This window comes from Massilia rubra (assembly GCF_011682065.1).
Lineage (GTDB): Bacteria > Pseudomonadota > Gammaproteobacteria > Burkholderiales > Burkholderiaceae_D > Telluria_A > Telluria_A rubra.
Map to the genome: position 1 here is coordinate 1 of NZ_VUYU01000008.1, position 55,421 is coordinate 55,421.

Annotated in this window: 58 protein-coding genes and 1 tRNA gene (1 of these 59 running past the window's edge); 31 read left to right on the top strand and 28 right to left on the bottom strand. The window is 62.9% G+C overall.

Annotated features, from left to right (window positions below; all coding sequences use genetic code 11):
• Both F0185_RS13790 and F0185_RS13795 read left to right on the top strand, forming a co-directional pair.
• A partial coding sequence (locus tag F0185_RS13790; protein ID WP_167225320.1) for a transposase domain-containing protein occupies positions 1-177 on the top strand: 177 nt, incomplete at its 5' end.
• Positions 178-203: 26 nt separating this feature from the next.
• Positions 204-422 (top strand): hypothetical protein, encoded by a 219-nt coding sequence (locus tag F0185_RS13795; RefSeq protein ID WP_167225322.1) that lies wholly within the window; start codon positions 204-206, stop codon positions 420-422.
• 133 nt (positions 423-555) lie between these two features.
• Here the strand turns inward: F0185_RS13795 and F0185_RS13800 are convergent, their stop codons facing one another.
• From F0185_RS13800 to F0185_RS13810, 3 genes are all read right to left on the bottom strand, one after another.
• Complete coding sequence (locus tag F0185_RS13800) at positions 556-1,002, bottom strand: Tgi2PP family T6SS immunity protein (RefSeq protein WP_223164511.1); 447 nt, start codon at positions 1,000-1,002, stop codon at positions 556-558.
• Positions 1,003-1,498: 496 nt separating this feature from the next.
• Positions 1,499-3,742 (bottom strand): M9 family metallopeptidase, encoded by a 2,244-nt coding sequence (locus F0185_RS13805; protein WP_167225324.1) that lies wholly within the window; start codon positions 3,740-3,742, stop codon positions 1,499-1,501.
• 315 nt (positions 3,743-4,057) lie between these two features.
• Positions 4,058-5,965: a M6 family metalloprotease domain-containing protein gene (locus F0185_RS13810; protein ID WP_223164512.1), complete on the bottom strand. Its 1,908-nt coding sequence runs from the start codon at positions 5,963-5,965 to the stop codon at positions 4,058-4,060.
• 409 nt (positions 5,966-6,374) lie between these two features.
• Between F0185_RS13810 and F0185_RS13815 the strand changes: the two genes are divergently transcribed.
• From F0185_RS13815 to F0185_RS13830, 4 genes are all read left to right on the top strand, one after another.
• Positions 6,375-7,043, top strand: a complete 669-nt coding sequence (locus tag F0185_RS13815) for a hypothetical protein (RefSeq protein ID WP_223164513.1) — start codon at positions 6,375-6,377, stop codon at positions 7,041-7,043.
• A gap of 166 nt (positions 7,044-7,209) precedes the next feature.
• Positions 7,210-8,631 (top strand): serine hydrolase, encoded by a 1,422-nt coding sequence (locus F0185_RS13820; RefSeq protein WP_167225328.1) that lies wholly within the window; start codon positions 7,210-7,212, stop codon positions 8,629-8,631.
• A gap of 61 nt (positions 8,632-8,692) precedes the next feature.
• Positions 8,693-9,118: a CoA-binding protein gene (locus F0185_RS13825; protein WP_167225330.1), complete on the top strand. Its 426-nt coding sequence runs from the start codon at positions 8,693-8,695 to the stop codon at positions 9,116-9,118.
• Complete coding sequence (locus tag F0185_RS13830) at positions 9,115-9,951, top strand: PPK2 family polyphosphate kinase (RefSeq protein WP_167225332.1); 837 nt, start codon at positions 9,115-9,117, stop codon at positions 9,949-9,951. The genes F0185_RS13825 and F0185_RS13830 overlap by 4 nt, the downstream gene beginning before the upstream one ends.
• Before the next feature lie 4 nt (positions 9,952-9,955).
• Here F0185_RS13830 and F0185_RS13835 read toward each other — a convergent pair whose 3' ends face one another.
• Positions 9,956-11,314, bottom strand: coding sequence for an HD-GYP domain-containing protein (locus tag F0185_RS13835; protein WP_167225334.1), 1,359 nt, complete (start codon positions 11,312-11,314; stop codon positions 9,956-9,958).
• A gap of 176 nt (positions 11,315-11,490) precedes the next feature.
• Here F0185_RS13835 and F0185_RS13840 point away from each other — a divergent pair, with 176 nt between their 5' ends.
• The 12 genes from F0185_RS13840 to F0185_RS13895 all read left to right on the top strand — a co-directional run bounded on the left by F0185_RS13840 (position 11,491) and on the right by F0185_RS13895 (position 22,280).
• Entirely contained in the window at positions 11,491-12,087 is a 597-nt protein-coding gene (locus F0185_RS13840; protein ID WP_167225336.1) for a glutathione peroxidase, read from the top strand.
• Positions 12,088-12,354: 267 nt separating this feature from the next.
• Entirely contained in the window at positions 12,355-12,864 is a 510-nt protein-coding gene (locus F0185_RS13845; RefSeq protein WP_229477023.1) for a GNAT family N-acetyltransferase, read from the top strand.
• A gap of 49 nt (positions 12,865-12,913) precedes the next feature.
• Positions 12,914-13,840 carry a LysR family transcriptional regulator gene (locus F0185_RS13850; RefSeq protein ID WP_167225341.1) on the top strand — a complete coding sequence of 309 codons (927 nt, stop codon included), beginning with the start codon at positions 12,914-12,916 and terminating at the stop codon, positions 13,838-13,840.
• A 111-nt stretch (positions 13,841-13,951) separates the two neighbouring features.
• Entirely contained in the window at positions 13,952-15,532 is a 1,581-nt protein-coding gene (locus F0185_RS13855) for a GMC family oxidoreductase (RefSeq protein WP_167225344.1), read from the top strand.
• Between the two features lie 27 nt (positions 15,533-15,559).
• Positions 15,560-17,011 carry an aldehyde dehydrogenase family protein gene (locus F0185_RS13860; protein WP_167225346.1) on the top strand — a complete coding sequence of 484 codons (1,452 nt, stop codon included), beginning with the start codon at positions 15,560-15,562 and terminating at the stop codon, positions 17,009-17,011.
• Complete coding sequence (locus F0185_RS13865; RefSeq protein ID WP_167225349.1) at positions 17,008-17,952, top strand: catalase; 945 nt, start codon at positions 17,008-17,010, stop codon at positions 17,950-17,952. Before F0185_RS13860 ends, F0185_RS13865 begins: the two co-directional genes overlap by 4 nt.
• Positions 17,949-18,506, top strand: a complete 558-nt coding sequence (locus F0185_RS13870; RefSeq protein WP_167225351.1) for a putative antibiotic biosynthesis monooxygenase — start codon at positions 17,949-17,951, stop codon at positions 18,504-18,506. The genes F0185_RS13865 and F0185_RS13870 overlap by 4 nt, the downstream gene beginning before the upstream one ends.
• A gap of 47 nt (positions 18,507-18,553) precedes the next feature.
• Positions 18,554-19,042 carry a nuclear transport factor 2 family protein gene (locus tag F0185_RS13875; RefSeq protein ID WP_167225353.1) on the top strand — a complete coding sequence of 163 codons (489 nt, stop codon included), beginning with the start codon at positions 18,554-18,556 and terminating at the stop codon, positions 19,040-19,042.
• Positions 19,042-19,806: an alpha/beta fold hydrolase gene (locus tag F0185_RS13880; RefSeq protein WP_167225355.1), complete on the top strand. Its 765-nt coding sequence runs from the start codon at positions 19,042-19,044 to the stop codon at positions 19,804-19,806. The genes F0185_RS13875 and F0185_RS13880 overlap by 1 nt, the downstream gene beginning before the upstream one ends.
• Positions 19,807-19,878: 72 nt before the next feature.
• Positions 19,879-20,304, top strand: coding sequence for an organic hydroperoxide resistance protein (locus F0185_RS13885; RefSeq protein ID WP_167225357.1), 426 nt, complete (start codon positions 19,879-19,881; stop codon positions 20,302-20,304).
• 12 nt (positions 20,305-20,316) lie between these two features.
• Complete coding sequence (locus F0185_RS13890) at positions 20,317-21,864, top strand: GMC family oxidoreductase (protein ID WP_167225359.1); 1,548 nt, start codon at positions 20,317-20,319, stop codon at positions 21,862-21,864.
• A 128-nt stretch (positions 21,865-21,992) separates the two neighbouring features.
• Entirely contained in the window at positions 21,993-22,280 is a 288-nt protein-coding gene (locus F0185_RS13895; RefSeq protein ID WP_167225361.1) for a hypothetical protein, read from the top strand.
• A gap of 86 nt (positions 22,281-22,366) precedes the next feature.
• Here F0185_RS13895 and F0185_RS13900 read toward each other — a convergent pair whose 3' ends face one another.
• Positions 22,367-23,005: a DUF6058 family natural product biosynthesis protein gene (locus F0185_RS13900; RefSeq protein WP_167225363.1), complete on the bottom strand. Its 639-nt coding sequence runs from the start codon at positions 23,003-23,005 to the stop codon at positions 22,367-22,369.
• A 75-nt stretch (positions 23,006-23,080) separates the two neighbouring features.
• On the opposite strand from F0185_RS13900, the gene F0185_RS13905 reads away from it, so the two are divergent.
• Positions 23,081-23,755, top strand: coding sequence for an ArsR/SmtB family transcription factor (locus F0185_RS13905; RefSeq protein ID WP_167225365.1), 675 nt, complete (start codon positions 23,081-23,083; stop codon positions 23,753-23,755).
• Positions 23,756-23,766: 11 nt separating this feature from the next.
• Here F0185_RS13905 and pabB read toward each other — a convergent pair whose 3' ends face one another.
• Genes pabB through F0185_RS13920 form a run of 3 tightly spaced genes read right to left on the bottom strand, consistent with a single transcriptional unit; the run spans position 23,767 to position 26,940 of the window.
• A complete protein-coding gene (pabB, locus tag F0185_RS13910; RefSeq protein ID WP_167225367.1) occupies positions 23,767-25,590 on the bottom strand; it encodes an aminodeoxychorismate synthase component I in 1,824 nt (607 codons plus the stop codon).
• Positions 25,591-25,604: 14 nt separating this feature from the next.
• Positions 25,605-26,183, bottom strand: a complete 579-nt coding sequence (gene slmA / locus F0185_RS13915; RefSeq protein WP_166888998.1) for a nucleoid occlusion factor SlmA — start codon at positions 26,181-26,183, stop codon at positions 25,605-25,607.
• Positions 26,184-26,211: 28 nt separating this feature from the next.
• Entirely contained in the window at positions 26,212-26,940 is a 729-nt protein-coding gene (locus F0185_RS13920; protein WP_370664014.1) for an HAD-IA family hydrolase, read from the bottom strand.
• Positions 26,941-26,982: 42 nt separating this feature from the next.
• Between F0185_RS13920 and F0185_RS13925 the strand changes: the two genes are divergently transcribed.
• Positions 26,983-27,873, top strand: coding sequence for a TraB/GumN family protein (locus tag F0185_RS13925; protein WP_167225369.1), 891 nt, complete (start codon positions 26,983-26,985; stop codon positions 27,871-27,873).
• Between the two features lie 24 nt (positions 27,874-27,897).
• Here F0185_RS13925 and F0185_RS13930 read toward each other — a convergent pair.
• Together F0185_RS13930 and argB are read right to left on the bottom strand one after the other, a co-directional pair.
• Positions 27,898-27,972, bottom strand: a tRNA-Thr gene (locus tag F0185_RS13930).
• 76 nt (positions 27,973-28,048) lie between these two features.
• Positions 28,049-28,975 carry an acetylglutamate kinase gene (gene argB / locus F0185_RS13935; RefSeq protein WP_166875818.1) on the bottom strand — a complete coding sequence of 309 codons (927 nt, stop codon included), beginning with the start codon at positions 28,973-28,975 and terminating at the stop codon, positions 28,049-28,051.
• Positions 28,976-29,212: 237 nt separating this feature from the next.
• On the opposite strand from argB, the gene F0185_RS13940 reads away from it, so the two are divergent.
• Positions 29,213-29,413, top strand: coding sequence for a cysteine-rich CWC family protein (locus F0185_RS13940; RefSeq protein ID WP_167225371.1), 201 nt, complete (start codon positions 29,213-29,215; stop codon positions 29,411-29,413).
• A gap of 65 nt (positions 29,414-29,478) precedes the next feature.
• Positions 29,479-29,967, top strand: a complete 489-nt coding sequence (locus F0185_RS13945; protein WP_167225373.1) for a hypothetical protein — start codon at positions 29,479-29,481, stop codon at positions 29,965-29,967.
• 13 nt (positions 29,968-29,980) lie between these two features.
• On the opposite strand, the gene F0185_RS13950 is transcribed toward F0185_RS13945, so the two are convergent.
• The gene (locus tag F0185_RS13950; RefSeq protein ID WP_167225375.1) at positions 29,981-30,547 is read right to left on the bottom strand and encodes a hypothetical protein; all 567 of its coding nucleotides are present in this window, start codon (positions 30,545-30,547) and stop codon (positions 29,981-29,983) included.
• Complete coding sequence (locus F0185_RS13955; RefSeq protein ID WP_167225377.1) at positions 30,544-30,738, bottom strand: hypothetical protein; 195 nt, start codon at positions 30,736-30,738, stop codon at positions 30,544-30,546. Before F0185_RS13955 ends, F0185_RS13950 begins: the two co-directional genes overlap by 4 nt.
• Before the next feature lie 153 nt (positions 30,739-30,891).
• Here F0185_RS13955 and F0185_RS13960 point away from each other — a divergent pair, with 153 nt between their 5' ends.
• Positions 30,892-31,323: a DUF29 domain-containing protein gene (locus F0185_RS13960; protein WP_167225379.1), complete on the top strand. Its 432-nt coding sequence runs from the start codon at positions 30,892-30,894 to the stop codon at positions 31,321-31,323.
• 55 nt (positions 31,324-31,378) lie between these two features.
• Here the strand turns inward: F0185_RS13960 and F0185_RS13965 are convergent, their stop codons facing one another.
• Positions 31,379-31,999: a putative DNA-mimic protein gene (locus F0185_RS13965; protein WP_167225381.1), complete on the bottom strand. Its 621-nt coding sequence runs from the start codon at positions 31,997-31,999 to the stop codon at positions 31,379-31,381.
• A gap of 201 nt (positions 32,000-32,200) precedes the next feature.
• Here F0185_RS13965 and F0185_RS13970 point away from each other — a divergent pair, with 201 nt between their 5' ends.
• Positions 32,201-32,632, top strand: coding sequence for a DUF29 domain-containing protein (locus F0185_RS13970; protein ID WP_167225383.1), 432 nt, complete (start codon positions 32,201-32,203; stop codon positions 32,630-32,632).
• 102 nt (positions 32,633-32,734) lie between these two features.
• On the opposite strand, the gene F0185_RS13975 is transcribed toward F0185_RS13970, so the two are convergent.
• Both F0185_RS13975 and F0185_RS13980 read right to left on the bottom strand, forming a co-directional pair.
• On the bottom strand, positions 32,735-34,072 hold the full coding sequence (locus F0185_RS13975) for an extracellular catalytic domain type 1 short-chain-length polyhydroxyalkanoate depolymerase (RefSeq protein ID WP_229477008.1): 1,338 nt from the start codon (positions 34,070-34,072) through the stop codon (positions 32,735-32,737).
• 24 nt (positions 34,073-34,096) lie between these two features.
• Positions 34,097-34,510, bottom strand: a complete 414-nt coding sequence (locus F0185_RS13980; protein WP_166875850.1) for a ribbon-helix-helix domain-containing protein — start codon at positions 34,508-34,510, stop codon at positions 34,097-34,099.
• Positions 34,511-34,653: 143 nt separating this feature from the next.
• On the opposite strand from F0185_RS13980, the gene F0185_RS13985 reads away from it, so the two are divergent.
• The 6 genes from F0185_RS13985 to F0185_RS14010 all read left to right on the top strand — a co-directional run bounded on the left by F0185_RS13985 (position 34,654) and on the right by F0185_RS14010 (position 38,133).
• Complete coding sequence (locus tag F0185_RS13985; RefSeq protein WP_166888971.1) at positions 34,654-35,019, top strand: VOC family protein; 366 nt, start codon at positions 34,654-34,656, stop codon at positions 35,017-35,019.
• A gap of 19 nt (positions 35,020-35,038) precedes the next feature.
• On the top strand, positions 35,039-35,482 hold the full coding sequence (locus F0185_RS13990; RefSeq protein ID WP_167225385.1) for a thioesterase family protein: 444 nt from the start codon (positions 35,039-35,041) through the stop codon (positions 35,480-35,482).
• Positions 35,479-35,685 (top strand): DUF1289 domain-containing protein, encoded by a 207-nt coding sequence (locus tag F0185_RS13995; RefSeq protein WP_166888966.1) that lies wholly within the window; start codon positions 35,479-35,481, stop codon positions 35,683-35,685. Before F0185_RS13990 ends, F0185_RS13995 begins: the two co-directional genes overlap by 4 nt.
• The gene (locus tag F0185_RS14000) at positions 35,686-36,129 is read left to right on the top strand and encodes a hypothetical protein (protein ID WP_167225387.1); all 444 of its coding nucleotides are present in this window, start codon (positions 35,686-35,688) and stop codon (positions 36,127-36,129) included.
• A gap of 7 nt (positions 36,130-36,136) precedes the next feature.
• Positions 36,137-37,081, top strand: coding sequence for an MBL fold metallo-hydrolase (locus F0185_RS14005; RefSeq protein WP_229477009.1), 945 nt, complete (start codon positions 36,137-36,139; stop codon positions 37,079-37,081).
• Positions 37,082-37,179: 98 nt separating this feature from the next.
• Positions 37,180-38,133 (top strand): NAD(P)H-dependent flavin oxidoreductase, encoded by a 954-nt coding sequence (locus tag F0185_RS14010; RefSeq protein WP_167225389.1) that lies wholly within the window; start codon positions 37,180-37,182, stop codon positions 38,131-38,133.
• 157 nt (positions 38,134-38,290) lie between these two features.
• Here the strand turns inward: F0185_RS14010 and F0185_RS14015 are convergent, their stop codons facing one another.
• The 13 genes from F0185_RS14015 to F0185_RS14080 form a co-directional block, all read right to left on the bottom strand.
• Positions 38,291-39,814 (bottom strand): glycoside hydrolase family 19 protein, encoded by a 1,524-nt coding sequence (locus F0185_RS14015; RefSeq protein WP_187362527.1) that lies wholly within the window; start codon positions 39,812-39,814, stop codon positions 38,291-38,293.
• A gap of 92 nt (positions 39,815-39,906) precedes the next feature.
• Positions 39,907-42,300: a chitinase C-terminal domain-containing protein gene (locus F0185_RS14025; RefSeq protein WP_187362528.1), complete on the bottom strand. Its 2,394-nt coding sequence runs from the start codon at positions 42,298-42,300 to the stop codon at positions 39,907-39,909.
• A 34-nt stretch (positions 42,301-42,334) separates the two neighbouring features.
• Positions 42,335-43,330, bottom strand: coding sequence for a cupin-like domain-containing protein (locus F0185_RS14030; protein ID WP_187362538.1), 996 nt, complete (start codon positions 43,328-43,330; stop codon positions 42,335-42,337).
• A gap of 119 nt (positions 43,331-43,449) precedes the next feature.
• On the bottom strand, positions 43,450-45,120 hold the full coding sequence (locus F0185_RS14035) for a glycosyl hydrolase family 18 protein (protein ID WP_167225395.1): 1,671 nt from the start codon (positions 45,118-45,120) through the stop codon (positions 43,450-43,452).
• Between the two features lie 374 nt (positions 45,121-45,494).
• A complete protein-coding gene (locus F0185_RS14040) occupies positions 45,495-46,076 on the bottom strand; it encodes a hypoxanthine-guanine phosphoribosyltransferase (protein WP_167225396.1) in 582 nt (193 codons plus the stop codon).
• Positions 46,077-46,337: 261 nt separating this feature from the next.
• The gene (locus F0185_RS14045; protein ID WP_167225398.1) at positions 46,338-47,618 is read right to left on the bottom strand and encodes a phenylacetate--CoA ligase family protein; all 1,281 of its coding nucleotides are present in this window, start codon (positions 47,616-47,618) and stop codon (positions 46,338-46,340) included.
• Positions 47,615-47,968: an MmcQ/YjbR family DNA-binding protein gene (locus tag F0185_RS14050; RefSeq protein WP_167225400.1), complete on the bottom strand. Its 354-nt coding sequence runs from the start codon at positions 47,966-47,968 to the stop codon at positions 47,615-47,617. The genes F0185_RS14045 and F0185_RS14050 overlap by 4 nt, the downstream gene beginning before the upstream one ends.
• A 10-nt stretch (positions 47,969-47,978) precedes the next feature.
• The gene (locus F0185_RS14055; RefSeq protein WP_167225402.1) at positions 47,979-48,800 is read right to left on the bottom strand and encodes an ABC transporter ATP-binding protein; all 822 of its coding nucleotides are present in this window, start codon (positions 48,798-48,800) and stop codon (positions 47,979-47,981) included.
• A 62-nt stretch (positions 48,801-48,862) separates the two neighbouring features.
• Entirely contained in the window at positions 48,863-50,155 is a 1,293-nt protein-coding gene (locus tag F0185_RS14060) for an ABC transporter substrate-binding protein (RefSeq protein WP_167225828.1), read from the bottom strand.
• A gap of 42 nt (positions 50,156-50,197) precedes the next feature.
• Complete coding sequence (locus tag F0185_RS14065; protein WP_166891254.1) at positions 50,198-51,256, bottom strand: branched-chain amino acid ABC transporter permease; 1,059 nt, start codon at positions 51,254-51,256, stop codon at positions 50,198-50,200.
• A 1-nt stretch (position 51,257) separates the two neighbouring features.
• Positions 51,258-52,154 (bottom strand): branched-chain amino acid ABC transporter permease, encoded by an 897-nt coding sequence (locus tag F0185_RS14070; protein ID WP_166891256.1) that lies wholly within the window; start codon positions 52,152-52,154, stop codon positions 51,258-51,260.
• The gene (locus F0185_RS14075) at positions 52,151-52,957 is read right to left on the bottom strand and encodes an ABC transporter ATP-binding protein (RefSeq protein ID WP_167225404.1); all 807 of its coding nucleotides are present in this window, start codon (positions 52,955-52,957) and stop codon (positions 52,151-52,153) included. The genes F0185_RS14070 and F0185_RS14075 overlap by 4 nt, the downstream gene beginning before the upstream one ends.
• 58 nt (positions 52,958-53,015) lie before the next feature.
• Positions 53,016-54,974 (bottom strand): AMP-dependent synthetase/ligase, encoded by a 1,959-nt coding sequence (locus F0185_RS14080; RefSeq protein ID WP_167225830.1) that lies wholly within the window; start codon positions 54,972-54,974, stop codon positions 53,016-53,018.
• A 154-nt stretch (positions 54,975-55,128) separates the two neighbouring features.
• On the opposite strand from F0185_RS14080, the gene F0185_RS14085 reads away from it, so the two are divergent.
• Positions 55,129-55,421, top strand: the start of a protein-coding gene (locus F0185_RS14085) for a Crp/Fnr family transcriptional regulator (protein WP_167225406.1). Its footprint extends 394 nt past the window's final position; the window shows 293 of its 687 coding nt (coding positions 1-293); it begins with the start codon at positions 55,129-55,131; the stop codon falls past the right edge of the window.

Genomic DNA, 55,421 nt, shown 5'->3' on the forward strand with positions numbered 1-55,421 from the left:
ACCGGCTCGGAGCGCGCTGGTCGGCGCGCCGCTGCCATTCAAAGCCTGGTGGCCACCGCCAAACTCAACGGTATCGACCCCATGCGCTGGCTGACCGAGACGCTGGAAAAACTACCCACCTGTCCCAGCAGTCAGATCGATTCGCTTCTGCCATTTGCTCAGATTACGGGGAAATAGATTCCGCTGGAAGGTGGGACGGTCGGATGCTTACCCTGTTTCTGGCCCAAGCACTGAGCAACAGCAAGACGGCGGTGCTGACCAGCAGCGAGACGGTGAGCAAGCCTTTCGACGCCGGGTTGAGCGTCGCCAACTGCTGTAAAAAGTTCGCGGATGCGAAACCCGATAAAAACATCGTCGCCAGCGCAAGCGCCGCAGCAACGAACAGCAAGATCATCAAACGCATTGCTTCTCCGATAAGATAATCGACTCCCTTGTCCGAGGTATCAGTCGCGCCCCGGGTGTTCAATACGCATGTGAATTGAAATTTTCCAGGGCCGCCAGGCAATCTCAAGGGTGATGGTACCAACTTCGACCTTGCAGCGGCATGGTAAAGCGTTAGTCTGTACAACCCAATCCCCGGCGCAGAACACTTTCGTCGGCAGCGCTTATTTTCGTTTTGGCGCGGATTTGATGTTGAATACGGCGCAAGTCTGGGAAAGAAAACATTTCACAAGTGTTGGTTTCCCAAATCTCTCCGCTTGAAACACTGACAGAGAATAATCCAATGAACTCAAGGGCACCTGCCTTGGGATTAGCATAAGTTAAGCCGAAATCGAGGTATCCCGGATGTGGGATATTTCCATGCCTGTTAGTTAATGGGCCCTCAAAATAGAGGCCTTTTTTAGTTGTGTTATAGCCCTCGCGACTCAAAGTAAAAACGAGTAGTTTTTTGGCTTGCGTCGAATCAGTCCTTGAGATTGTATCTGGCCAAGATTTACGGGCGGCACGCGTGCTGCCGATACGTTTGATATCGCCAAGAAAAACGTTATCAACAGTGCCCAAGCAGGTTTCCCTAACACGCCAAGCGCCCCTTAACTGCAATAATGATGCCGACGAGATAGTTTGCAAAACCTGCACGCCCTCCATCTTCATTTTTGCCGGTATTGAATCCCGCTCTGACTAAGGCGTTAGCGAAGTCGACAGGATCCCGTTTACCCTGCACAAAAGGCCACCATTTCGTTTTAAATGATTCTACGCTGTCAATAGGCCACAAAACCAACAGAATCTAGGTCGTTACATGAATTTTTTACCATAGGAAACTTTGCATTTATAGTGTAAATAACAATATATATTATATGTCAAAACGATGTCAATTTAGTCGACTACAGCGAAGCAATGAGTTGAAACTTGGTGGGGCGTTACTTCTAATCTCTGTGAGACCCGGAAAAGTTCTTCATGCTCACGTTTAGTGATCTCAGGCGGGGAAGATTAGCATGAGGTAAACAAGAAAAAACGCCGTCACGAGGACGGCGTTTGTCTCACTGCACCTGCTTACTGTTTAGTCGTACGTCGCGCTGATGGTCACGCCGTTAAAACTCGGCTTAGCCTTGAGCATGATGTAATACCACTGGCCGCTGACCGGCGCGGCGATGTTGACGCTCTCGCTGTTGCCGCTGGTGACCGATGCGGAATCGTACCAGGTGGTCGACGGATAGCGTCCGCGTGACACGTACATATCCGCATTGCCGCTGCCGCCGCTGGTAAACAAGCGCAGGTTCTTGGCGCCGGCAGGCAACAGGATGTGCGCATAGCTTTCGCTCGACGAGGTAAAGCCGGTAATCGAGCAGTTCTTGCCCAGGTAGCTACCCTGGTTGCACGCCGGCAGGTTCACCTGCGGCAGCGGTGGTTCGCCGGCGGTGGTGGCGGTCTTCACCCACGAGGCAAACTCGGCGTCGTAACGGGTGCCGATATAGCCCATGTAGTTCTGGTAGCCATCGTAATCGCCCACCCGGAACTTGCCCAGCACCGCATCCACATCGCTGCGGTGCTTTTCCACCATGAAACGGGTCGCCATATAGCCCCAGCGATAAGCGCGGTCGGTATAGTCGCCCATCGAATAGGTATTGCCGAAGATCTCGCTCAGCTTGTAGGTGCCGGTGCGCGCCTTGTCGATCGATGGCTGGTTATTGTTGCGCAGCGACAGATACTCGCCGATACCTTCGATCCACCACACGCTCGGCTTCGACACAGCCGCGCCAAAGTCGCCGAACATATTGAAGCGCCCGTCCAGGTAGTGCACGTATTCATGCTCCAGGTTCCAGACCGAAAACGCCGGACGCAGCCACGATGCTTCATGCGCGATAAAACGCGCCTGGTTGGTAGCCGACTCGGGATTGCCTTCCAGGTACATGCCGCCGTTATTGGTATCGATATCGTAGATAACCGAGGCGTACTTGCCGTAATTGGCGTAATCGTCGAACACCACCAGTTCCAGCGTGGCGTTCTTGTCGTTAGCGACCGGCACGCGCTTGGTCAGCAGCATGTCGTGGAAGTAGCCTTCCTCTTTTTGCAGGATGGCGCAGGATGACTGCAGTTGGGCCAAGGTCATTTCCTGCGCGCGGATGCGCAGGGTCGGGCTGCAAGTGTGGCTGACCTTGAGCACGGTATCGGCCAGCTTTTGCTCGTAGCCGCAGGTGCCATACACCGCGCAATTGGCATTGTCATAATATTTGACGGCCGAGGCTGCCGCCAGCCAGAGGGCGCTGTCGGCGCCGGTCATGCTGCTGCTGGCCAGGGTGGCTTGCACCATCGGCTTGACCGTGGCTTTTTGCGCCGCGTACTGCATGAAGCGGAACGCTTCATTGGCAGCGTCGTTGAGCATGTAGGCGGTCGACGTGCCCAGCAGCGCGGACTTGTTTTGCACCACGAAGTTGTTCAATGCCACCGGATAGCTGGTGTCGCTTTGCAGCAGCGGCAACGCCTCAGGCCGCGAATGGGCGTAGAACAGCACCGTCAGCGCCGAGGTCAGGCCGTTGGCGGCGTCGCTTTGCTTGATCGCATCGACCGCGTTCGGCGTGCTTGCCGAGTTGGTGAAGCGCACTACCAGCTTTTTCATCGATGGCAGGAAATATGCCTCGTCATGCGTATTGGTGATCAGTTTGATGACCTCGGCCGCCGTGCTGCCGGCCAGCGGATTGGTCTTGTACAGCACGCTGCCCTCGACCAGGTTCTTGATCGGCGCGCGCAGCGATGCCGTATACGCGGCCGATGGCGTGGCAATCGTGCCGCTGCCGCTCAGGTAGTAACCGGCGCGCAAATACAGCGCCAGGTTGACCAGCGCGCGGTTGCTGGCGTTGTAAGCGCTCGCTTCTTGTGCGAAACGGGCCGCGACCGCATTCATGTTGGCGCTCGAGTAGGCCTTGACGGCCTGCGCGGGGGTCAGCGAAAACAGCGGATAGGTGCACTCGAAATCGGGCATGGCCACCAGGTAATCGGCCAGCGCGGCGCCGTTGTAGCTGGTCAGCGTATCCATGTTCTTGCACTCGGGCGTGGCTGCCATCATGCTCATGCGGCCGGTCTCGGGCTGTTTCGGCATCAGGTCCACGCGCGGCTTGGTGGTGGGCGCCACATTGAAGCGCTGTTGTTCGACCGTCGGCGGCAGGCTCTGGCGCGCGTGCGGCATCGGCGCTTGTTTCAGGCGTTCGTGCGTGTGACCCGCATCGCCTTGCTTTGCATAGCTGACGCTGCTGAAACAGGCGCTGACCAGCCCGGCTAAAAGAATAATTTTGTGTTCTGTAAACATTGTCTCGCTCCTTTTAATTGTCATGATCGATCTGGTGCGCGCCGGTCAGGATGTGGTCCGGCGCTTTGCTCATGGGACGGAAAAGGGTCAATTCCGCCCTGCAGCAAGCCATCAGGCGTGCCGATACTATCCCTAATGCATACGGGGAAATACCTGATCGGGCGCGCAAAGATGCAATTTGTTCAATTTCTCCGGCGCGCCTGATAAATACGGCACAGTATGGTGGAAAGCAATGACGAAAAAGCCACACATCCGCGCAGCGGAGGTGTGGCTTGAGCAAGGGCCTGACTTGCCGAGGTGTTACTTGCTGAGGTGTTACTTGGTGACGGTCAGCTTGTACTTGCCGGCGCCGCTATAGGACGAGACGATGATGCGGTAGTAGCCGGCCGCGGCCGCGTAGCTGATCTTTTCCTGCGAGGCGTCGCCGGTCGACTCGGCCGCCATGGACCACACATTGTTTTCCCACTTCTCGATGCGCAGGTCGAAGTCGGTGCCGGCCGGGCCGCTCAGGATGGCGGCCAGGGTGCCGCCCTTGTACTCGAACCATGGCGATGGATGGATCGCCTCGCCCTTTTCGGCCAAGGTGCCGTTGTAGGCGTTCCCGGTCGAGGTCGGCGTGGTCGCGCCCACGTCGAAGGTCACCGTCTTGCCCGGCGCGCTGATATTGGCGATCGCCAGGCCCGATGCATAGCCGTTCCACCACAGCGAATTGGTGCCCTTGGCGCTCAGCGCGTTCGGCACGCCGGCGTTGAAGGTGCGCGTGGCCACGCCGTCGTACAGGTCGCCGCCGTCACCCTGGTTCAGATTGTTTTCCGGATCGCGCTTGCCGTCCGCGTGTTCCATCTGGATGTACGGATGCCACTCGTCGTCGTTGGTGCCGGCCGGGTCGATGTGAAACACCGCCAGGCCCTGGTCGGGCTGGTACAGGTTCTGCTCGCTCTTGTGGATCGCTTCCACGTAAAACGCTTCGGCCGCGTTGGCCGGATTGCTCCAGCGGTACAGCGAGTGGCCGGCGGCCGCCATCGACAGGCGCCCGGTCGGCGCGCTGCGGTTGATCGCCGGATTGAGTTCGATGGCCGTGTCCCATCCCGCCAGGTAGCGCAGGAAACCGACCGGCCGGGTCGGCCGGAACTGGCTTTCGTAGCCCACGCCGCCAAAACCCATCACGCAGAAATTGGCCACCGAGCCTTGCGAGCTGCCGTCGTAGTCGTACAGGTCGGGCCAGCCCATGATCAGGTGGCCCGATTCATGCACGAAGGTGCCGATCGCCAGTTGCTTGCCCATGTCGCTGATCTGGTAACTGCCGGTGCAGGCGCCGTTGCTGCAGAACTGCTCGCCCAGCCAGCCCATGTGCGGCCACAGGCCTTTCGCCCATGGGCTGTCCGCTTCGCCCGCGTAGAAGAAATTCAGGCCCAGGATATGGCCGCTGCTGTCGCGGCTGAGCGTGGAAAAATCGAAGCCTTCGCTGCTCTTGACCCAGTTCAGCGCTTCCATGATCAGTTCTTGCGAGCGCGTGCCGCTGTCCAGGCTGGCGTCAGCGTAGTAGCTCTTGGGGCGCTTGGCGCGGTAGTAGCGGGTCACGCTGTTGCTGTAGTCGAGCTTGTTGCCGGAGACGGCCAGGAAGTAGCCGCGCACCGATTGCGCGTTGCCGAAGCCGGTGTAGTTGGCGTCGTTCAGGAACGATTCGACCTGCGGCTTGGTGATCGTGCCCGGTGCGTCGGAAAAATCGATGATCACGGTCAGGCCGCGCATCTGGCCGCTGACGGCGGCGGTGGCGACCGCGCTCGGGACCATCATCGCGGCGCTGGCTTTCTGCGCCAGTTCCAGGGTCCGTCCGTGCATTTTCTGATAGCGCTGCCTGGCCAGGCGCGCCTTGGCGGCCGTGGAGAGGCCCGGCTCGCGCTTGTCCTGGGCGGTGCTGAAGGTGCGCAGTTTGGCATTCGTGGCCAGTACGCCGCTCGAGACCAGCTGGTCGCCCGTGGCGTTCACGTGCGCATAGCAAAAACCGCGTTTGGCATGATCATAAATGATCAGCGAACCGTCTTCGGTACGCTGTTCGGCGTAGTAATCGTTGCCGTCGAGGCGAATTTTCAATACCTCGCCGCCCGGCTGGCGGAATTCGTAGCCATGACCCTTGTACGGAATGGCCGCATGGGATGTTAACGCCGCCAGCGACAGCACCATGCCGGCAGCCGCCGTGAGACTTGCACGCATCAAACTCATTACTTCTCCAAAGTTATAAAAAATGCAAGTATGCATGGGCAAAAAGTGCTAGTCTTGGCACATTTCGGCGCATCTTCGTCGAAATCAGCATAAAAATCGTCTATACAAGTCCTGCGAACCATTTCCGGAATCAATGATATTTCCGTCCGGACAGCATATATTTTTACTTTGACCGGCTTTCTTCTTGTGCATTAGGATTATTAAATACACACTATCGACTTGAACCACGACCAGGGCCGTTGTCGCCATGTTGAACCGCCTGCTAAAGAAAGCACCACCACCGCCTGCCGTTGTCCCTTCGTTTACGAAGCGGCGCTTTTTCGGCACTGAGCAAAAAGCGTTTTACGGCCGCCTGCGCCGCGCACTGCCCAGGTGCTATATTTTTCCCGACGTCGCGTTGAGCAAACTGATGATCCCGAGTAATCCGGATCCGAAGATCAAACGCAGTCACCAGGACCACTTGTCCGGGCGAAAAGTCGATTACGCTGTCTTCGATGCCCGTTTGCACCTGCTGTTCGTGATCGAGCTGACCGTGCCGCCGGCGCCGGGCGCCAATCCCGACACCATTCCTATGGCGGCCCTGATGGCCAGCGCCGGCATTCGCCGCTTCAGCTGGCCCAAGGACAACCTGCCGTCGACCGAACAGACCCTGCGCGCGCTGGCCGATTATTCGGCCGAGAACATGGCCAAGGAAGACGGTGGCGGTGCGCTCGGGCCCTCTTCGCAACTGGGCGAGCCCGAGCACACCGATGCGATGCCCGTGGTCGACAGCATCATCCAGCCGCGCGGGGCCAGCACGCTGACGCTCGAAGCGCTGGCCGGCATGGCGCCGCAGGGCGCCTTGAAAACCTCCTATCCGCACGTGTGGGAACGCATCTGCCTGTTCTGCACCGAACCGCGCCACCTGCACCAGTACCTGCATTCGCTGTCGATGCAGGACCGTGGCGTCAAGCGCGCCGGTTTTTCGGAAGAAGCGCTCAACGAAATCGCCCGCATCCAGGTCGCCAACGTCGGTTACCTGCAAACCCAGACGGCGCCGGAACGGGCCAGCTGGAACGACGTCTTCACCGACCGCTGAGGCCTGCGCCGTAGTCCGCCGCACACCCGCTGCGGCGCGGCTTGTCGTGCGTATTGACCGCTTGATATCATCAATCCGCCGTTCGTCGCAGCGGCGGCCACGGCCATGCGCGCCGCACCTATAGTCTGGTCTGCAGTCGCCCATCAACCACACTTCAGGAACCAGCATGTTCAAATTGTCCGCCCTCTGCGTCGCCACCCTGGTTGCGCTGCACGCACCGGTCGCTTTTGCCCAGGATGCCGCCCGGCCCGCCGCCGAGCAAGCCCTGGCCGAGCGCATCGACGCCGCCATCGCCCCCTACTACAAAGCTGATGCGCCGGGCGCGACCGTGATCGTCACGCAAGACGGCAAGACCGTGCTGCGCAAGGCCTACGGCATGGCCGACGTGTCCAAGGGCACGCCCATGACCCCCGACATGGCCATGCGGCTCGGCTCCATTACCAAGCAGTTCACCGCCGTTGGCATCCTGATGCTGGTCGATGAAGGCAAATTGGCGCTGGACGATGACATTACCAAATTCTTGCCGGAGTACCCCACGCGCGGCAAGCGCATCACCATCGAGCATTTGCTGACCCACACTTCGGGCATTGTCAGCTTTACCAGCAAGCCGGCTTTTTCCGCGACCGACGGGCGCGACAGAACGGTGGCCGAGATGATCGACACCTTCAAGAACGACGCGCTCGAGTTCGAGCCGGGCACGCGCTGGGCCTACAACAATTCCGGCTACTTCCTGCTCGGCGCGGTGATCGAAAAACTGTCCGGCCAGACTTATGCCAGGTTCATGGAAGAGCGCATCTTCACGCCGCTCGAGATGCGCCACACCGCCTACGAAGGCCACGAACGCAGCAGCGGCCCGCGCGCGGCAGGCCACAGCAAGGGCTGGTTCGGGCGCGTCACCACGGCCAAGCCGATCAGCATGACGCAGCCGTACGCGGCCGGCGCGCTGGTCTCGACCGTGGACGACCTGGCGCGCTGGGATGCGGCCATTAGCGCCGGCAAGCTGCTCAAGCCGGCCACCTGGCAAAAGGCCCACACCAGCGCCGTGCTGGCCGACGGCAAGCCGACCAACTATGGCTACGGCTGGCAGGTCGGCAAGCTGCGCGGCGAGCCGCTGGTGGCGCATGACGGCGGCATCGACGGCTATTCCACCTCGGCCTTGCGGCTGCCGCGGCAAAAAGTGTATGTCGCGGTGTTGAGCAACACCGACGCACCCAAGATCCAGCCCGACATGGTGGCCAGCAAGGCGGCGGCGATTGCCATCGGCAATCCCTTCCCCGACTTCAAGGCCGTGAAAGTCGACAACGCGCTGCTCGACGCCTACGCCGGCACCTACCGCATCGACGCTACCGCCACCCGCAGCTTCAAGCGTGACGACGGCAAGCTGATCATGCAGCGCACCAACCGCGATCCGGTCACCCTGACGCCGTACGCGAACGACAGCTTTTTCATGCCCGCTTCGCTGACCACCTTCGTGTTCGCGCGCAACGCCAAGGGCGAGGTCAGCCAAGTGATTGTCCACAGCCAGGGTTCGGACATGATCAACCAGCGGGTCGACGCGCCCTCCGGGACGCCCTACGGGACGCCCTAACGTACGCGGCGGGAGTTGGTAAACCTGCTACGCTCGCCAGACACACAACCTGGCGAGCCCCATGAGATCCATTCCCACTATCCTGAAAGACAGCAAGACGATCGCCGTGGTCGGCCTGTCGAACCGGCCCGAGCGCGCCAGCCACGCCGTGGCCGCTTACCTGCAACAACACGGCTACCGCATTCTCGGCGTTAATCCGGCGTATGCCGGCCAGGAGATCTTGGGCGTGCCGGTCTACGCCAGCCTGGCGCAGGCCGCCGCCGCCTTGGAAGACGGTGCGCGCATCGACGTCGTCGACTGCTTCCGCACGCCGGACGCCATGCTCGCGCTGGCGCGCGAAGCGATCGATATCGGCGCGCGCTGCCTGTGGATGCAACTCGGCGTGGTCAACCAGGAAGCGGCCGACCTGGCCGTCGCCGCCGGCCTCGACGTGGTGATGGATCGCTGCATGAAAATCGAGCACGCGCACCGCGGCGGCGCAGCGTGAAGGCGCGCACGCGCTTCCGGGCCGGGCCCGGCCTCAAGCTGCGCGAGGAAGACGCCGGCGCCACCCCGCTGCGCGACGATGGCGGCAAGCATCCCAAGTCGAAAGAGCGGATCAAGGCGCATGAGCGCGGGCTGACCGATGAGCTGACCGCGAAGATTGCGTTGCATCAGCAGATGCTGTTCTCGCAACGCAAGCAAAAAGTGCTGCTGGTGCTGCAAGGCATGGATACGTCGGGCAAGGATGGCACGGTGCGCGCGCTGTTCAGCCGCATCAACCCGATGGGCCTGCGCGCCGCCCAGTTCAAGGCGCCCAGCCTGGACGAAGCGGCGCACGACTTTTTGTGGCGCATCCACCCGCACGTGCCGGGCGCGGGCGAGATCGCCATTTTCAATCGCAGCCATTATGAAGACGTGCTCGTCCCGCGCGTGCGGAAGCTGATCGACGCAAAGGAATGCAAGCGCCGCTACGCGCATATCGCCGACTTCGAACGCATGCTGGCCGAGACCGGCACGGTGATCGTCAAGGTGTTCCTGCATATCTCGAAGGATGAGCAGCGCGCGCGCCTGCAGGCGCGCCTGGATGACCCCGAAAAGCAATGGAAGTTCGACGAAAACGACCTGCTCCAGCGCAAACGCTGGGATGACTATCAGGATGCCTACGAACGGGCCATCGCCGCCACCGACGCCGACCACGCGCCGTGGTACGTGATTCCCGCCGATTCCAAGACGCACCGCAACCTGCTCATCGCCAGCCTGCTGCTGGAAGTCATGCAAGACCTGGAACTGCGCTTCCCCGAGACCGACCCGCGCCTGTCGAAGCTGAAGGTCGAGTAAGCCTTCAGGCCGCCCGCGCTTGCACCTGGGGCAGGCCCGGCGGCTGCGCCCGCACCTGCAGCGCGGCCGCCTCGGACGCGCCGCCGTCGAGCAAGCCGATCAACTCGGCGAGCATCGCGCGGTCGGTCGGCACGTCGGCCGTGTTCAGCGCCAGGTCGCGCGCGATGTCGCGCAGGCGCCAGGTGATTTCGCGCGTGGCCACCGCCTTTTCGAACTGCAGGGTGCCGTCGTCGAGCTCGTGCAAGCCATGATTGTTTTTCAGATATGCATCAAGCCCGGTGCTGATGAAGGCGCGCTCGATGTTCCTGATGCGTGCCAGCGTCCGCTGGATCAGGGCCCACACGCGCGGCGAGCGGTCGATATCGTCGCGCAGCATCTGCTGGCCGCTCTCCAGCGAATCGGCAATGCGCCACCACAGCCGCGTAATGGCGACGTCATCGCTCTCGTCGGGCCGGGACAGGGCGATCGGGGTGTTGGCCGGCTGGGTGCGCAAGGCGCCCGAAATGGCCGACAAAAAATGGTGCGGATGCTCGCCCGGGATGATCTTCAGCGCCAGTTCGGCGCGCTCGAGCGGATAATCCTTGTGCAGCACGCCGGCCAGCATTTCCGCCACCGACACCGCCAGCCCCGGCCCGCTGATCATGCCCCCGGCCGACTGGCGCGGATAGCCGGTCCCATCGAGCCGTTCATGGTGTTCCGACACCGCCCGCGCCACCGATGCCGGATACGTTTCGAGTTCCGAGATCAGCATCTGGCCGATGCGCGGATGCACCACCATATGCGCCCACTCGTGCGGCAACAGGCGCTTGCCCGGCTTCAGGTAGGCCGGGTCGATGTATAGCTCGCCGATATCGTGCAGCATGCCGGCCAGGCCCGCCGCCATCTGGTCGTCGTTCGACAGTTGCAATTTTTTGGCCATGCCGATCGCCAGCAGGCTGACCGTGACACTGTGTTCGAGCGCCTGGGGACCGTCGCGGTCGGTGAGGGTGAGCATCATGCGCATGGCGTGGCCGAAATGCATGTTTGCCAGCAGCGTCTGCGGCGAAATACCCCGCCCGGCGTTGCGCCCCAAGATACGATTGATCGGCACGCTGGTGTCGAGAATGCGCCTGGCGGTAGCGAGGATCAGGCCGTTGTCGGCGCCCCCCACCGCGCTCAGCGACGATTCCAGCGTCTTCTTGAGCTTGTGCCCGCCCAGGGTATCTTGCTGGGCGCGCGTCAGCCTGGCGCCCTTGGCCACCAGCTTCATGCCGCGCACGTCGACAATGTCTTCGCTGGCGGCGACATCCATCACCTCGCTCAGGTTCATCAATTTGTTCAGGTAGTGCTGGTTGACGCTGGTGCTCAGGCTGGGACGCTGCATGGGTGGCTCCGTAAAGATGCACACATGATACCGACTATTTCCCAAAAGAATCAATCAAGGTATCAAATATATGCTGCTTTTTTTAGCAAGGTAGCCGTTCCGGCCACCGCCGCGCCGCCGTCAACGGCGAATTGACATAGAATGAAGTCCCCATTCCCCACCGCATGGAAACGACAATGTTCAAGATTTCGGCACTTCTCCTGGCGGGCCTGTCCGCTGTTGTATTGACCGGCGCCCCGGCGCGCGCCCAAGCCCCGGCCGCCGCGCCGGCAGCGGCCCCGGCCCCGGCAAGCTGCCCCGCCTTGCTCAAGCACAGCTTCAAGCGCCTGCAGGATGAAGCGCCGCAGGACCTGTGCCAGTACGCCGGCAAAGTTGTGCTGGTGGTCAACACGGCCAGTTACTGCGGCTACACCACCCAGTACGAAGGGCTGGAAAAGCTGTACGCCAAATACGGCGGCAAGGGCTTGGTCGTGCTGGGCTTTCCGTCGAACGACTTCGGCAAGCAGGAACCGGGCAGCGCCAAGGAAATTGCCGACCTCTGCTACAACACCTACGGCGTCAAGTTCCCCATGTTCGCCAAGTCGGTCGTCAGCGGCGCCAATCCGAATCCCTTGCACGCGAGCCTGATCAAGGCCACCGGCAAGGAGCCGAAATGGAACTTCACCAAATACCTGATCGACCGCAACGGCAAGGTTATCGAACACTATCCGAGCAAGGTCACGCCGGAAGACAAGCAACTTGTCAGCAAGATCGAACAAGCCCTCGGCAGCTGAGTACCAGTGCTGCGCACCAGGGCGAACCCGCGCCGGGCGCGTCCTGGAGTAGTGTGACTTGGCACAACGCGTTCCCGGCAATCAGTTTCTCAAAAGAAACTAAAAATGCTAAAATAGAACTCTCGTTCTATTCCCGGTATGTCTGATGCTCCCCACTCCCGACTACGCGTTCTTCGCGGAACGCCTGCGCGGTTTTTTTGCCGTCGCCGGCCACGACGGCGTCACGCTCACCCCGACCGAGGTCGGCCAGGGCGCGCGCCCGTGACGATGAGACCGACATTGCGCCCGATCCGGGCCGCCGACCACGCGTTCCTGCGTAGCGTGTACGCCGCCGCGCGCGCCCAGCAAATCGCCCTGTCCGGGTGGGATGTGGCCACCGCCGACGCGTACGTGCGCATGCAGTTCGACGCCCAGAACGGTTTTTACCGCAAGCGTTATCCGGCCGGCCATTTCGACCTTGTGCTCGACGGCGACATCGCGGTCGGACGCCTGTACGTGGCGCGCGAAGCGCAGCGCATCCACGTGATCGACCTCGCCATGCTGCCGGCATACCGCAACCGCGGCGCCGGCAGCGCGCTGCTCGACGCGCTGCAGCGCGAAGCGGGCGCGCGTGGCGCCGCTGTCACCACCCACGTCGAATTGAACAACCGTTCCATGTCGCTGTACCAGCGCTTCGGTTTTCGCGACATCAGCGGCGCGGGCTTTCACCGCCTCATGGAATGGCGCACCGACGCGCCGCCCGGGAGTATTCACGGCCAGTCGGTTTGCAAGGCATGATAGGTTTTACAATCCACGCCCGCAGTGCGCACCTCTACCGGCTTACTTCATGAATAAATTTGTTGAAATGCAGTTGTTTGTCACCGTCGTCGACGCCGGCAGCATGACCGAAGCGGCGCGCCGCCTGGGCACCCCCAAGTCCGTGGTGAGCGAACGCTTGCAGCAGCTGGAGCGGCGCCTCGGCATCGCCTTGCTGGTACGCGGCCGCAAAATGGGGATCACCGATCCCGGCCAGATTTTCTATACCCATTGCGTACGCATCCTGGCGCAGGTGTGCGAAGCGGAAGACGCGGTCCTCGACGCCCAGGCCAGCATGCGTGGCCAGTTGCGCGTGGCGGCGCCGATGGCGGCCAGCGTGCGCTATCTGGGACCCATGCTGGCCGCGTTCGCCGCCAGGTATCCGGACTTGCGCATGGAGATCGACCTGAACGACCGCTACGTCAACATGCACGACGAGAACTACGACGTGGCCATCCGCATGGGTAATCTGCAAGACTCGACGCTGGTCGCCCGGCCAATCACCATCAACCGCCACCTGGTCTGCGCCAGCCCGGCCTATCTGGCCGCGCGCGGGATGCCGCTCCATCCGGACCAGCTGGGCGAGCATGATGGGCTGTTGTACGGAAATCGCGAACCCCAGGGCACGTGGCAACTGCAGGTCAATGGGAAGGTTGAATCCTTTCGCATCCGCAACCGCCTTTGCACCGATAGCGGACACCAGTTGCTGGAAGCGGCCAAGGCCGGGCTCGGCCTGGCCATCCTGCCGACCTTTCTGGCGGCCGACGCCATTGCCGCCAAGGAGCTGCGCATCGTCATGCCGGCATTTTCGCCGTCGGGCGGGGTGGTCTCGGCCATCTACCGGCAATCGCACCGGGCCTCGCCCAAGATCCGCACGCTGGTCAACTTCCTGGCCGAGCAGATCGGCGACCCGCCCGTGTGGGAACAGCAGATCCGGGCCGAACTCGACGCCACCTGAACAGAACGTTCGGAAAACCCGAACCAGTGATTCGCTTTTAGTTGCCTTATGCTAATTCGGCAAACGCTCTAATCTTCGCCCCCGGTGGACCTGCCACCGATCGGAGAGAAGATGAACAAGCAATCGCACAGTATCCAAGACGGCCGCCAGCAGTACAGCGCGGCCACCCCGGGCAGCGCCACCGGCGGCGCGGCCAAGGCGGCCGACGTGATCGTCGTCGGCGGCGGTTCGGCCGGCGCCGTGCTGGCACGGCGCCTGAGCGAGAACCGCCAGCGCGCGGTGCTGCTGCTCGAAGCGGGGCACAGCTACGATGCGGCCGGCTATCCCGCCGCCATCGCCTCGAGCGACATCCTCGGCGCCAACGGCGACCCCGCGTTCGAGTGGGGTTATCGCAGCGAACCGGGCTATATCGGGCACGCCGTCGGCGCCATTCGCGGCAAGGTACTTGGCGGTAGCTCGGGGGTGAACGGCGCCGTGGCGATCCGCGCGCGTCCCTCCGACTTTGCCCGCTGGAACCTGCCAGGCTGGGGCTATGCGGACATGCTGCCTTTCTTCAAGCGCTTAGAGACCCGCAGCGGCGGCAGCGATGACCTGCACGGGCGCAGCGGACCCTTGCCGGTGCGCCAGCTGACGCGGGCCGACATCACGCCCATGCAGCGCGCCTTCATGGACGCCACCCTGGCATGCGGCTTCCAGGCCGTCGCCGACTTCGACGGCGCCGACGCCAACGGGGTCGGACCGTACCCCATGAATATCGTCGATGGCGTGCGGGTCAACACCGGCATGGCCTTCCTGCCGGACGCCGTGCGCGCCGCCGCCAACTTGCGGATTCGTCCCGACTGCCTGGTCGACAAGATCCTGTTCGACGGCCGGCGCGCCATCGGCGTGCAACTGGCGGACGGTGAACAACTGTTCGGCGGCGAAGTGATCCTCTCGGCCGGCAGCTATGGCAGCGCCGCCATCCTGCTGCGTTCGGGCATTGGCCCGGCGGCCGACCTGCATGCCCTGGGCATCGCGCTGGTGGCCGACCTGGCGGTCGGGCAAAACCTGGTCGACCACCCCTTCTATTACAACGCGTATGCGGCCAGGCCGGACGCGCTTGGCGCGCAGAGCCCGGTGATCGGCGCCAAGCTGTGGACCGCCAGCAGCGGCGCCCGGCCCGGCGAGCTCGATCTCCACATCACGGCGACCCATTTGTTCCCGCACGAACAAAGCCCGACCGGGGTGGGTTTTGTGCTGGCGGTGGCGCTGACCCGCCCGCTCTCGCGCGGACGGCTGACCCTGGCCAGCCGCGATCCGCTGGCCGCGCCGCGCATCGACCTCGGTTTCCTGTCGGCGCCCGAAGACCGGGCGCGCATGCTGGAAGGCGTCAAGCTGGCGCGCAAGATCGGCGCCGGCGCGCCGCTGGCCGCCATGGTGCATGCCGAACTGAGCCCGGGGCCGCAGGCGCAGTCGGACGACGCCATCCTGGCCTCGATCATGGCCACCCTGGATACCTATCACCACCCGACCTCGACCGCCCCGATGGGCCCGCGCAGCGATCCCTCGACCGTGGTCGACACCGACGCACGTGTCCATGGCCTGCAAGGGCTGCGCGTGGTGGACGCCTCGATCTTCCCGGACGTGCCCTCGGTGGCCACGAATGTCACCGTCATCGCCACGGCAGAGCGCATTGCCAGCCTGTACGCCTGAACACCGCTTTATCTGAAAGAAACAATCATGAAAAACAGCACCGCACTGCACTGGATCGATGGCCAATGGCACGATTCCGACCAACACCGCGACTCGATCGATCCGGCCACCTACGAGGTGATCGGGCGCTACGCCGACGGCGGCGCGCGCGAAGCGGCGCACGCCACCGCGGCCGCCAGGCGCGCCTTTGCCGACTCCCCGTGGAAGGAAGACCGCGCCCTGCGCGCCCGGGTCTTGCACGCGCTGGCAGACGCCTTCGAGCGCCACGCCGGCGCGCTGGTCGAGCTGCTGTCGGCCGAAAACGGCAAGATCAAGGCGGAAGCGGCCTTCGAAGTGGGGATGGTCCCGTCCAAGCTGCGCTACTACGCCTCGCTCGTGCGCACCGAATACGGACGCGCCCTCGAACCGAAGGCGGGCAGCATCTCGCTGGTGCTGCGCGAAGCGATCGGGGTGGCGGGCATCATCGCTCCCTGGAATTCGCCGGTGGTGCTGATGATCCGCTCGCTGGCGCCGGCCTTGGCGGCTGGCTGCACCGCGGTCATCAAGATGCCGGGCCAGACCGCTCAGACCAATGCGCTGGTGTCGGCCATCATGGCCGGGGTGGCCGACCTGCCGTCCGGCGTCGTCAATCTGTTCTCGGAGTCGGGCGCGGAAGGCGCCAAGTGGATGATCGAATCGCCCGACATTCCGGTCATCAGTTTCACCGGCAGCACCGGCACCGGCCGCGCGATTGCCGAAGTCGGTGCGCGACACTTGAAGCGCTTCGGCCTGGAGTTGGGCGGCAAGACGCCGATGATCGTCTTCGACGACGCCGACCTCGGCGCCGCCCTGCCCAAGCTCGAAAAAGCCCTGACCGTCTTTTCCGGCCAGTTCTGCATGACCGGCTCGCGCCTGCTGGTGCAGCGCGGCGTTGCCGATGCGGTGCGCACGCGGCTGTCGGCGCGCCTGGGGGCCGTGCGGGTGGGACCGGCCAGCGACCCGGCCAGCGACATGGGGCCGCTGATCGACAAGCCGAACGTGGCGCGCGTCGAGGGCCTGGTCGAGGCCGCGATTGCGGCCGGCGCCAACGTCCTGGTGCGCGGCGGCGCCGTGACCGATGGCGTGCTGGCCCGGGGCGCCTTCTATCGCCCCACGCTGCTGGAAGTGAGCGACCCGGAACTCGACATCGTGCAGAAGGAAACCTTCGGCCCGGTCCTGACCTTGCAGGTGTTCGATACCGAAGCCGAGGCCATCGCCCTGGCCAACAACAGCGAGTTCGGCCTGGCCGCCAGCATCTGGTCGCGCGATGTCGACCGTCCGTTGCGGGTGGCGCGCCGGCTGGAGGCGGGCACGGTCTGGATCAACGACTGGGCCGTGGTGTACGACGAATGCGAGGAGGGCGGCTACAAGCAGTCCGGCCTGGGGCGCCTGAACGGCATGGCGGCCATGGACGATTTTCTCCAGTACAAGCACATCACCATGAGCCCGGGCGCGGCGTGAAGCAGCCGGACCTGTACGAGGGATTGCTGGACGCCCTGTATGCCATCTTCGGCAGGCATGCGGGCTTCCGCGTGACGCATGCCAAAGGCATCGTGGCGCACGGCAGCTTTACTGCGTCGCCGGCGGCGGCGCGCCTGAGCCGCGCGGCCCACCTGCAGGGCGCGCGCGTGCCGCTCACCTTGCGCTTTTCGAACTTCAGCGGCGTGCCGTCCACCGCCGATGGCGACCCCGACGCCGGCCCGCAGGGACTGGCGCTGCGTTTCCTGCTGGACGATGGCCGCCACACCGACATCGTCGCGCATTCCTACGACGGTTTTCCGGTGGCCACGCCGGAGCAGTTCCTCGGTTTTTTGCAGGGGCTGGCCGGCGCGGGCGGCGAGCGGCCCGACCCGCTGCCGCTGGACGCCTTTTTGGCGCGCCATCCGCGCGCGAAACGTTATCTGGAAGCGCCCAAGCCGGCGCCCGCCAGTTATCTGGCCCAGGAATATTTTGGCGTGAACACCGTGCGCTTGCTCGACGCCGCCGGCGCCGCCGTGCACGGGCGCTACCGGATCGAGCCGCTGGAGGCGCCGACTGCGCCGCCGCCAGCTGCGCTGCCGGGGACCGATTTCCTCGGCGCCGAGCTGGGCGAACGCCTGCGCCGCGCGCCGGCCAGGCTGCGGCTGGTGCTGCAATGCGCCGCGCCGGGCGACGAGCTCGACGACGGTTCGCTGGCCTGGCCGCGCAGCGGTCCGGATGCGCGCCCGGAAATCGAACTGGGCATCCTCAGCGTCGAAACGGTCGAGGCGGACGGGCAAGTACAGGCGGCGCGGCAGCAAGCGCTCGCCTTCAATCCCGGGCAGTTGATCGACGGTATCGAAGCCTCTGGCGACCCGATGCTTGCCGCGCGCGCCGAACTGTACCGGCGCGCAGCGTTGCGGCGGCGCCCGGTGCAGGCATGAGCCTGGCGGCGGCCGGCGAGCAAGGCATGAGCGCCATCGTGCACGAGGTCGATCCGCGCCACCGCGCCGACTACGAGCGCTGGATGGTGGCGGCCACGCAAGCGCACCGCCAGTGCCGCGGCTACCTGGCGATGGATCTGATCAAGCCGGTCGGCGCCGGCGCCTGCTATGTGGTGCTGCTGCGCTTTGCCAGCGTGGGCGACGCCAGCGCATGGCTGGTCTCGCCGCAGCGTCGCCAGTTGCTCGAGCAAGCCCGCCCCTGGCTGCTGCGCGAAGAACGCTACCAGGTGCACGCCGGGTCCGCGTTCTGGTTCACCCCGGCGGGTACCGGCGCGCTGCCCAGGCGCTGGAAGCAATGGCTGCTCTCGACCCTGGCGGTGTTTCCGCTGACCACGCTCATTCCCGCCGTGGTGCGCGCGGCGGCGGAGCGGCTGGCCCCGGCCGTGCCCGCGCTGGCGCTTGGTGCGCTCAGCGCCACGCTGGTGTCGGGCGTGATGGTGTACTGGCTGATGCCCCTGTTCTCACGCGTGGCGGCCGGCTGGCTGTCGCGCTGAATGTGCCAATTTTTTTGTTAGTTGATTTTCTAAAGGAAGACATTGCAATGACGTATCAAACCCCCCTGAGCACCAGCGACCGTTTCGAGATCTTCGAACAACTCAATCTGCACCAGCGCTACATCGACAACGATGCGAGCCTGGCATCGGCCCAGACGTACATCGGCCTGTACTGGCCCGAAGCCGAATTTTCGGTGAAGGACATCCGCGAAAATATGTTTCGCGGCGTGGAAGGACTCAAGCAGCTGTACGACTACGCGCACAGCGTGTTTCCGCTGCACCTGATGCGCCATGCCGTGGGCACCTTCGTCATCGAAGGCGGCGATCACGTCGCCGAGGTGGAATGGAACTGGATCGTCACCTGGAAGGCGGAACAGCAAGGCGTGGTCTCGACCGGCACCTACACCGACCGCTTCGAAAAGCGCGACGGCGTCTGGAAGTGCCTCTCGCGCGCCTCGAATGTCGACCCGAACTGGCCGGCCGACCTGTTCCAACCCTGGGTCGACCAGCAGGAAACCACTTTCAAGGCCTCATGATGAAAAACGTACTCGAACATACCTTGCTGGCGTGCGCCGCCGTGACGGCCACCTTGTCCGCCACCATCGTGCCGGCCCAGGCGGCCGACGATACCACGGTGGTGCTGGTGCATGGCGCCTTTGCCGATGGTTCCAGCTGGGGCAAGGTAATCCCGCTGTTGCAAGCGAAGGGCGTAAAAGTGGTGGCCGTGCAAAACCCCTTGTCCTCGCTGGCCGACGATGTCAGCGCCGCCAAAAAGGTGATCGACGAGCAGCCGGGCAAGGTGGTGCTGGTCGGCCATTCCTGGGGCGGGGCCGTGATCACCCAGGCCGGCGACAGCGACAAGATCAAGGCGCTGGTGTACGTGGCTGCGTTCGCCCCGTCCGAAGGCGAGACCCTCGGCACGGTGGGCAAGGATTATCCGGTGCCGCCGGGCGTGCCCTCGCTTAAGCCCGACGCCGCCGGCTACCTGACCCTGTCCGATGCCTCGTACGTCGCCAATTTCGCCCAGGACATCCCGGCCGCCACCGCCAGGGCGTACGCCGCCACGCAAGGCTTGTTTCCGGCCAAGGCCTTCGATGAAAAGATCACCTACGCGGCCTGGAAGACCAAGCCGAACTACTACATCGTCGCCAGCAACGACCGCATGCTGTCGCCCGACCTGGAACGCGCCTTTGCCAAGAAGCTCAAGGCGGTCACCACCGTGCTGGCAAGCAGCCATGTGCCGATGCTGTCGCAGCCACAAAGAGTGGCCGATGTCATCCTGGCCGCCGTCAAACGCTGAGGCCCCCCGCCGGCGGCCTGGCGCCGCCGGCCCGCCAGCGCATTCCACCCATTCACGCATCAGGAAACACCCATGTCCATCGCCAACATCCTCTACCGCGCCAGTGTCAACGTCACCGGCGGGCGCGAAGGCCGCGCCGTCTCGGCCGACAATACGCTCAACCTCACCTTGACCACGCCCAGGGAACTGGGCGGCACTGGCGCCCCCGGCTCCAACCCCGAGCAACTGTTCGCCGCAGGCTACTCGGCCTGTTTTCTGGCGGCCTTGAAACTCGTCGGCCGGCGCGACAAAATCACGATCCCGGCCGACGCATCCATCGAAGGGACGGCTGGCATCGGCCAGGCCGACAACGGCTACGGCCTCGAGATCGAACTGATCATTTCCTTGCCGGGCATGGCGCGCGCCAAGGCGGAGACGCTGATCGCCGCCGCCCACCTGGTCTGTCCGTATTCGCACGCGACGCGCGGCAATATCGACGTGACCCTGACGCTGGCCTGAGCGGAGAAGACCATGACTGTCGATTCCCACCTTGTTGATTTTGTCATTCTCGGCGGCGGCTCGGCCGGCGCCGTGCTGGCGGCCCGCCTGTCGGAGCTGCCCCAGTTCAGCGTATTGCTGGTCGAGGCCGGCAGCGCCTTCGATCCGGACGAATATCCTGAGCAAATTTACAGCAGCAACATCATCGCCGCCAACGGCGATGCGCGCTACGAATGGGGTTACCATGCCATCCCGCTGGCCCAGGCGCAGCCGGTGTATGCGCCGCGCGGCAAAGTGCTCGGCGGCAGCTCCGCCATCAACGGCGCCGTCGCCTGCCGCGCCTTGCCCTTCGACTTTGCGCGCTGGACGGCAAAAGGCTTGCGCGGCTGGGGGTACGAAGACGTGCTGCCTTACTACAAGAAAATGGAAAGCGCCCCGCATGGCGCGGAACGCTGGCACGGCCGCAACGGGCCGCTGCCGATTCATCAAATGTCGATGGAGGGCATCACGCCGGTACAGCGCGCCATGGTGCAAGCGGCCTGGGCCTTGGGGGCGCGCCGGGTGGACGACTTCAACGATCCCGAAGCGAACAACGGCGCCGGGCCGAACCCGATGAACGTCATCAACGGCGTGCGCGTCAATACCGGCATGGCTTACCTGACCCGGAGCGTGCGTTCCCGCCCGAACCTGGCCATCCTCGATCGCAGCATCGTCGACAAGCTGGTCGTCGAGAATGGACGGGTGGCTTCGGTCTTGCTGGCCGATGGCCGCGAAATACGCGGCAAGGAAGTTATTCTCAGCGCCGGCGCGTATGGCTCCGCCGCGATCTTGCTGCGTTCGGGAATCGGTCCGAAGGCCGACCTCGACGCGCTGGATATTCCTGTGGTCAAGGATGCGCCGGTCGGTACCCATCTGCTCGATCACGCCTTTTTCTGGATGAATTTCAGCGCGACAGCGGAACTCAAAGGGCAGGAGCACCCGGTGGTTGGTTCCCAGTGGTGGACCAATTCCTCGTATGCGAGTTCGGACCAGGAACTCGACATCGGCATTTCACCGTCGCACCTGCTCGACCCGGCCAGCAGCCCGACCGGCGTGGCGTTTTCGCTCGGGCTGGAACTGATGCATTGCACCTCGCACGGGCGCATCCGCCTCAAGAGCCGCGATCCGCACGAGGCGCCGCTGATCGAACTCAATCATCTGAGCACGGAGGACGACATGCGGCGCATGGTGGAGTGTTTCCGGCTGGCCAGGACGCTGGCGGCCACCGAGCCGCTCAAGAGCATGATCGTGGAGGAACTGTATCCTGGGCCGTCCATCGACGACAGCGAGCAGCAGATCCGCAGCGCGCTGGCGGCCGGGGTGGGAACCTTGCAGCATCCTTGCGCCAGTGCGCCGATGGGCTTGCCGGACGACCCGCGCGCCGTCGTCGATGAACAGGGGCGCGTGCATGGGGTGGGCGGGCTGCGGATTATCGATGCCTCGATCCTTCCCGAAATTCCGCTCATCAACTTGAATCCGACGGTCATCATGATGGCGGAGAAGTTATCGGATATCATCAAGCAAACCGCCATCCGCGCCTGAGCGGCCAGTTCGCGCGCCGGCGTGGAACCAATATCGCCGGCGCGGATCGAACAGCTTGAGAGCGATGCTTTCGCAGGATTCATTAAGCACCATGGCCGCGCATCGACGGCCGTCGAACGGGAGAATGTGTGATGAGTGCCAGGGATTTTTTTGTTATCGATGAAGAGCAAGATGCGCATGCGCGCGAGGCATATGCACCATGGAAAGCGGCAGCCGGCAATGAGGCGGCTGAGCTGAGTGCGCCGCAAGGCAAGGGATTGAGCTACGCTGACCAGTTCGGCAACGAAGAAACCATGCTCCAGTTCCTGATGAAGCATTTTTTGCCGTTCCTCATCATCGCCCTGCTTGTCACGGTGGCGATGGCCACCGGCGACAGCGCAAGCGTGAGCGACATTCCCACGCCTTGCCGGGGGTGACGAACAGCTCAATCTGAACCGTGTCTGGATCCGCTGCTACAGATGGGATGCTTGCTACAAGCTGGCAACCGCGGCAAATGTGTTGGTCATAACTGATAAGTCTTGCGCACCTCGTCAATCAACAAATTGCGTGAGCTGCGTTCTTTTTCATGGGGCGCGAACTGGCCGCTGGCGGTGTCGAGCAAGTCGACCGCCAGGGTCAGGCACACCCGGTCGCGCATCGACAAGGCCTGTTCAACGGGTTTGCCGATGATCTCGCGGATGATCGTCGTGGCCAGCTCTTTTGACGCGATATCTTCCGGCAGCCCGGTCTTGGTGCACACGCCGTAGGTGCCCTCGAGGAAGTGGCGCCACTCCTCGACCAGGTGCTGGTCCAGCTCCGCGCCGAGCTTGGGGTTGTCGGTGCACAGGCCGGCCGCTTTCAGCTGCCCCAGGCGGGCGCGGTAGCGCTCCGCGAACACGCGCAAGGCATCGGCCTCGCCGCCGAGCGACTGAAGAAGTCCGATCCACGAGGCGTAGCCCTTGGCGTAATAGACGAGCTGCTTGTGTTCCTGGTGCGCGCCGAAGAAGGAGTCGCAGTTGACGTCAATGCGCAGCCGGTACGACGCCTGCGGCATCATCGCGCGCTGCTGAAGTGCCGCCAGCTCGCCGGCGTCGATGCCGGACACCGCCAGCAGCTGTTCCTCGGTAAAAAAACCATCGCTCAGGTATCGGATCAGTTCCATGGCCGCTCTCTCGTTGGTCGACAGGGCCTACTATACAAGCTTGTGCGTTCTGCATGGTTCGGCTACCATCGAACCATGAAAGACGGACCCAATATCATCGGCATCGCCGCCCTGATCGGCGATCACGCGCGCGCGGAAGTGCTGACCGCGCTCATGTCGGGCATGGCGCTCACCGCCACCGAGCTGGCCGACATCGCCGGCGTCACCAAGCAGACCATCAGCGCGCACCTGGCCAAACTGGTCGACGCCGGCTTGCTGGCGGTGGAAGCGCAGGGCCGCCACCGCTACTTTCGCCTGGCCGACGACGATGTGGCGCAGCTGCTCGAGTCGCTCATGAACGTGGCCTTTCGCACCGGCGCCATCCGCCTGCGTTCGAGCCCGCGCGAGCCGGCCTTGCGCAAGGCGCGCGTGTGCTACGACCACCTGGCCGGCGAACTTGGGGTGCTGGTGTACGAGGGCCTGCTGGCGCGCGGTGCTTTCACGCCCGATGCGGCCGGCCTGCGCCTCACCGAAGCCGGCAGCGCCATGATGCAAGCCATCGGCGTCGACCTGGCGGCGGCCGGCACGCGGCGCGCGTTTTGCCGCACCTGCCTTGACTGGAGCGAGCGCCGGCATCACCTGGCCGGCACCCTGGGCGACGCGCTGCTGGCGCGCTTCGAAGAACTGGGCTGGGCCAGGCGCTCGCTCGATTCGCGCGTGGTGACGTTTAGCGAGGCCGGCGAACAGGCCTTGCGCGCCTGGGTGGATTAGGCCTGGGTGGATTAGCTTAATACCGCCATCATCGGCCCGCGCAGGGCGTTGCAGACCATCAGGCCGGTGGCGCGTTCGAGCATCGCGCGCGTAACGATGGTTTCTTCGGCGTCCCACTGCGCGTCCGCCAGCACCAGCGCGCGCATGATCCCGGGCAGCAGGCCGCAGGCCAGGGCGGGCGTGCGCCAGCGGCCGTCGACCCGCACGAACACATTGCTGCGGCCTCCTTCGGTCAGCTCGCCGCGTTCGTTGAAGAACAGCATATCGAATGCGCCCTGCGCCTCGGCCGCGCGCCAGATGGCGTCGTAGCGGGTGCGGATGCTGGTTTTGTGGCGCACAAAGAGTTCGTCGGCGCGCATCGCGTCCGGGGCCAGCAACACGCGCACCGGTTGCGTCAGCGCGGCCAGCGCGCCGCTTTGCACGCTGAAGGCACCGGACGGGCCGATGGCGAGCCGCATGCGCGAGGGCACGCCGGGCGCCAGCGCGGCGCAGGCGGCGTCCAACGCGGCGTGGGCGGCGGCGTCATCGAACGGGAAGCCGAAGTAGCGCGCCGATTGCGCCATGCGCGCCAGGTGCCGCGCGCGGTGGCGGCAGCCGTCGGCGCGCGTGGCGTGCAGCGTTTCGAAGACCTCGAAGCGGTTTTCCAGGCCGGTGAGAAAACGCGCCTTGAGCTGGCACTCGGCATATTCGTCGGCCGCGTCGCTGTCGTACACGATGCCGGCGCCGACGCCCATTTCGCCGTGCCGCGTGCCGGCGTGTTCGGATTGCAGCGCCAGGGTGCGGATCGGCACCGACAGGCAAAAGTCGCCGATCGCCCCAAGCGTGGCGGGCGGCTCGAACCAGCCGATGGCGCCGGTGTAGACGCCGCGCGCGGCAGGTTCGAGTTCGTGGATGATTTCCATCGCACGCCGCTTGGGCGCGCCGGTGATCGAGCCGCACGGGTACAGCGCCGCGAAGATGTCGGCCAGGGCGGCGCCGGGGCGCAGGCGCGCGCGCACGGTGGATGTCATCTGCAGCACGCTGGCAAAGCGCTGCACGTCGAACAGCGCCGGCACCTCGACACTGCCGGTGACGGCGACTCGTCCGAGGTCGTTGCGCAGCAGGTCGACGATCATCAGGTTTTCGGCGCGGTTCTTGGGGTCGGCCGCGAGCGCGCCGGCGCGGCGCGCGTTGTCGCTGTCGTCGTCGCTGGCCGGGGCGGTGCCTTTCATCGGGCGCGCGATGAGTTCACCACCTTGATGGCGTACGAACAGTTCGGGCGAGAGCGAGAGCACGGCGCCGCCGTCGGGCAGGGCGATCAGGGCGCCGTAGGGCACCGGCTGGCGCGCGCGCAGGCGTGCGTACAGCGCGTGGGGCGAACCGAAGGCGTCGAAGCGCAGGCGGTAAGTGTAGTTGACCTGGTAGGTGTCGCCGGCGGCGATGTAGTCGTGGATGCGCGCCAGCGCCTCGCTGAAGGCCTTCTGGTCGACGTTGGCGCGCACCTTGGCAATGCCGGCCGGGCCATCGCCGTCGTGCGCTTGCGCGGCCAGCCAGGCCGCCACCTCGCCTGATGTCATGCGGGTGCAGGTATCGAACAGCAGCACTTGCGCCAGCGGGCCGCGGGCAGGGTGCGCATCGATGCCGAGCAGGTGTCCGCCCAGTTCATAAGCGAGCACCGCCACCGCATGCAGGCCGCGCGCGAGCGCTTCCTGGAGCTGCGCCAGCAGGGGTGCCCAATCGTCTGCCGCGTCGCAGCGCAGGGTGCCCGCGTGGCCCGTGTACAGGCGCGAACCGGCTGCATGCCCGGCGCCGCCGGTGGCGTCGTCGAGCAGGGCAAAGCAGGGCGCGCTGTTCATCGGTGCAAGGGCGGTCAGGCCGCCAGCAGCAGGGAGATCTGCAGGGCCGTGCCCTCGGTCGGATTGTGGCGGAAGCCGCTCTTGGCGTAGCGGTGCCAGCGTCCGACCACGTAGGCCACCAGCAGGCTGGCGCGCGCGGCGACATCGGCTTCCTGGCCGTGGCCCTGGGTCACGGCCAGGCGCAGCGACTGCTTGCAGGCCAGTTCGACCTTGTCGTAGAACTGGTTCATGCGCAGTTGCAGGCGCTCGTCTTCGTTGACCAGGGCGTCGCCGATCAGCACCCGCGTCATGCCGGGATTGTTGGCCGCGAAGCCGAGCAGCATCTGCAGCACGGCGTGGGCCTGGTCGACCCCGCCCTGTTCGTTTTCGGCGATCTGGTTAATCAGGCCGAAGACGCTCGATTCGATGAAGTCGATCAGGCCTTCGAACATCTGCGCCTTGCTGGCGAAGTGGCGGTACAGCGCCGCTTCGGATACGTCCAGCCGTGCTGCCAGTGCCGCCGTGGTGATTTTCTCGCCTTTGGGCTGCTCCAGCATGGAGGCCAGGGCCTGGAGGATTTGCAGCTTGCGCTGGCCCGGCTTGGTGCTTGCCATGTGTTCTCGATGAGGTGGGTTGTCGTTGTCAGCGCAGCCGATTCATGCATCTCGGCAACTGAAGCACGGATTTTACTTTGACATCGACATAAGCGGGGCGTTTTAACTTTTTTGGCAACGGCGCAACACCGATCGGGTCGGCCATGCGCAGATATTGGGTGACCCATGCGGTGCGCATGCCGACCTGTTTGGCGGTGCGCAGGTTGGCCAGGGTGTCTTCGACCAGGATGCAGCGTTGCGCGGCCACGCCGTGCTTGCGCAGCAGGCGGCGCAGCATCAGCTTGGACGGCTTGGGGCGCAGCTGGCCGTGCACGTGCATGTTTTCGATGGCGATGTGGTGGCTGAAGTGGCGCCGCAATCCCAGGTGGCGCATGACGTCGGTCGAGTAGCGCGTCGGCGCGTTGGTCAGCAGGATTTTCCGCCCCGGCAGGCGCCTGAGCAGGCGCGCCAGGCCGCGCTCGTAGCGGATCATGTCTTCCAGCCGTTCGATGTTGTGGGTCTCGTGCAGGAAGTCGGCGGCGCTGACCTGGTGGTGCTTGATCATCCCGAGCAGGGTGGCGCCGTAGCGTGTCCAGTATGCCAGGCGGGCCGCGTTGACCACATCCGCGCTGGCGGGCGTGACGCCGTCGCCCAGCACGCGCGCGATGTACACGTTCATGTTGGCGGTGATGGTGGGGAAAATCGCGTGCGAGGCGTTGTGCAGCGTATTGTCGAGATCGAACAACCAGAGCGGGGCGGAGCGGGTAAGATTGGGCACAAGAGACCTGACTAAAAACGCGAAACAACAAGGAAAAAACGCATGAGACGTCCAATTATAGTGGTGTTCCTCAGCCTTCTGATGCTGGCCCTGCCATCGGCCTGGGGCGCCGAGCGCGGCGCGCTGTTCAAGGTGAGCGGCGGCGGCCACACGATGTACCTGTTCGGCACCATGCACGTGGGCTTGCCCGAGTTCTATCCCCTGGAGCCGCGCATCGCCACGGCCATCCAGAACGCCTCGGCGCTGGCGCTGGAGGTTGACCTGTTGCAGGACCCGGCCAAGCTGGGCGCGGCGATGCAGGCGCATGCCATGCTCGCGCCCGGCAAACCGGGTTTCCAGGACCGCTCGCCGGCGTTTCGCAAGCGCGTCGAGCACGCCTTGAAAAAGGCGAAGATCGATCCGGCCGCGGTGGCGCGCTTCAAGCCGTGGCTGGTGGCCACCACCCTCACCCTGGCCGAGTACGCATCCGAAGGTTACCAGGCCGAACTGGCGGTCGATATCAAGCTGGCGCAGATGGCGCGCGCCAGAAAGGTGCCGGTGATCGAGCTCGAATCGATCAGCGCCCAGTTCGCCATGTTCGACCGCCTGGGCGTGGAAGAGCAGTGGACATTCCTGGAAGAGAGCGTCGATATGATGGAGTCCGGCAAGCAGCGCGCGGAAATGCGCCAGATTGTCGATGCCTGGGGCTCGGCCGACAAGGCTGCGCTCGATGCGGTGGCGGCCAAGGTCGAAGGCGACAACAGCGTGTCGGGCAAGTTCATGCAAAAAGTGCTGTTGGAAGAACGCAACGGACCATTGGCCGAGAAGCTGGCCGCCTTGCTGGCCAAACAGGACAAGAGCGTGGCGGCGATCGGCGTATTGCATTTGGTCGGCAAGCACAGCGTGCCGGCATTGCTGGGCGCAAAAGGGCTGACGGTCGAGCGGGTGTACTGAAGGGGGAGGGTGCTGCGGGAGGAATGGTGCCCTTTACGTGGATTGAACACGTGGCCTCTCCCTTACCAAGGGAGTGCTCTACCACTGAGCTAAAAGGGCGGTACTGGTAGGGATCTCGCCAAACTTACTGCGGTTTTGCGAGGTCCCCGTGGCGGCTGATGCCGCCACAAATTATTTAGTGCGACCGGATCATAGTGCCAAAAGCCTGTTCGGTCAAGACCTCGAGCAGCAAAGAGTGCTCGATTCGCCCGTCGATGATGTGAACCGTGTTCACGCCCGACTTGGCCGCGTCCAGCGCCGATGAAATTTTAGGCAGCATGCCGCCGGAAATGGTGCCATCGGCGAACATTTCGTCGATCTCGCGGGCCGACAAATCGGTCACGAGGTTGCCTTTTTTATCTTGCACGCCGGCGATGTTGGTCATCATGATCAACTTTTCGGCTTTCAGGATTTCCGCGATCTTGCCGGCGACGACGTCGGCATTGATGTTGTAGGCCTGGCCATCCTGGCCGAAACCGATCGGCGAGATGATCGGGATGAAGGCATCGTCCTGCAGCGCCTTGACCACGGCCGGGTTGATGGCGTCGATTTCGCCGACAAAGCCGATGTCGAGGAACTGGCCCGGGTTTTCCTTGTCGGGCATGGCCATCTTGCGCGCGCGGATCAAGCCGCCATCTTTGCCGGTCAGGCCGACAGCCTGGCCGCCGTAATGGTTAATCAGCATCACGATGTCTTGCTGGACTTCGCCGCCGAGCACCCATTCGACCACTTCCATGGTTTCTTCGTCGGTGATGCGCATGCCTTGCACGAAGGTGCCTTGCTTGCCGATTTTTTTCAGGGCGTTGTCGATCTGGGGACCGCCGCCGTGCACCACGACCGGGTTCATGCCGACCAGCTTGAGCAGGATGACGTCGCGCGCGAAGCCGTGCTTGAGGCGCTCGTCGGTCATCGCATTGCCGCCGTATTTGATGACAATGGTCTTGCCATGGAAATTGCGGATATACGGCAGTGCCTCGGCCAGGATCTGCGCCTTGATCTGCGGAGAAACCGCGGTCAGGTCGTCTTGATGGTCGGTCTTCAGTGTGGGCAAAGGAGCGGTCATGGCGGGTCCGGAAATGAAATTTTGCGAGATTTTACAGTCAACAGGGAGAAGCTTGTGGGCATTATAGGGCTATCTTGTTGTATTTTCATTTTTGATCCGTTAGGCTGGGCTTAAATGCATCTCCACGGCGCCGTGCCCCTCTTTTGTGACAGGGTGGCAGCGCATCAATTAATCAGGAAACACGCCCATGAATGGCATCGCCCGCATTTGCCTTTTTCCATTTTGGATCAGCTCGCCATGAGTACCTGCAGCCGCTGTGGGGCGCAGTTCGGCTGCGCCATGGCCGACGGCACGGCCGGGCCGTGCTGGTGTACCGAGTTGCCGCCGGTGGTGGCGGTGCCGGACCCAGACGGCGCGGCGGCTTGCTGGTGTCCGGCTTGCCTGAAGAAGCACATCGATGCGCAAAAAAATTCCCCGTCCGAGGCGGTGGGCGACTGAGGCCGCGCATAGCGCCTGCACTGTTGTATTGATAAATTTTCTATCCCGATCGAACAGGATTTCCCATGTACTACGACCTGGCTGCCAGCATCGTCCGTCTGCCGCAAAACAAGTCCGCGATTGACCTGTTAACCCAGCATGAGTTTGTCTGGGCCGAATACGGGGAAGAATTAGCGCAGTGGGCCACCATTGCGAGCAATACCCCCGGCCTCGAAGCGGTGAGCGCGCGCGTCAGTGGCGGCAAAATCAAATACACCTACAAAGGCAAGAGCGTCGTCGTGCCGCTCGAGGAGAGCCGGAACGACAATCTGATTTCGGTCTATACCTTGAGCCAGTTGGTCAGGGAAGATGCGGAATTGCGCATGTGCATCGATACCACTGGCAATAGCGAACAAGCCTTTCTTGTGCTGCCCCCGGCGCAGTGGAAGCGCTTGGAAGACGAATGCGGCAAGGAGGCGGTGCGTTTCCGTTTTTTCGCGCTTCCGCCAAGCTTGAAGGCGTTTTTCGCACAGGCTTTTGTTGCTGAGAACCTGCACATGTACGATCAAGACTGAGCGGGCGTTAGTCTCATTGCTGTGGAACGGTTGGCGTGGAAACCGGTTCTCTGAACGCCGGGTTGGGTATGGTTTGAATACCGACCGCTTTTTCCGTGCTCGCAGTCAGCTTTGCCAGCCCGACATACCCTGTCAGAATCGACCCGACAATAGCCACGAGCGCCAGACTGGACACAAACGCGGTTCCAATATCCTTCATCCAGCCGCCGATGGTTTTCTTTTCTCCCAGTTGCGTTTGAATTTGTTGCAGATTGGACAGGATGTTGGTATTGAGTGCAGAAAATTGTTGTGCCAGTTCTGACTGGCTCACTCTTATGGCAAGCGCCGCCATTTTTTCGTTTAGTATTTCCTGCACAAACTCGGTCGCCATCAGCCCACCTCGCTCCTTCAAGCTCTCGATGTTCGCAGACAGCATTTGTATCTGTGCGAATGATGTCTCCTCGTGCACATCGGGCTCGCGAGAATGCGTGGTATGAAATTGGACTCTCCATTCGTTTTGCATGCGTTTATATGCAACGTAGGCTAAAGCGCCGGGAACGTCATCCGGTCCTGAAACAAGCATCGAGTAAATATGGCTCATTTTGAGCCCGCAGCGATCTTCATCACAGCGATGGCTCCTGCCTGCTTCATCTCCTCGCGAGTAAAGCGCACCGATTCGATGATTTGCTGGCTACTCGGGGAGAGCGGTGATTCAGTTTTTACGCTGCTGGACAATCTCTCTACAGCACGTCGTAGGTCTTCTTCGGTGACTGTCGTCAGGAATGCGAACATGCGAAACCTCCACTTTGGTCAGATTACGTCTATGTAGTTATAGACCTCACTGGCATGGTCAAGTTCCCGGTTCACCCCAGCGCACCATTGATGTGCGTCGAACGTAGTCCCGGTTTATCTGCTTAAACTTGTGGCAGCAACAAGGAGCTGATGATGGCTGGTTTGTATGACGAGGATGTGCTTGCCTGGTCGATCGCACAGGCGGCGTTGCTGCGCGAGCGCCGCTGGTCCGCGCTCGATATTGAGAACCTTGCCGAGGAGATCGAGGACGTGGGTCATAGCGTGCGGCGCGAACTGGGCAGTCGAATGGCGGTGTTGATCGCCCACCTGCTCAAGTGGCAGTTTCAGCCGCAATTGCGCAGCAGAAGCTGGCGCGCAACGATCGACGTGCAGCGGACCACCATCACCCGCAAGCTCGGTAAGGTCCCAAGTCTCAAAAGCGCGCTTTCCGATGATGACTGGATGCGGGAGGTATGGGAAGACGCGCTTGTCATTGCCATTAAGGATACCGGGCTAGAGGATTTTCCGGACATGCCCATATGGTCCAGTGCGCAGGTATTGGACCCGGCGTTTCTGCCAGCGTAAGCAAATAATTACCCCGCCATAATTGCCCCATGGAGCGCGGTACGTGATCGCACGGCTAGCAAAAAACGATCGCCGTCTTGTGCTCAATGCTCAATCGCGCTGCTTCGTAAAGCGCGAGCCAGACGCACAGTTCGCGGTGTAAACCATGCTCGCTGCCGACAAGTCCGTTGATGCGTACCGCTTCCGCGTCGCTCAGCGTTTGATTGGCCAGCTTTACGCCAATGGCGGGCGCAAGCACGACCAGTTCCTCGAGCAAGCGATAGGACGATCCCAATATTGCGCCTGGCAGCGCATCATGAAATGCCGGCTCGGTAAACTCGACAGGGACATAGAAACCTTCCGCATCGGAGTGACATAGCAGGTGGCTCTCCAACTGCTCCATCTGCGCCTGCAGCGTTTCGTCGGAAGCAGGATCGGCATGTGCGGCCAAGGGCGTGGCAATCCAGCCGGAATTGGCCAGCTGATGCGCATACGCATAGCGCAGGAAGTGAAGATACGAATACGGAAAACCCAGCAGGCCCGCTCTATTGTCGAGTTCGCCAATACTTCCAGGCTCCGCATGCGCCGGGGCACCGATGGAGGCAAGGCAGGCGTTGATGGCATCCAATTGTGCATGGAACACATCAGCCTCATTGTCACCGTCATCCAGCATGCCGAGTTCGATCGCAAGTCCCATGGCCAGTCCAGTTCTGTATCAAATAGATGTTGCAGAGTAACATGCCTGCGTGCGCGTCCAACAGACCGCTGCGGCTGCGGATCGCCTGCATAGCGTCGCCTTGCGCGCCACTATCTTGTCGGGCAGCAGCCATTTTCAGCCGCGCCGGGCTCGCTTGGCTTACCATACGGAGACTGGTTCGGCTTTGAACAGGAGTGGTCAATGGCAGATTTGTACGACACCGACGTGGTGGCCTGGGCTTACCAACAGGCTGCCTTATTGCGGGCGCGGCAGTGGTCGGCGCTCGACCTGGAGAACATCGCCGAAGAAATCGAAGGCGTTGCCAAGGCCGAAAAACGCGAGCTGGGACGCCGCATGTCGGCCTTGTTTGCGCAATTACTCGAATGGCATACGCAGCCCGACCGGCGCAATACGCCCTTGTTGCGCAGCATCGGCGACCAGCGCATGAGCATTGCGCGCGTCTTGCGCAAAATGCCCAGTCTGCAGTCGGCCCTGGTCGATGTCGAATGGCTCGACGATGCATGGAAGGATGCCCTGGGCATCGCCGCCGGACAGATGGCACTCGAGGGACTCCCGCGCAGGAGCACCTGGACCTTGGTCCAGGTGCTCAACGAGAATTTTCTGCCCGATTAAGCTGGCCGGACCGGTTTTTGCCTCATCAATCAGGTAGCGCGCCAGCGTCGACCCGGCAACCACCGGATCGGCGCAGGCACGATACCCCTGAACAACGCAGCCTTAGCGCTTGGTCTGGAAAAACCGCATCATTTCACGGCTGGCGTCCGGCCCCTTGCCATCGGTATAGCTGCCGCGTGCGCTGCCGCCGGACCAGGCATGACCCGCGCCATGGATCAGCCACTGCTCCGCCTGCGGCGTGCCATCGACCGCCTGGTGCACGGTGCGCGTGTAGGCGTGGCCGTCCGGTACACGGCCTGGCTCGATAATCTCCTGCATCACGTTCTGCGCGCCGCGCTTGATCAGCTCGTCGCCATTGACCGGATGCACGGTCGTATCCTTGTCGCCATGGAAGACGATGATGGGAATCGACTTGCCGCTGGCGCGCTGCGGCCCGAAATTGCCCTTCATGGCGGCCAGCGCCGACGGCAAGTCGTGCGCCGAGGCGAACGGCAGGCCGGAGTGCACGCCCACCGCCGCATACAGTTCCGGATACAAGGTGCCCATGATGGTCGCCATCGCCCCGCCGGCGGACAGCCCGGCCACATACACCTGGCTGGCGTCGACCGCATGATTGTGCATGATGGTTTCGGTAATGCCGGCAATAATCGATGGCTCGCCCTGGCCGCGCTGTTGATCGACCGCATTGAACCAGTTCCAGCAGCGCGAGGAATTGGCCTGCATCGATTGCGCCGGGTACACGACCAGGCACTGCATTTCTTCGGCCAGCACATTCATCTGCGTGCCGGTGGCGAAGTCGTCCGGGTCCTGCGTACAGCCGTGCAACATGACCACCAGCGGCATCGGCTGGCCAGTGTAGCTGCTCGGCACGTACAATTTATAGGTCCGGGTGCCGGCCGCATTCGTGAAGCTGCCATCGGTAAATTTGCCGGGCAGCGCCTCGGCCGGGCTGGACGCGCCGCCGCCCTGCATGCCATTCATGCCATTCATGCCGTTCATCCCATTCATGCCGGGGATGTCGAAATTGGGCATCTTGAAGGCGGCATGGCCGTTCGCGCCGGCACGATCGAGCTTGGCGAGCAGGTCGGGCATCAGGTTGTTGAAGGCTTCGGTCGCATCCTGCACCACGCTCTTGACGTATTGCTCGTGGCTTGAGGCGCCCGGCGCGTGCGGCTGGGACGCCGGCTGCGGTTGCGGTCCGGGCGGCGCTGAACCCGCACGCGCCTGGCTGAAACCCTGCGCGCCATGGAGCGAAGGCATCGGCGGCGTGATGTCGCGCGCTCCCGATGGCGCCTGCGGCGGATGGGCGGCGCCGCCTTTGTGGGGCGTCAGGACCTTGAGCGCCTCCTGAATGACGCTGGTGGCGGATTTTGGCCCCTGGCCCATCAGGGTCTTGGTTGCCGCCCGCATGTTGGCGAACAGTTTGTCATTGAGTTTCATTGGCTTTTTCCTTATATAAGCGCATCAGAGGATGCGGCCCGCCAGTGCTGTCTTGATCACGCTGCTTGCATGCAGGGCTCCAAGTACAAAAATAGATTCGATGGTTGCCAGCGCCAGCTCTACCGAGACGTCGCTGGCGATGCTTGCCATGCCCAGTACCTGGATCTGCAACCGTTCGCCCGCCGCCAGCGCCGCTTCGAGGTCGGCCCTGGAATAGTGATGCATTCCCAGCACCAGGCTCTTGCGCGCCACCGTTTGCCGGACCACTTCGGCATGGGTATTGAGCTGATTGCGGATCGCCGTGCGTATCAGGTCGGTCCGGTTCGAATAAAAGCCTTCACTGACCAGGAGGTCGATCTGGCCAAGATCGATCAAGCCCAGGTTGATGGTGATTTTTTCCGATTCAGCAGGTTTCAGTTTCAGGTCGCGGGCGTTCATATGTCTCCAATATCATCTGCGTGGCATCCGTACGCCATCTGTATGGATGGTAGTCTACCCCTGTGAGCTTCTCCGTCAAGCGCGATTCGTCTGAATGCGATAATGACGTTTTTATGTATCAATCCCGTCACAGCGGAGAAGCGATGGCAAACATTACAGGAATCGACCACGTGCAGGTCGCCATGCCGGTCGGCGCCGAAGACGCCGCGCGCGCCTTCTACAACGGGGTGCTCGGCTTGCCCGAAGTGCCCAAGCCGGCCCACCTGGCCGTGCGCGGCGGCGCCTGGTTCCAGTGCGGCAGCGCCCAGTTGCACCTTGGGGCCGACAGCGCCTTCCAGCCCGCCAAAAAAGTGCACCCGGCCCTGATCGTCGCCGGTTTCGATGAGTTCGTCGGTGCGTTGAGGGGTGCTGGCGTCGATGTCCAGGTAGAAGAGATGGTCGCCGGACTGCAACGCGCCACCGTGAACGATCCTTTCGGAAACAAAGTCGAGCTCATCGAGCAACGTTAAAAGAAGGCATAATCCGCGCATGAGTCCCGACCTGCAAGCTGGCTTCCGCTTCGAGTGGAGCTATACCGTGCCTGCGCGCGCCAGTGTGCCGCAGCTGTACCACGACACCGGTTTCTGCCTCGACATGCCCGACGTGCTGGCCACCGGTTACCTGGTCGGCATGATGGAACTGGCCTGCGTGCACGGCGTCATGCCGTTCATGGACTGGCCGCGCGAGCAAAGCCTGGGCACGATGGTGCATTTTTCGCATTTTGCCCCGACCCCGCCCGGCATGACATTGCTGATCAAGGGCGAGGTGCGGGAAGTCGACGGCCGCCGCCTGCTGTTTAGCGTGCAAGCCTGGGACGGCGTCGACCGCATCTGCGAAGGCACCCACGAACGCCATGTGATCGACCCGGTGCGCTTCAACGCCAAGGTTGCCGCCAAGGCGGCCGCCGCGCTCAACCCCGTGGGGGCCGCATGAATCCCGAACTGCAGACGCCGGTGCCGTCCCCCTGCATCAGCCTGTGCGAGATGGCGCCCGATACCGCGTCCGGCAAGGGCCTGTGCCGCGGCTGCCTGCGCACCCTCGATGAAATCGTCGCCTGGGGCACTGCTCCGGATGAGTACAAACGCGCGGTCTGGGCCGAAATCCGCCGCCGTGAATCCGAACTGGACTTCGACTAGATGAATTTCTACACCCCGCAGCAAGCGGTTACCGGCCCGGCCTACGGGATCGGCTTCAAGGTCTTCGCCACCATCGTCACCGTGGTGCTGCTGGTGTACGCCGCCAGCGTGGCCTGGCGTTTTCCGCTGCCGTCGTTCGGCATGGGCGTCAAGGCGCTGCTGCTGGGCGCCATCATCATGCTGGGCGTGAGCTACTACTGGTTCCTGCGCGCCACCACCACGGTGGACGCCACCGGCATCCGCCAGACCTGGCTGTACGACAAGCACGTCGAATGGCGCGACGTGCGCGGCGCCAAGATGATCGGCATTCCTTACTTTTCCTGGCTGTTCCCGCCGCGCATGGTTGTGCGTACCGGCAATTCCTTCACCACCTTCAATGGCGGCTCGCAAGCCGTCCTGATCGAGTTCGCCAAGATCTCGCTCGCGTTTCAAATGAAAAAATGAGTTACCCATGAGTGCAATGTTAAATCCCGACCCGGCGCGCTTGCCGGCGTCGATGCAGGTGTTCGAACGCGGCTGGTTGTCATCGAACAATGTGCTGTTTACCGGGGCCGGCGAGGCCACCCTGATCGACAGCGGCTACAAGACCCACGTGCCGCAGACGCTGGCGCTGGTCGGCCATGCGCTCGGTGAACGGCCTTTGGCGCGCGTCATCAATACCCATCTGCATTCGGACCATTGCGGCGGCAACGCGGCCCTGACGGCGCGCTACGGCTGCCGCATCGGCATTCCCGTGGCCGAGGCCGCCAATGTCGCGGCCTGGGACGAGCACGCGCTCAGTTTCAAGGCCACCGGCCAGCAGTGCGATCGCTTCCAGGCCGACTTTACCGTCTCGCCCGGCGACGAACTGGAACTGGGCGGCACAGTGTGGCAAGCGCTGGGCGCGCCCGGACACCATCCGCATTCGCTGATTTTCTTTTGCCCGAGCGAAGGCATCGTCATCTCGGCCGACGCCTTGTGGCGCAACGGTTTCGGCGTGATTTTCCCCGAGCTCGACGGTGAATCGGGCTTCCAGGAGGCGCGCGCCACGCTGGAACTGATCGACAGCCTCGACGCCCGTCTCGTCATTCCCGGCCACGGCGCCATGTTCACCGACGTCCAGCCGGCGCTCAAACGGGCGTTCACGCGCCTCAACTTCCTCGAAGCCGATCCGGTGAGGAATTCCGAGAACGCGGTCAAGGTCATCCTCAAATTCCTGCTGCTCGAACGCCAGCGCATCAGCCTGGCGGACGTGGCGGCCATGTTCGCCACCATTCCCGTGCTGGAAGGCGCGCGCCGGCGTCATCTGCAACGTTTCGAGACATCCATCCAGATGGCCGACTGGGCCGTGCAATCGCTGGTGCGGGCCGGCGCGGCCAAGCGCGATGGCGAGGAACTGGTCAACAGCGACCTGTAAACACATTCCTGCCGAGTTTTCAAGCACGGTCGTACTTTTTTCGAACTATAATGGATGAGAATTTGCTTCCATCCACTTTTTTCGATTGCGAGACCGACATGGCATTGCCCGCCGCGCTGCAAAACCTCACCCTTCCCGTCATTGGATCGCCGATGTTCATCGCCAGCGGACCCGCGCTGGTGGCGGCGCAGTGCAAGGCGGGGATCGTCGGTTCCTTCCCCGCGCTCAACGCCCGTCCGGCCGAACTGCTCGACACCTGGCTGACCGATCTCAAGCAAGAGCTGGCCGATTACCAAGCCGCCAATCCGGGCGCCAGGGTGGGGCCGATCGCAGTCAACCAGATCGTGCACCAGTCCAACGACCGCCTGGAACACGACGTGGCGATGTGCGTCAAGCATCAGGTGCCGATCATCATCTCCTCGCTGCGCGCGCCGCCGAAAGAGATGCTCGACGCCATCCACAGCTACGGCGGGATTGTGCTGCACGATGTTGTGTCGATCCGGCATGCCGAAAAGGCGCTGGAAGCGGGCGTGGATGGCTTGATCCTGGTCGCCGCTGGCGCTGGCGGACACGCGGGGCCGTTGTCGCCGTTCGCGCTGGTGGGTGAAGTGCGCAAGTTCTTCAACGGTCCGGTGGCTTTGTCGGGTTCGATCGCCACGGGTGACGCGATTCTGGCGGCGCAGGCGATGGGCGCCGACTTTGCGTATATCGGTTCGCGCTGGCTGGCGACCAAGGAATCGAACGTGACCGATGCGTATCGGGATGCGATCGTGGAATCGGCGGCGGCCGATATTGTGTACACGAATCTGTTCACCGGCGTGCACGGGAACTATCTGAAAAAATCGATTATCAACGCCGGGCTTGATCCAGATGCCTTGCCGGAATCGGACAAGTCGAAGATGAGCTTCGGTTCGGGCAGCGCCAAGGCCTGGCGCGATATCTGGGGCGCAGGGCAGGGCGTGGGGATGATGAATGATGTGCCGACCGTCGCTGAGATGGTGGCGCGCCTGAAGCAGGAATACGACGCCGCGCGGGCGCGGCTGGCGCTGTAAGCGCCCCGTCGTCCCGCGCAGGACAACCAACCCAAAGACCGTCGTTCCCGCGCAGGCGGGAACCCAATTTCGTTCCGTAGACGTTGGCGGCTCTACGAACTTGGATCCCCGCCTTCGCGGGGACGACGGTCTGGAAGTTAGCAGTCGCCGGAGGCTATTACTGCAGCTTCACCTTCCAGTTATCCTGCACGCACTTGACGTAGTTATCCGCAATCAACGCGCTGTACGGGGTCTGGTAACTGACCAGCTGGCATTGATTCTGCCCACCCTCATTCCAGTTTTTCTCCCAGTAGATGTTGTACGACGCCGAACTCGACGGTCCAAACCGCTGCATCGTTGCGCACGATAACTGCTCGGCCCCCACATTCCACCCCAACTCGCCCGCAAACTGTTTGTAATAGTTGATGCGGTTTTGCGCGGCCGCTTTCTCGGTCCCTTGCCCGCACTCGGCATTGATGATCATGATCGTCGTGGCGAAGTTGTTCCCCGCCCCGGCCGCGCGATCGGCCGCGTTCGGCACCCATGTCCCGTCGATCACATGCAGCATCGATGGCTTGGGCGGCTGCGGATACACAAAGAAGAACGTCGCCGACGCCAGGTTCAGCCAGGTCGACGCCACCCGGTCCGGATCGCGCAGCAGAACCGATTGATCGCCGCCGAACATGATCTGCGAGAACGGCCCGTAGTTGTAGTTGTACGATAGCTGCTTGGCCCCGCGTCCGAAATATTTCTTGAAGCTGCCGTCCGCATTTTTTCCGCAGGTCCAGACCGCATTGAACACCGGATCGGCGCACTCGGCGTTGTAGCCGCAGCCGGCCCCGGTTTCGTCGCAGCCCAGTTCGCGCAGGTACTTCAAGCCCTGGCGCCACTCGGGAATCGTGTTGCTCGCGTTGTGCTCGCCGGTTTCTTGCGCGAAGTGCGCGAACATGGCCGCCAGCGTGTGCCGGCAGATGCCGTCGGCATCGCGCCCGTCGCTGTAGTCGTCGCACAGGGCCGGAAACTTGGCCACCGCCTGCAGGAAACGCTGGTACGTATAGCTTGGCTCGCGCACCGCGAAGAAATGGTCCCATTTGGTCGCCGGCAGCAGCCGCTCGACCCGCTTGACGTTGATTGGATTGGCGCTGCGTCCCGGCACTACTTGCTCGACGCCCGCGTTGTCCAGCGTGCGGATCGATGCCTTGACGGTGCGGAAGAAGGCGTTGTCGGTGAGCTGCGCTTCACGGGCTTCGGCTTGCGCCTTGGTCGGCACGCCGCCCGGCGTCGGTGTTGGTGTCGGCGTCGGCGTTGGCGTTGGCGTAGGAGTCGGCGTTGGTGTCGGCGTTGGCGTCGGCGTCGGAGTCGGAGTAGGTGTCGGAGTAGGAGTCGGAGTAGGAGTCGGCGTCGGCGTCGGCGTTCCCGTTATCGCCTCCCACGGCCCCCATTGTTCCGTTCCTGGCACGTTCCCCTGCGTCCACCACTTCGCCTTGTAGAACTTGTTCTGGTAGCTCGCGCATTGCCCTGCGGTATAGACCATGCCTGCGTTCCACGGCGGGCACATCGGACTCACGTCAAGCGTGGTCATCGACCGGCTTGCGCTCTGCGTTCCGACTGATTCGCCGCCCTTGTTGCCATCGCTGCCGCCGCAAGCGGCCAGCATGCCCGCCAGCAGTCCTACCGCCAGCGTCGATAATTGTTGTTTCATATTTGTACTCCAGGAAGTTGGATATCAGGCAAAAAACCCGGAAACGCGCCTTGGCGTTCCCGGGTTCCATGCCCTGCAAGGTCAGGCGATGCTTACGGCAGCGCGACCGGCAGTTCCGGATACTCGTCCGCCAGCGCATAGCGCTTGCCGCCGACCGTGATCACGTAGGCCGACGGCCCCGAAATCGGCAACTGGTAGTTGAGCGTGAGCGACACCGACGCGCCCGGCGCCAGCGCTTGCCATGCCGGAATCGTGAACTGCGCGCGGTTGAAGTTGGCCTTGAAGCCGCCAATATTGTTCGGCCCGTTGTACCCCGCCGCAATCACTTTCAGCCCATACCCCGACTGGTCGCTCATGTTGGCCGGCGCCGCCACCGGATACGAAAACTCCACCACGCTGCCGCCCGGAATCGTAGTAGCCGACTTGTTGGTCACCGTCATCACCGGATTGATCGGGAAGTTGCTGTCGCCCATTTTCCAGCCACCCAGCTCAATGCTTACTTTGGCGCTGCTGGCCGGCATTGCCGTTTCAGCGCGCTTGTTGCCGTACGGCCCGGCCGCCTTGAAGGTGTTGAAGGTGTTGGTGGTCAGGGTGTTGCCCATCACATACTGCCCCTTGCCGCTGTTCTTGCTGGCATCCCACGCGTAGTCGCCCGCCATCTCCCAGATCATGATGCCGCCGACGTTGTTGTCGACGATGTAGCGCGCCTTGGCATCCATCGATTGCGCCGTCTCGGTCGAGAGGAACACTTTGGTGGTCGGGTTCCACAGCCACGGCGCGGCCATGGTGGCGCTGTAGTTCGGCTGGTACGTGCCGCGCAGGGTCTTGTCGGTCACCTTGTAGGCGTCCAGGTAGTCCGGCAGGATGGCTTTTTCCAGGTTCAGCGCATGCCACAACGGATTGCCGCCGCCGGGAATGGCCTGGCCGTTGACGTCGAGGTCGTGCCACAGATTGTCGATGCCGACCGCGCCTTCGCCGCAGGTTTTGACGCCGGCGCAGGTCACGGTCGAGCTGACCAGCGCAGTGGTGCCCCACAGGCCGTTGGTGCCGCCGTTCACGTTCCGCCAGCCGCGCGTGTAGTACGGCACGCCCAGGTTGATGCGCCCGGCTTGCAGCGCGCCACGGTAGTAGCGGTACGACCAGTCCACGTTCAGGTAGCCGATGTTGGCGAACTGGTAGGCGTTGCCGGCGCGCAGTTCGGCGTCGTTGCCGTCATCGAACAGGGCCGCGTTGGGACCGACGTACTGGTTCCAGCCGCCGTGCAGGTCGTAGCTCATCAGGCTGGCGTAGTCGAGATACTTCAGGCCCGACAGGTTTTCTTCGCCGCGCAAGATCCAGGCCGAGGCCGAACCGGCAATGGTCAGCATGTAGTATTTCTTGTCGGCCACCGCTGCCGTGTCGAGCTTGGTGCGCACCCTTTCGAGCAGCACGTTGTAGCTTTTCATCAGACCGGCCAGGCGTGGTTTCGACAGGCCGAAGTCGAGCGGATTGCCGGCCTCGTTGTTGGTGGTCGGGTGCTCGTAGTCGATGTCGATGCCGTCGAAGAAGCGGTACTGGCGCAGGAACGCCACCATCGAGTCGGCCAGGGTGTCGATACCGGCGCTGTTGAGCGAGCCGTCGGCGTTGGTGGTGGCCGTGTAGAAGCCGCCGCTGCCCGCCCAGCCGCCCACCGACAGCATGATTTTCACGTCCGGATGCTTGCGCTTGTATTGCGCCAGCAGGTTGAAGTGGCCTTTGTAGGGCAGGCTCGGGTCCATCGCGGCGGCCGGGTTCTCGGGCCAGGTGAGGCCGGTGTCCGGGTTGCTCGCGCCGCTGCCCAGCAAGAGCTTGGACGTGGCGGGGTCGACCGCGGCGAAGGCGTAGTTGACGTGGGTGATCTTGTCCCACGGGATGTTGTTGACGAGGTAGGAAGGCGTGCCATCCTTGCCCGTGCGCCAGCTGGTGAAGTAGCCGACGATGCGGCGATTGAGCCCGTGCGCGAGCACTTCGCGGCCGTTGGCGTCGTACACGCCGCAGTACGGCACGTTGGGAACTTTGGAAGTGAGGCCGTCGGGGCGGCAGGCGACCGTGGGCGTTGGCGTTGGCGTTGGTGTCGGCGTTGGCGTTGGCGTCGGTGTTGGAGTCGGCGTCGGCGTCGGCGTCGGCGTCGGGGTCGGAGTAGGCGTCGGTGTTGGAGTAGGCGTCGGAGTCGGAGTCGGGGTAGGAGTTGGCGTCGGCGTCGTCGACAGCGCCCACGGTCCCCATTCCTCGGCGCCGGGCACGTTGTTCTGTGTCCACCACTTCGCCGTGTAGGTTTTGCCCAGGTGGCTGACGCAGGCGCCAACCGTGTAAACCTGGGTGGCGGACCATGCGCTGCACACCACCACTTGGGCCAGTTGGCGCTTCGACTCGCCACCCTGGCCTTGAACGGCGTCAGGACCGCTGGCGCCTCCGCACGCTACCAGGGCGCTGCCGAGAAGGGCGCCCATCAAACGATTGATCGTCATTATTGTTATCTCCGTGATTCATTGTGTTCCCCCCTCAGAAATCATGATTGGGGGGATAGTTAGTGTAGAAGTCATTCGGCCATCGGAAATTGGTCGTCGACAGCGTCACCGAAATATCGAGCCCTTCCACGTAATGCCACCAGCCGACCGGCAGGAACAGGATCTCGCCCGGTTCCAGCACGCATTCGAGCACCTGCACCTCGGCCATGGCGGGAAAGCGCGCCAGGTCGATGTTGCGGGCGTCCACCTCGGTAAAGCAGTGCCGGTGGTTGTAGACCCTTGGCGTGTCCGACGGCGCCATCAGCTTGATCTTCTTGCGCCCGATGATCTGGGCCATGAAGTTATTGGTCAGGTCGTGGTGGAACGGGGTCACCGTGCCGGCCGGGCCGAACCAGAAAAAGCCGCGCCGCCCCGGATCGTCATCGAGGTACTCGGGCAGGGTGCCTACGTCCTCGAACAATTCCTTCAACGCTACACTGTTGAGCGAGTCGTTGTTGGCGGTCATGTAGAAGTCATTGGTGCGTCCGCTGGTGCGGACCATCTCCACGTACTCGCCGAAAGGCATCTTGCGCTTGTGGGCGATACTGTTGAGCTCGTATTGGGGATCGGCTTCGCGTCCGAACTGCACCTCGACCACGCGTTCGCCGAAGCGCTGCGCAAAATAGTCCAGGTTCCATTTCTGGCGTGCCGGGAAATGCTCCAGCATGCCGGTGATGATCACCGGCCGGTTGGTGCGGTAATACTGTTGCAGGAAGTCCTCGCCGGAGAGCTTCTCCCGTCGTTCAATCCCCTCGTCGTACAGCCGGTTCAATTGCGCCTGGATGTTCAGCACCCAGTCGCGCTTGTTGACCCGATTGGCCAGCCTGCGCGCAGCCTGCAAATACGGGCTGCGCAGCGCCGCGTCGATTTCGGTCCGGGCATTGGCCTGGGACACGTTCGACTTGACCAGGATGGCGGCAATCGCCTCGGGCGAGGTGCCGAGCATCAGGTTTTCGCCGATCCAGCGGCGCCAGTCGTCGTTGACCTGCATTGTTGGCGACACCTGCGGCTTTACGTTCGATTGAATTTTCAAGAGGTTTCTCCAGGAGGTTGCGGGCATGGAGATGCCGGCCGCCTTGTAAGAAGCAGCCGGCACCTCCGCTTAGCCGCTTAGCGGCCCTTCCATACTGCGCTGGTCAGGGCACCGTTGGCGTCGCCGTCGAGTTCCCAGGAGAACGCGCCACGCAGGCCCTGATCACGCATATATTGCATTTTCACACCGATGGTGGCCGGATCGTCATAGCTCCACCATTCGCTGTTGGTCGTCAGCAGGTACAACTGCTTGGTCACCGGATGAGTCCAGCGGGTGCCGGCCTTATTGATGAGAACCTTGTAGTCGTCGATGCCGGCTTCGTACTGGCCGGCTGCCGCACCGCTTGCTGCCTGGTACAAACCGTCGCCGCGCGGGCCGGGGCTCACGCCTTTCCAGCCACGGCCGTAGAACGGCACGCCCAGCAGGATTTTGTTTTTCGGCATGCCGGCTGCGACCAGCGTTTTGATCGCGTCGTCGGTGTTGTACTTGACCAGGTTACCGGTCGCCGGGTCGGCGGGATCACGGTACAGCGGCGCGTGGAAATTCGTCGTGTTTTCCCATCCGCCGTGGAAGTCGTACGTCATCACGTTGACCCAGTCCATGTATTGACTATACAGCGCAGGTTCGGTCTGGGCAATCTTCTCGCCGCCGGCGCCGATGGCGGCCGTCAGCGGATAGCGTTTGCCGTCGAGCTTGCCCTGTGCGTCGAGCTGGGCGCGGAACTCGGCCATCAATAAGGTGAAGTTGCGCTTGTCGTTGACCGTGTCGACCGTGTTGTACGACTGGCCACCACCGCCCGGGTATTCCCAGTCGATATCGATGCCGTCGAACACGCCCTTGGCAGCGCCCGGACCGCCGCGTCCGTCCTGCACCGGCAAGTCACCGGCGATGAATTGCTTGATGCACGACCTGGCCAGTTGCTTGCGCAGGGCGTCGGTCTTGGCGGCTGCCGAGAAGTAGCGCGACCAGCTCCAGCCGCCCAGCGAAATGAACACTTTCAGGTTCGGGTGGGCCGCTTTCAGCAGTTTCAGCTGGGCGAAGTTGCCGGTCAGCTTGGCATCCCACGGGATGACTTTGCCATCGACGGTGCGCGCGGGCGAGCGCTGGTAATCGGCGTAGGCATCGCCACCGGTGCCGGCGTCGGCTGGCGGCGGCGTGGTGTTGCCGGTTTCGGCCTTGGTCACCATGTCGCACTCGTAGCCGCCGTTTTTGGCGTAGACGTTGCCGAAGGCGTAGTTGATGAAGGTGAGCTGATCGGCCACGCTGGTCGGCACGCCGTTCACTGGTGTCTTGGTGGTATGGATGTCGGCCACTTCGTAGCTGCGGCCGTACACGCCCCACTGCGCAAAATAGGAACCGATTTCACGTCCGCCGACCGGGGTTGGGGTGGGTGTCGGTGGCGTTGGGGTCGGCGTCGGTGTTGGCGGCGTCGGCGTTGGGGTCGGAGTCGGCGGGGTTGGCGTCGGCGTCGGGGTATCGGTGGTCAGTTCCCACGGTCCCCATTGTTCGGTGCCGGGGACATTGTTCTGGGTCCACCATTTGGCTTTGTAGACCTTGCCCTGGTAGACCGCGCAATTACCGACAGTGTAGATGGCGGTTGCATTCCAGTCCGCGCAGGCGACCACGGCCGCAGCCGTTTTGGTCATGCTGCCCTGCATGTCGGATTTTTCGCCGCCGCTGCCGCCGCAAGCGGCGAGCATGCCGCCGATGAGCGCGATCAGCAGGCTGCTCTTTGTGTTGTATTGCATGTTGTCTCCTTGGTCGATAGGTGTCCGTTTTACGATCTTCTGCAATCGGAACTGCGCCGATCAATCCGGAAAACGGTGAGCCAGAGTGAGCCTCGGATAATTGGTAGTCAAGTGGTTTTAACGAGTTGAGTAAAATGAAATACCAGTTAGATTTGTGAAAGAATGTCGCGTCCGGGCAAGGTATGCCTTTATCGTGCATGCATATGCGGGAAACGAATTGTTAAATGTGGAGGCTGAGAAAGGCGGGATATCAGAGAGATATCAAATTGTACACAACGTCAGTAGTACCGCTTTAGTACCCGTTTAGATTGGTATTAACGACGCCGCGAGCGCTTGCGGCGTGTTTTTCCTGCTTGTCACGATTTTGTGGAAAATCACCGTGGTTTGAGGTCTTCCGTGCGGATTGCCCACAGGCCAGGCAAGTTGCGCCAGTAGCCATACACATCCATGCCGAAACCGACCACGAACTTGTCGGGAATGGTCAGGCCGACGATGTCCGGCTTGACCGGTTTGCTGCGCTTGATGGCTTTGTCGGCAAACACCGCGATGACCACCTCGGCCGCGCCCATGTCGAGCAGGCGCTGCTTGACCTGGGCCAGCGTTTCGCCCTCGTCCAGGATATCGTCGAGCACGATGATGATACGCCCGGCCACGCTGGGGCGCGGGATGACTTTCCACACCACATTGCCGCCCTGGTCGTCGTCGCCGTAGCGGCTGACGTGGATGTAGTCGAATTCGAGGGGGAAGCGCAGTTGGGGGAGCAGGTTGCCGGTGAACACGACGGCGCCGCCCATGACGCCGAGGACGAGGGGGAAGGCGTCGTTGTCGGGGCGGTCGAAGCGGTCGTTGAGCTTGTCGGCTACCTGGCGCACGGCGGCTTGGACGGCTGCGGCATCGAAGATTTCCTCCGCATTATTGAGAAGGGTGCGTGCACGTTCAGCGTGGAATTCTTGCATGGTGGTTAGCTCATAAAGGACACCAGGCAATTATGCTGCAAAGTGCACTGCACAATGGGAAGCGTTGGAATTGTGCGACAAGGCCACCCGTCGTTCCCGCGAAGGCGGGAACCCAAGTTCTTACTGCAGCCAACGGCTTATCAGCAACTTGGGTTCCCGCCGAGGGCCGCCTTGGCGCGGGAACGACGGGGCGAGTGGTGGGAACGACGAGAGGGGTGACGCGAACGACGCAGTTGGCTGCGTGAGTGACGCAGCGATTTTTCAGCTGTAATCCCGCAAATCCTCGATCACCTTGCCATCGTCAGCCAGGGTTCCCGGCGACTCGAACCGCACCTCCCCGCGCAGCTTGGTCACCTCGCGAATCGACTCCACGATCGCCGCCGCCTGCGCCGCGTCCGGCGCCGTGGCCACCTCGCAGTGCAAGGTCATCACATCGTTCGCCATCCTCCCGGTCACCACCAAACGCGCCTTCAAAATCCCCGGATGGCGCCGCACGATATTATTCACTTGCGACGGATGCACGAACATCGCGCGCACCTTGGTAGTCTGGTCGGCCCGTCCCAGCCAGCCGCGAATCCGGCTGTTGGTGCGCCCGCAGCGCGATGGCTCCGCATCGACCAGCAGCGCCGACATATCTCCCGTCGCAAACCGGATCAGCGGATAATCGGCATTAAACAAGGTCACCACGATCTCGCCGATATCGCCCGGCGCCACCGGCTCGCCGCTGCCGGGGCGCACGATTTCGAGCAGCACATCCTCGTCGAGCATCATGCCGGGATTGAGCACCCCGCCGGTCGCCGTCTCGTACGCCATGCTGCCGATATCGGCCGACGCATAGGTCTGGAACACATGCGGCACGCCGTTCTCGCGAAACCATGTGCGCAAGGACTCCGGCAGCGCCTCGGCGCCCATCAGCGCGTTCTGCATGCTGCTGATATCGGCCCCCATCTCGCGCGCCTTCTCGATGATGATGCGCAAAAAGGACGGCGTGCCCACGTAGGTATCCGGACGCAGGTCGGCGATCGCCTGCACCTGCATTTCGGTCTGCCCGGCGCCGGCCGGAATCACCGCGCAGCCGATGCGCGCCGCCCCGCCTTCGACCATGAAGGCGGCCGGCGTGAAGTGATACGAAAAACAGTTCTGCAGCAGCCCGCCCGCGCGCACGCCGGCCGCGTACATCGGCCGCGCAAAGCGCCACCAGTCCTGGCCGCGCCCCTCCGGATCGAAAATCGGCCCCGGCGACACATACACGCGCGCCAGCTCGCCCACGGGCGTCACCGCCAGCCCGCCGAACGGACGCGACGCCGTCTGCAGCGCCTTCAGGTCGGCCTTGCGCGTGATCGGCAGCGACGCCAGCGCGGCGCGGCTGTTGATGGCGGTGCTATCGACGCCGTCGAGGATGCGCGCCCAACCCGGCGCGCTGCGGGCGCGCTCGATCAGTTGCGGCAAGCGCGCCATCAGGTCGCGTTCGCGCTCCTGCGGGTCGCGCCTCTCCAATGCGTCGAGCGTGTCGACGGTATCGACGGGGTAGTCCACCTTCATGCTTCTTCTCCGATCTGGCGTTGCAGCTTGCGCGTCAGTTTTGCAAAAATCAGTTCATAGGCGCGCAGCAGCAGCGCCGCCGCTTCGGCATCGCTGAGCGCTTTCGCGTTTTCCACGTACACCCATTTCGCCCGCGCCAGGTAAGGCGCGGGAATGATGCCGGGGCGGTCGGTCAGCTCCAGAAAGCGCTCGTCTTCCACGTTGAAGCAGATGCCTTGGGCGGGCACCGCATGGTCCGACATCGCGAACATTTTCTCGCCCACCGAAAACACCGCCCGCGTGTCCCACTTCCGGTCTTCGGTCGCGCCGGGAAAGGTGCGGCACAGCGCCTTGGCAACTTCAAAATCCATGGTCGATCCTTTAAGCCAGCCAGCGTTTGCGGCGGCGATAAAATTTCATGTCCCTGAAGCTCTTGCGCCCCGCCCCCGACACGCCCAGATAGAACTCCTTCACATCCTCGTTGCTGGCCAGGTCCTTCGCCTCGCCTTCCATCACCACACGCCCGTTTTCGAGGATGTAGCCAAAGTCGGCGTAGCGCAGCGCCACCGTGGTGTTCTGCTCGGCCAGCAAAAACGACACGCCTTCCTTCTGATTGAGATCCTTGACGATGTCGAAGATCTCTTCGACGATCTGCGGCGCGATGCCCATCGACGGTTCATCGAGCAAAATCATGGACGGCTTGGCCATCAGCGCGCGTCCGATCGCGCACATCTGCTGTTCGCCGCCCGATGTGTAGCCGGCCTGGCTGCCGCGCCGCTCTTTCAGGCGCGGAAAATACTGATACACCGCTTCCAGCGCGGCTTTCAGTTCGGCGCGCGAGATATTGCGCGTGTAAGCGCCGGTCAGCAGGTTTTCTTCGATGGTCAGGTGGCCGAAGCAGTGACGGCCCTCCATCACCTGCGACAGGCCGCGCTTGACCAGCTCATTGGGCGTGAGGTGATCCACCCGTTCACCCTTGAACTGCACCTCGCCCTTGGTCACGTCGCCACGTTCGCCGCGCAGCAGGGTCGAAATGGTTTTCAGCGTGGTCGACTTGCCGGCGCCGTTGGCGCCCAGCAGGGCCACGATCTTGCCCTTCGGGACCTGTAGCGACACGCCCTTCAAAACCAGGATCACATGGTCGTAAATGACTTCGATGTTATTGACCGACAGGTACGGGGTGCTGGCAGCGATGCTGTTCATAGGCTCTTTGCGGTGTAAAAATCCCGCGCGCCGCTGTTCTGGCGCGCGGGCAAGGGACTGGTTTATTTCATGCAGCTTGGCGTGATCTTTTTCTCGGCAGCGTAGGCTGCCGACGACTCCTCGACCAGCTTGCGCGTGAGGGCCTTGTCGCCCACCACCCAGGTCGGCGTGATGGCGATCCACTTCTTGCCGTCCCACTGCTGCACCTTGACCGCACCCGAGCCTTCGTGGTCGTCGCAGCTGGTTTTGATGGTCGGGAACATGCCGAACGCACCCAGCGCCTTCTGGCGCGCCTCGTCCACGTTCAGGTTTTCCAGGCCCCAGCGAATCTGCTCGCCGCTCATGGTCTTGCCCTTGCCGAATTTGTCCTGCGCCACGCGGATCGCCTCCACCCACAAGATGCCCGCGGTCAGGCCGCGCATGTGGTACACCGAGCCGATACGCGCCTGGTCGGCCAGGTTGCCTTTGCCGGCCGCGTAGACCTTCTTGCGGATATCGTCGATCAGCGGGTAGTTACCCGGCGTGTTGAAGGTCATCGAGGTGTAGCCCTTGGCGGCGTCGCCCGACGGGATCATGTCTTCTTCCGAACCGGCCCACCACACGCCCAGCATCTTCTCGCGCGGGAAGCCGTTGCGCTGCGCGGTCTTGATGGCGACCGAATTCATCACGCCCCAGCCCCACAGGATCACGTGGTCCGGCTTGGCCTGGCGGATCTGCAGCCACTGCGACTGCTGTTCGCTGCCCGGCGGCGCCACCGCGATCTTGATCAACTCGAAGCCGTACTGCTTGGCCTGCGCTTCCAGCACCGGCAGCGGTTCCTTGCCGAAGGCCGAATCGTGGTACAGGTGGACGATCTTTTTGCCTTTCAGCTTGGCGTAGCCCCCTTCCTTGTCGGCCAGGTACTTGATCATCGCCGCCGCCTGGTTCCAGTAGCTGGTAATGAGCGGGAATACGTACGGGAACACCTTGCCGTTGGCCGCGTCCGAGCGTCCGTAGCCGAGGGTCGTCATCGGGATCTTGTCCTGCACCAGGCGATCGAGCACGCCGTAAGCGATGCCGGTGGAGAGCGGCTCGACCATGCTGGCGCCGCCGTTCTTGGTCTTGAGCCGTTCGTAGCATTCGATCCCGCGCGACGGGTTGTATTCGGTCTCGCATTCTTCCCACAGGATCTTGACGCCATTGACGCCGCCATTGGCGTTGACCAGGTTGAAGTAATCGATCGCGCCGCCGTAAAAGCCCGAGCCGCCGGACGCGTAGGGACCCACGCGGTAGGAGGGCAGCGCGATAAACTGGTCGGCCGCCTGCACCTGGTTGAAGGCGCCGATCAGGGTGGCGCACAGCATGATGTTCTTCATCTTATGTTTTACGTGATTCATTGTGGTCTCCGGAAGAATGCGTTAATGCGGGAACGGCCAAAGCCGCAGTTTTTCTTTACCTACTTGCCACAGGCGCGCAAGGCCATGCGGCTCCACGATCAGAAAAAAGATAATCAGCGCGCCGAACACCATCAGCTCCAGGTTCGATGCCACCGAGGTTGGCAGCGAGAGGCTATGCGCCAGGATATTCAAGAAGACCGGCAGCAGCACGATGAAGGCCGCGCCAAGGAAGGAGCCAAGCACTGAGCCGACCCCGCCGATGATGATCATGAACAGGATGCGGAACGACAGGTCGAGGTTGTACGCTTCCGGTTCGACCGTGCCCAGATAGGCATAGGCGTACAGCGCGCCGGCCACGCCGCAGTAGAAGGAACTGACCGCGAACGCCAGCAGCTTGGTGCGCATCGGCCGGAAACCAATCACTTCGGCCGCCACGTCCATGTCGCGCACCGCCATCCACGAGCGGCCCACGTTCGAGCGGATCATGTTCTTGGCCAGCAGCGCCATGAGCGCAACGATCGCCAGCACCAGCACGTATTTGCTGGCCGGCGTATCGAACTGGTAACCGAAGATGACGATCTTCTGGGCCGTGATCACACCCGATGCGCTGCCATTGGTCAGGTAGGGGATCTTGGTCAGGCACCAGACCACGAAGAACTGGGTCGCCAGGGTCGACGCGGCCAGGTAGAAGCCGCGGATGCGCAGCGACGGCAGGCCGAAGGCGATGCCCACCATGGCCGCGCACAGGCCACCGAGCACAAAGGCGAGCAGCATCGGAATGCCGGGCAGGCGCGCGATGAAGTTAAACGAGGCGAACGCGCCGACCGCCATGAAGGCGGCGGTGCCGAGCGAGAGCTGGCCGCAATAGCCGGTGAGGATGTTCAGGCCCAGTGCGGCCAGCGAAAAGATCAGGAAGGGAATCAATATCGCCGAGAGCATGTAGGGCGAGGCGAACAGCGGCACGATGCCGAGCGCCAGCAGCAGCAGGGCGCCCAGGGCGATGCGGTCCTGGCGGATCGGGAAGATCTGGCCGTCCGCTTCGTAGGTGGTCTTGAATTGTCCGGCTTCGCGGTAAAACATATCAGATTCTCCGGATGATTTTTTCGCCGAACAAGCCTTCCGGCCGCACCAGCAGGAACAGCAGGGCCAAGACGTACGGGAACCAGCCTTCGATGCCGCCGCCGACCATCGGCCCGATGTAGACCTCGGCCAGTTTTTCGGACGCGCCGATGATCAGGCCACCGACGATGGCGCCGGGGACGGAGGTAAACCCGCCCAGAATGAGTACCGGCAGCGCTTTGAGGGCGATGAAGGTCAGCGCGAACTGCACGCCGTTGCGCGCGCCCCACAACAGGCCCGCCACCAGCGCCACCAGTCCGGCCACGGACCACACCACGGCCCAGATCTGCTGCAGCGGGATGCCGACGGCGAGTGCGGCCTGGTGGTCGTCGGCCACCGCGCGCAGGGCGCGGCCGACTTTGGTTTTCGAGAACAGCAGCGCGAGCGCGGTGACCAGCAGCGCGCAGATGGCGGCTGCGGTAACGTCGAACTGCGAGACGATGATGTTGTAGTTGTCGAGCAGGTAGGGAATCGGCACGTCTTCGATCGGCAGGTCCAGCTTGTGCACCTGCGAGCCCCACAGCAGCTGCGCCAGGCCTTCGATGAAGAAAGCGAGGCCGATGGTGGCCATGAAGAGGGTAATTTCGGGCTGGTTGACCAGCGGGCGCAGGACCACCCGTTCGATGGCCAGGCCGAGCGCGATCATGACGACGATGGTCATCGGGATGGCGAGCCAGATCGAGACGCCGAACTTGTCGATGATGCCGACGCAGGTGAGGGCGGCGAAGAACACCATCGCGCCCTGGGCGAAGTTGAACACGCCGGAAGCTTTGTAGATCAGCACGAAACCGATGGCCACCAGCGCGTACATGACGCCGGAGAGCAGGCCGCCGATGAGGACTTCGAAGAAAAAGTTCATTGCGCTACTCCCAGATACGCATTAATCACGTTTTGATTGCTGCGCACTTCATCGGGCGTGCCATCCCCGATCTTCTTGCCGTAATCGAGCACCACCACGCGGTCCGAAATATCCATCACCACGCCCATGTCGTGCTCGATCAGCACGATGGTGGTCCCGAACTGGTCGTTCACATCGAGGATGAAGCGGCACATGTCCTGCTTCTCTTCCACGTTCATCCCCGCCATCGGCTCGTCGAGCAGCAGAATATCGGGTTCGGCGGCCAGCGCCCGTCCCAGCTCCACGCGCTTTTGCAGCCCGTACGGCAGCCGTCCCACCGGCGTCTTGCGGATCGCCTGGATCTCCAGGAAGTCGATGATCCCTTCCGCCTTTTCGCGGTGCGCAATCTCCTCGCGCCGCGCCGGCCCCCAGTACAAGGCCTGCATCAAAAAATTCGACTTCATCTTCAGGTTACGGCCGGTCATGATGTTGTCCAGCACCGTCATCCCCTTGAACAGCGCGATGTTCTGGAACGTGCGCGCAATGCCCGCCTTGGCCGCGCTGTAGCAGTCCATGTTCTTGCGGTGCTCCCCGCGCAGCACGATCTCCCCTTGCTGCGGGCGGTACACGCCGTTGATCACGTTCAGCATCGAGCTCTTGCCCGCGCCATTCGGTCCGATGATCGCGCGGATTTCGTGCTGCCTGACGTTGAACGAAATATCGGTCAGCGCCTTGACCCCGCCGAACGACAGCGAGATATTGTTCAGGTCAAGGATCACCGGCCCGATCTTGCGCGTCGAGCCCTGCGTCGCTGGATCATTCATCGCTGGTTCATTCTTCGCCGGTTCATTGGGTTCGTTCATGTTCATCGCGACGCGCTCCTCACGCAGCCTTCTCCAAAACGGGGTAGGTAGTGGCCCCGCAGATGCGCAAATCGGCGCTGGCCAATCCCACGCGGCCATCTTCGAATTTGACCTGGGTGCTGATGAACTGACTGGCCTTGTCGGTGTACAGCGCCTCGATCAGCACCGCGTATTTGTCGGCGATGAATTTGCGCCGCACCTTGCGCGTGCGCGTCAGTTCATCGTCGTCCGGGTCTAGTTCTTTGTGCAAGATCAGGAAGCGGTGGATCTGGGTCGCGCCCATCAGCTCCTCGACAGCCAGGTCGGCGTTGACCTTCTCCACGCAGTCGCGTATCAGGTCGTAGGTGGTGCCGTGCGCAGCCAGGTCGGTGTAGCCGGCGTAGGCGATATTGCGCCGCTCGGCCCAGTTGCCGACCGCTTCCATGTCGATATTGATGAACGCGCATACCTGCTTGCGCGCGTTCCCGAACGCGACCGCCTCTTTGATAAACGGGAAGAATTTGAGCTTGTTCTCGATGTAGTTCGGCGCGAAGATCGCGCCGCAGTCCATCTTGCCCACGTCGGCTGCGCGGTCGATGATTTTCAGGTGGCCTTCGCTGTCGAAAATGCCGGCGTCGCCCGTATGAAAGTAGCCGTCGGCGTCGATGACCTCAAGCGTGGCGTCGGCGCGCTTGAAGTAGCCCGCCATCGTGGCGATGGACTTGACCAGCACTTCGCCGCTGGCGGCAATCTTGACCTCGACGCCGGGCGCCGGCAGGCCGACGCTGTCGAATTTGATGTTCCCGTCCGGTTGCAGGCACACGTAGGCGCAGGTTTCGGTGGAGCCGTACAGCTGCTTGAGATTGACGCCGATCGAGCGGTAGAAGCGGAACAGGTCCGGTCCGATCGCCGCGCCGGCGGTGTACGCCACGCGCACGCGCGACAAGCCAAGCACGTTCTTGAGCGGTCCGTACACCAGCAGGCTGCCCAGCGCATACGCGGCGCGATCCGCACTTGACACCGGCTTGCCATCCAAAATATCGGCGCCGCAGCGCTTGGCCACGTCCATGAAGTGGTGGAACATCTTGCGCTTGATGGCGCCGGCATCTTCCATCCGGATCATGACGGTGGTGAGCATGTTCTCGAACACGCGCGGCGGCGCAAAATAGTAGGTCGGCCCGATCTCGCGCAGGTCGGTCAGCACCGTGTCGCCCGACTCCGGGCAGTTGACCGTAAAACCGGCCACCATGGCCTGCGCCAGCGAGAACAGGCAGTCGCCCACCCACGCCATCGGCAGGTATGACAGGATGTCTTCGTGGTCGGTGAGTTTATCGAAACCGACCCCGCCCACGCCCGCCGCCATCAGCGCCGCATGCGACTGGCATACGCCCTTCGGTTTGCCGGTGGTGCCGGAGGTGTACAGGATGATGGCGATGTCGCCGCCGCCGCCCGCCGCCACGGCCGCCTCGAATGCGCCGGGATGGGCTTTGTCCCACGCGCGGCCGAGCACCTGCAGCGCCGCGAACGAGGTCAGGCCGGCCTGCTTGTAGTGGCGCATGCCGCGTTCGTCGTCGAAGGCGATATGGCGCACCTGCGGGCACAGGGCCTGCAATTCGAGCAGCTTGTCGACCTGTTCCTGGTCTTCGACGATGGCAAAGCATATTTCGGCGTCGTTCAATACGTAGGCCATGTCGGCCGCCGGCGCATCCTGGTACAGCGGCACCGGCACGCCGCCCAGGCATTGCGCGGCCAGCATGGCCCAGTACAGGCGCGGGCGGTTGTCGCCGATGATGGCCAGGTTCATTCCGCGCGTAAAACCGAGCGAGGCCAGGCCGCAGGCCAGCGCGCGCACCTCGGCGTTCACCTCCAGCCAGCTCCAGGTCTGCCAGATGCCCAGGTGCTTTTCGCGAAAGGCGGGGCGCTGCGGGCGTTGCTGCCCGTGCGCCAGCAGGCGCCGTGGAAAAGTCTGCAATTGCGAGCCATCGAATGTCTGCACCAGCGTCCCCTTTTGTTTGTCCGGCCCCCCTCCGCAACGGCAAATGCGGGGGTGGCGCGCTTTTTGTGTGATGATATTAGCTCGCGTTGGACAAGGAGGTTGTCTTTTGGATGACAATTGCGCCTCAAATTCGCGACTTTCGATGCTGCGACGCACAATGACAAACCAGACACAGACATTAATAGATCACTTGCGCTCGACCATCTGGGCACGCACCCTCACGCCCGCCGAGATGATCCGGGTGGAGGCCGACTGCTTCGAACAGTTCGTGCCCAAGGGCGGCTTTGTATGCCGCAAGGGTGAGCCGCTGGAAAACTGGGTCGGGATCATCGACGGCCTGGTCAAGATCAACAATTTTTCGCCGTCCGGGAAAAACGTCACTTTCGCCGGCGTGCCGACCGGCGGCTGGTTCGGCGAAGGCTCGCTGCTCAAGGACCAGATCCGCAAATA

Bases quoted from the DNA above. Each gene is read 5' to 3' on its own strand.
- F0185_RS13925 (WP_167225369.1), top strand. From the start codon at position 26,983: ATGAGACGTCCAATTATAGTGGTGTTCCTCAGCCTTCTGATGCTGGCC.
- F0185_RS13900 (WP_167225363.1), bottom strand. From the start codon at position 23,005: ATGGAACTGATCCGATACCTGAGCGATGGTTTTTTTACCGAGGAACAG.
- F0185_RS14050 (WP_167225400.1), bottom strand. From the start codon at position 47,968: ATGGATTTTGAAGTTGCCAAGGCGCTGTGCCGCACCTTTCCCGGCGCG.
- F0185_RS13960 (WP_167225379.1), top strand. From the start codon at position 30,892: ATGGCTGGTTTGTATGACGAGGATGTGCTTGCCTGGTCGATCGCACAG.
- slmA (WP_166888998.1), bottom strand. From the start codon at position 26,183: ATGGCAAGCACCAAGCCGGGCCAGCGCAAGCTGCAAATCCTCCAGGCC.
- F0185_RS13820 (WP_167225328.1), top strand. From the start codon at position 7,210: ATGTTCAAATTGTCCGCCCTCTGCGTCGCCACCCTGGTTGCGCTGCAC.
- pabB (WP_167225367.1), bottom strand. From the start codon at position 25,590: ATGAACAGCGCGCCCTGCTTTGCCCTGCTCGACGACGCCACCGGCGGC.
- F0185_RS13835 (WP_167225334.1), bottom strand. From the start codon at position 11,314: ATGCAGCGTCCCAGCCTGAGCACCAGCGTCAACCAGCACTACCTGAAC.
- F0185_RS13815 (WP_223164513.1), top strand. From the start codon at position 6,375: ATGATCCCGAGTAATCCGGATCCGAAGATCAAACGCAGTCACCAGGAC.
- F0185_RS13805 (WP_167225324.1), bottom strand. From the start codon at position 3,742: ATGTTTACAGAACACAAAATTATTCTTTTAGCCGGGCTGGTCAGCGCC.
- F0185_RS14015 (WP_187362527.1), bottom strand. From the start codon at position 39,814: ATGAAACAACAATTATCGACGCTGGCGGTAGGACTGCTGGCGGGCATG.
- F0185_RS14065 (WP_166891254.1), bottom strand. From the start codon at position 51,256: ATGTTTTACCGCGAAGCCGGACAATTCAAGACCACCTACGAAGCGGAC.
- F0185_RS13975 (WP_229477008.1), bottom strand. From the start codon at position 34,072: ATGAAACTCAATGACAAACTGTTCGCCAACATGCGGGCGGCAACCAAG.
- F0185_RS13880 (WP_167225355.1), top strand. From the start codon at position 19,042: ATGAAAAACGTACTCGAACATACCTTGCTGGCGTGCGCCGCCGTGACG.
- F0185_RS13950 (WP_167225375.1), bottom strand. From the start codon at position 30,547: ATGAGCCATATTTACTCGATGCTTGTTTCAGGACCGGATGACGTTCCC.
- F0185_RS13940 (WP_167225371.1), top strand. From the start codon at position 29,213: ATGAGTACCTGCAGCCGCTGTGGGGCGCAGTTCGGCTGCGCCATGGCC.
- argB (WP_166875818.1), bottom strand. From the start codon at position 28,975: ATGACCGCTCCTTTGCCCACACTGAAGACCGACCATCAAGACGACCTG.
- F0185_RS14000 (WP_167225387.1), top strand. From the start codon at position 35,686: ATGAATTTCTACACCCCGCAGCAAGCGGTTACCGGCCCGGCCTACGGG.
- F0185_RS13810 (WP_223164512.1), bottom strand. From the start codon at position 5,965: ATGAGTTTGATGCGTGCAAGTCTCACGGCGGCTGCCGGCATGGTGCTG.
- F0185_RS13860 (WP_167225346.1), top strand. From the start codon at position 15,560: ATGAAAAACAGCACCGCACTGCACTGGATCGATGGCCAATGGCACGAT.
- F0185_RS13845 (WP_229477023.1), top strand. From the start codon at position 12,355: ATGAGACCGACATTGCGCCCGATCCGGGCCGCCGACCACGCGTTCCTG.
- F0185_RS13825 (WP_167225330.1), top strand. From the start codon at position 8,693: ATGAGATCCATTCCCACTATCCTGAAAGACAGCAAGACGATCGCCGTG.
- F0185_RS13955 (WP_167225377.1), bottom strand. From the start codon at position 30,738: ATGTTCGCATTCCTGACGACAGTCACCGAAGAAGACCTACGACGTGCT.
- F0185_RS13980 (WP_166875850.1), bottom strand. From the start codon at position 34,510: ATGAACGCCCGCGACCTGAAACTGAAACCTGCTGAATCGGAAAAAATC.
- F0185_RS13850 (WP_167225341.1), top strand. From the start codon at position 12,914: ATGAATAAATTTGTTGAAATGCAGTTGTTTGTCACCGTCGTCGACGCC.
- F0185_RS13965 (WP_167225381.1), bottom strand. From the start codon at position 31,999: ATGGGACTTGCGATCGAACTCGGCATGCTGGATGACGGTGACAATGAG.
- F0185_RS13995 (WP_166888966.1), top strand. From the start codon at position 35,479: ATGAATCCCGAACTGCAGACGCCGGTGCCGTCCCCCTGCATCAGCCTG.
- F0185_RS13970 (WP_167225383.1), top strand. From the start codon at position 32,201: ATGGCAGATTTGTACGACACCGACGTGGTGGCCTGGGCTTACCAACAG.
- F0185_RS13840 (WP_167225336.1), top strand. From the start codon at position 11,491: ATGTTCAAGATTTCGGCACTTCTCCTGGCGGGCCTGTCCGCTGTTGTA.
- F0185_RS14070 (WP_166891256.1), bottom strand. From the start codon at position 52,154: ATGAACTTTTTCTTCGAAGTCCTCATCGGCGGCCTGCTCTCCGGCGTC.
- F0185_RS14010 (WP_167225389.1), top strand. From the start codon at position 37,180: ATGGCATTGCCCGCCGCGCTGCAAAACCTCACCCTTCCCGTCATTGGA.
- F0185_RS13985 (WP_166888971.1), top strand. From the start codon at position 34,654: ATGGCAAACATTACAGGAATCGACCACGTGCAGGTCGCCATGCCGGTC.
- F0185_RS13875 (WP_167225353.1), top strand. From the start codon at position 18,554: ATGACGTATCAAACCCCCCTGAGCACCAGCGACCGTTTCGAGATCTTC.
- F0185_RS14075 (WP_167225404.1), bottom strand. From the start codon at position 52,957: ATGAATGATCCAGCGACGCAGGGCTCGACGCGCAAGATCGGGCCGGTG.
- F0185_RS14045 (WP_167225398.1), bottom strand. From the start codon at position 47,618: ATGAAGGTGGACTACCCCGTCGATACCGTCGACACGCTCGACGCATTG.
- F0185_RS13870 (WP_167225351.1), top strand. From the start codon at position 17,949: ATGAGCCTGGCGGCGGCCGGCGAGCAAGGCATGAGCGCCATCGTGCAC.
- F0185_RS14035 (WP_167225395.1), bottom strand. From the start codon at position 45,120: ATGCAATACAACACAAAGAGCAGCCTGCTGATCGCGCTCATCGGCGGC.
- F0185_RS13990 (WP_167225385.1), top strand. From the start codon at position 35,039: ATGAGTCCCGACCTGCAAGCTGGCTTCCGCTTCGAGTGGAGCTATACC.
- F0185_RS13795 (WP_167225322.1), top strand. From the start codon at position 204: ATGCTTACCCTGTTTCTGGCCCAAGCACTGAGCAACAGCAAGACGGCG.
- F0185_RS14030 (WP_187362538.1), bottom strand. From the start codon at position 43,330: ATGCAGGTCAACGACGACTGGCGCCGCTGGATCGGCGAAAACCTGATG.
- F0185_RS13855 (WP_167225344.1), top strand. From the start codon at position 13,952: ATGAACAAGCAATCGCACAGTATCCAAGACGGCCGCCAGCAGTACAGC.
- F0185_RS14060 (WP_167225828.1), bottom strand. From the start codon at position 50,155: ATGAAGAACATCATGCTGTGCGCCACCCTGATCGGCGCCTTCAACCAG.
- F0185_RS13890 (WP_167225359.1), top strand. From the start codon at position 20,317: ATGACTGTCGATTCCCACCTTGTTGATTTTGTCATTCTCGGCGGCGGC.
- F0185_RS13885 (WP_167225357.1), top strand. From the start codon at position 19,879: ATGTCCATCGCCAACATCCTCTACCGCGCCAGTGTCAACGTCACCGGC.
- F0185_RS14055 (WP_167225402.1), bottom strand. From the start codon at position 48,800: ATGAACAGCATCGCTGCCAGCACCCCGTACCTGTCGGTCAATAACATC.
- F0185_RS14025 (WP_187362528.1), bottom strand. From the start codon at position 42,300: ATGACGATCAATCGTTTGATGGGCGCCCTTCTCGGCAGCGCCCTGGTA.
- F0185_RS13905 (WP_167225365.1), top strand. From the start codon at position 23,081: ATGAAAGACGGACCCAATATCATCGGCATCGCCGCCCTGATCGGCGAT.
- F0185_RS14040 (WP_167225396.1), bottom strand. From the start codon at position 46,076: ATGCAAGAATTCCACGCTGAACGTGCACGCACCCTTCTCAATAATGCG.
- F0185_RS13945 (WP_167225373.1), top strand. From the start codon at position 29,479: ATGTACTACGACCTGGCTGCCAGCATCGTCCGTCTGCCGCAAAACAAG.
- F0185_RS14005 (WP_229477009.1), top strand. From the start codon at position 36,137: ATGAGTGCAATGTTAAATCCCGACCCGGCGCGCTTGCCGGCGTCGATG.